This window comes from Sphaerimonospora cavernae, from assembly GCF_042435035.1.
In the GTDB taxonomy this organism is placed as follows: domain Bacteria; phylum Actinomycetota; class Actinomycetes; order Streptosporangiales; family Streptosporangiaceae; genus Sphaerimonospora; species Sphaerimonospora cavernae.
Map to the genome: position 1 here is coordinate 1 of NZ_JBHMQT010000010.1, position 54,395 is coordinate 54,395.

General features: G+C 70.6%; 55 protein-coding genes (1 of these 55 running past the window's edge). 14 read left to right on the forward strand and 41 right to left on the reverse strand.

What is annotated here, in order from left to right; genetic code table 11:
- Nucleotides 1–338: 338 nt before the first annotated feature.
- The gene (locus ACFHYQ_RS07185; protein WP_394300293.1) at nucleotides 339–695 is read left to right on the forward strand and encodes an SDR family NAD(P)-dependent oxidoreductase; all 357 of its coding nucleotides are present in this window, start codon (nucleotides 339–341) and stop codon (nucleotides 693–695) included.
- Between the two features lie 192 nt (nucleotides 696–887).
- On the opposite strand, the gene ACFHYQ_RS07190 is transcribed toward ACFHYQ_RS07185, so the two are convergent.
- From ACFHYQ_RS07190 to ACFHYQ_RS07205, 4 genes are read right to left on the reverse strand one after another with little or no spacing between them, the layout of a single operon-like run.
- Nucleotides 888–1,982, reverse strand: a complete 1,095-nt coding sequence (locus ACFHYQ_RS07190; RefSeq protein ID WP_394300294.1) for an NAD(P)H-dependent flavin oxidoreductase — start codon at nucleotides 1,980–1,982, stop codon at nucleotides 888–890.
- A complete protein-coding gene (locus ACFHYQ_RS07195) occupies nucleotides 1,979–2,779 on the reverse strand; it encodes a CoA-transferase subunit beta (RefSeq protein WP_394300295.1) in 801 nt (266 codons plus the stop codon). The genes ACFHYQ_RS07190 and ACFHYQ_RS07195 overlap by 4 nt, the downstream gene beginning before the upstream one ends.
- Nucleotides 2,776–3,648 (reverse strand): CoA transferase subunit A, encoded by an 873-nt coding sequence (locus tag ACFHYQ_RS07200; protein ID WP_394300296.1) that lies wholly within the window; start codon nucleotides 3,646–3,648, stop codon nucleotides 2,776–2,778. Before ACFHYQ_RS07200 ends, ACFHYQ_RS07195 begins: the two co-directional genes overlap by 4 nt.
- Nucleotides 3,649–3,651: 3 nt before the next feature.
- Nucleotides 3,652–4,401 (reverse strand): enoyl-CoA hydratase family protein, encoded by a 750-nt coding sequence (locus ACFHYQ_RS07205; RefSeq protein ID WP_394300297.1) that lies wholly within the window; start codon nucleotides 4,399–4,401, stop codon nucleotides 3,652–3,654.
- A gap of 79 nt (nucleotides 4,402–4,480) precedes the next feature.
- On the opposite strand from ACFHYQ_RS07205, the gene ACFHYQ_RS07210 reads away from it, so the two are divergent.
- A complete protein-coding gene (locus ACFHYQ_RS07210; protein WP_394300298.1) occupies nucleotides 4,481–5,383 on the forward strand; it encodes an SDR family oxidoreductase in 903 nt (300 codons plus the stop codon).
- A gap of 64 nt (nucleotides 5,384–5,447) precedes the next feature.
- Here ACFHYQ_RS07210 and ACFHYQ_RS07215 read toward each other — a convergent pair whose 3' ends face one another.
- Nucleotides 5,448–7,007, reverse strand: coding sequence for a FadD3 family acyl-CoA ligase (locus tag ACFHYQ_RS07215; RefSeq protein WP_394300299.1), 1,560 nt, complete (start codon nucleotides 7,005–7,007; stop codon nucleotides 5,448–5,450).
- 132 nt (nucleotides 7,008–7,139) lie between these two features.
- On the opposite strand from ACFHYQ_RS07215, the gene ACFHYQ_RS07220 reads away from it, so the two are divergent.
- Nucleotides 7,140–7,907, forward strand: coding sequence for an SDR family oxidoreductase (locus ACFHYQ_RS07220; protein WP_394300300.1), 768 nt, complete (start codon nucleotides 7,140–7,142; stop codon nucleotides 7,905–7,907).
- Here the strand turns inward: ACFHYQ_RS07220 and ACFHYQ_RS07225 are convergent.
- The 9 genes from ACFHYQ_RS07225 to ACFHYQ_RS07265 form a co-directional block, all read right to left on the reverse strand.
- A complete protein-coding gene (locus ACFHYQ_RS07225; protein WP_394300301.1) occupies nucleotides 7,886–8,683 on the reverse strand; it encodes a MaoC/PaaZ C-terminal domain-containing protein in 798 nt (265 codons plus the stop codon). The genes ACFHYQ_RS07220 and ACFHYQ_RS07225 overlap by 22 nt on opposite strands.
- Entirely contained in the window at nucleotides 8,680–9,882 is a 1,203-nt protein-coding gene (locus ACFHYQ_RS07230; protein ID WP_394300302.1) for a lipid-transfer protein, read from the reverse strand. Before ACFHYQ_RS07230 ends, ACFHYQ_RS07225 begins: the two co-directional genes overlap by 4 nt.
- Nucleotides 9,879–10,316, reverse strand: a complete 438-nt coding sequence (locus tag ACFHYQ_RS07235; protein WP_394300303.1) for a MaoC family dehydratase — start codon at nucleotides 10,314–10,316, stop codon at nucleotides 9,879–9,881. The genes ACFHYQ_RS07230 and ACFHYQ_RS07235 overlap by 4 nt, the downstream gene beginning before the upstream one ends.
- Nucleotides 10,313–11,419 carry an acyl-CoA dehydrogenase family protein gene (locus tag ACFHYQ_RS07240; RefSeq protein WP_394300304.1) on the reverse strand — a complete coding sequence of 369 codons (1,107 nt, stop codon included), beginning with the start codon at nucleotides 11,417–11,419 and terminating at the stop codon, nucleotides 10,313–10,315. The genes ACFHYQ_RS07235 and ACFHYQ_RS07240 overlap by 4 nt, the downstream gene beginning before the upstream one ends.
- Entirely contained in the window at nucleotides 11,419–12,441 is a 1,023-nt protein-coding gene (locus tag ACFHYQ_RS07245) for a bifunctional MaoC family dehydratase N-terminal/OB-fold nucleic acid binding domain-containing protein (protein WP_394300305.1), read from the reverse strand. Before ACFHYQ_RS07245 ends, ACFHYQ_RS07240 begins: the two co-directional genes overlap by 1 nt.
- A complete protein-coding gene (locus ACFHYQ_RS07250; RefSeq protein WP_394300306.1) occupies nucleotides 12,438–13,604 on the reverse strand; it encodes an acyl-CoA dehydrogenase family protein in 1,167 nt (388 codons plus the stop codon). Before ACFHYQ_RS07250 ends, ACFHYQ_RS07245 begins: the two co-directional genes overlap by 4 nt.
- A gap of 17 nt (nucleotides 13,605–13,621) precedes the next feature.
- Nucleotides 13,622–15,277, reverse strand: coding sequence for a steroid-22-oyl-CoA synthetase (casI, locus tag ACFHYQ_RS07255; RefSeq protein ID WP_394300307.1), 1,656 nt, complete (start codon nucleotides 15,275–15,277; stop codon nucleotides 13,622–13,624).
- A 2-nt stretch (nucleotides 15,278–15,279) separates the two neighbouring features.
- A complete protein-coding gene (locus tag ACFHYQ_RS07260; RefSeq protein ID WP_394300308.1) occupies nucleotides 15,280–16,503 on the reverse strand; it encodes an NADH:flavin oxidoreductase in 1,224 nt (407 codons plus the stop codon).
- A 194-nt stretch (nucleotides 16,504–16,697) separates the two neighbouring features.
- The gene (locus tag ACFHYQ_RS07265; RefSeq protein ID WP_394300309.1) at nucleotides 16,698–17,459 is read right to left on the reverse strand and encodes an SDR family NAD(P)-dependent oxidoreductase; all 762 of its coding nucleotides are present in this window, start codon (nucleotides 17,457–17,459) and stop codon (nucleotides 16,698–16,700) included.
- 222 nt (nucleotides 17,460–17,681) lie between these two features.
- Between ACFHYQ_RS07265 and ACFHYQ_RS07270 the strand changes: the two genes are divergently transcribed.
- Nucleotides 17,682–18,647 (forward strand): formylglycine-generating enzyme family protein, encoded by a 966-nt coding sequence (locus tag ACFHYQ_RS07270; RefSeq protein WP_446746292.1) that lies wholly within the window; start codon nucleotides 17,682–17,684, stop codon nucleotides 18,645–18,647.
- Between the two features lie 117 nt (nucleotides 18,648–18,764).
- Complete coding sequence (casG, locus tag ACFHYQ_RS07275; RefSeq protein WP_394300310.1) at nucleotides 18,765–20,405, forward strand: steroid-24-oyl-CoA synthetase; 1,641 nt, start codon at nucleotides 18,765–18,767, stop codon at nucleotides 20,403–20,405.
- 84 nt (nucleotides 20,406–20,489) lie between these two features.
- Here the strand turns inward: casG and ACFHYQ_RS07280 are convergent, their stop codons facing one another.
- From ACFHYQ_RS07280 to ACFHYQ_RS07300, 5 genes are read right to left on the reverse strand one after another with little or no spacing between them, the layout of a single operon-like run.
- Nucleotides 20,490–20,900, reverse strand: coding sequence for a hypothetical protein (locus ACFHYQ_RS07280; RefSeq protein ID WP_394300311.1), 411 nt, complete (start codon nucleotides 20,898–20,900; stop codon nucleotides 20,490–20,492).
- Complete coding sequence (locus ACFHYQ_RS07285; RefSeq protein ID WP_394300312.1) at nucleotides 20,897–21,307, reverse strand: AAA family ATPase; 411 nt, start codon at nucleotides 21,305–21,307, stop codon at nucleotides 20,897–20,899. Before ACFHYQ_RS07285 ends, ACFHYQ_RS07280 begins: the two co-directional genes overlap by 4 nt.
- Nucleotides 21,304–21,489, reverse strand: coding sequence for a hypothetical protein (locus ACFHYQ_RS07290; RefSeq protein ID WP_394300313.1), 186 nt, complete (start codon nucleotides 21,487–21,489; stop codon nucleotides 21,304–21,306). The genes ACFHYQ_RS07285 and ACFHYQ_RS07290 overlap by 4 nt, the downstream gene beginning before the upstream one ends.
- Nucleotides 21,486–21,923 (reverse strand): AAA family ATPase, encoded by a 438-nt coding sequence (locus tag ACFHYQ_RS07295; protein ID WP_394300314.1) that lies wholly within the window; start codon nucleotides 21,921–21,923, stop codon nucleotides 21,486–21,488. The genes ACFHYQ_RS07290 and ACFHYQ_RS07295 overlap by 4 nt, the downstream gene beginning before the upstream one ends.
- A complete protein-coding gene (locus tag ACFHYQ_RS07300; protein WP_394300315.1) occupies nucleotides 21,920–22,207 on the reverse strand; it encodes a type II toxin-antitoxin system Phd/YefM family antitoxin in 288 nt (95 codons plus the stop codon). The genes ACFHYQ_RS07295 and ACFHYQ_RS07300 overlap by 4 nt, the downstream gene beginning before the upstream one ends.
- Before the next feature lie 415 nt (nucleotides 22,208–22,622).
- On the opposite strand from ACFHYQ_RS07300, the gene ACFHYQ_RS07305 reads away from it, so the two are divergent.
- Complete coding sequence (locus ACFHYQ_RS07305; RefSeq protein WP_394300316.1) at nucleotides 22,623–23,087, forward strand: GNAT family N-acetyltransferase; 465 nt, start codon at nucleotides 22,623–22,625, stop codon at nucleotides 23,085–23,087.
- Between the two features lie 79 nt (nucleotides 23,088–23,166).
- Here the strand turns inward: ACFHYQ_RS07305 and ACFHYQ_RS07310 are convergent, their stop codons facing one another.
- The 5 genes from ACFHYQ_RS07310 to ACFHYQ_RS07330 are packed head-to-tail and all read right to left on the reverse strand — an operon-like array spanning nucleotide 23,167 to nucleotide 29,761.
- On the reverse strand, nucleotides 23,167–23,829 hold the full coding sequence (locus ACFHYQ_RS07310) for a PaaI family thioesterase (protein ID WP_394300317.1): 663 nt from the start codon (nucleotides 23,827–23,829) through the stop codon (nucleotides 23,167–23,169).
- Complete coding sequence (locus ACFHYQ_RS07315) at nucleotides 23,826–24,698, reverse strand: MaoC/PaaZ C-terminal domain-containing protein (protein WP_394300318.1); 873 nt, start codon at nucleotides 24,696–24,698, stop codon at nucleotides 23,826–23,828. The genes ACFHYQ_RS07310 and ACFHYQ_RS07315 overlap by 4 nt, the downstream gene beginning before the upstream one ends.
- A 1-nt stretch (nucleotide 24,699) precedes the next feature.
- A complete protein-coding gene (locus ACFHYQ_RS07320) occupies nucleotides 24,700–26,931 on the reverse strand; it encodes an acyl-CoA dehydrogenase family protein (protein WP_394300319.1) in 2,232 nt (743 codons plus the stop codon).
- 5 nt (nucleotides 26,932–26,936) lie between these two features.
- Nucleotides 26,937–28,097 carry a steroid 3-ketoacyl-CoA thiolase gene (locus ACFHYQ_RS07325; protein WP_394300320.1) on the reverse strand — a complete coding sequence of 387 codons (1,161 nt, stop codon included), beginning with the start codon at nucleotides 28,095–28,097 and terminating at the stop codon, nucleotides 26,937–26,939.
- Entirely contained in the window at nucleotides 28,097–29,761 is a 1,665-nt protein-coding gene (locus tag ACFHYQ_RS07330) for an acyl-CoA synthetase (protein ID WP_394300321.1), read from the reverse strand. Before ACFHYQ_RS07330 ends, ACFHYQ_RS07325 begins: the two co-directional genes overlap by 1 nt.
- Before the next feature lie 127 nt (nucleotides 29,762–29,888).
- Here ACFHYQ_RS07330 and ACFHYQ_RS07335 point away from each other — a divergent pair, with 127 nt between their 5' ends.
- Nucleotides 29,889–30,845 (forward strand): 3-oxoacyl-ACP reductase, encoded by a 957-nt coding sequence (locus ACFHYQ_RS07335; protein WP_394300322.1) that lies wholly within the window; start codon nucleotides 29,889–29,891, stop codon nucleotides 30,843–30,845.
- A gap of 60 nt (nucleotides 30,846–30,905) precedes the next feature.
- Here ACFHYQ_RS07335 and ACFHYQ_RS07340 read toward each other — a convergent pair whose 3' ends face one another.
- From ACFHYQ_RS07340 to hsaA, 4 genes are all read right to left on the reverse strand, one after another.
- On the reverse strand, nucleotides 30,906–31,682 hold the full coding sequence (locus tag ACFHYQ_RS07340) for an SDR family oxidoreductase (protein ID WP_394300323.1): 777 nt from the start codon (nucleotides 31,680–31,682) through the stop codon (nucleotides 30,906–30,908).
- Nucleotides 31,683–31,742: 60 nt separating this feature from the next.
- Nucleotides 31,743–32,426 carry a DUF305 domain-containing protein gene (locus ACFHYQ_RS07345; RefSeq protein ID WP_394300324.1) on the reverse strand — a complete coding sequence of 228 codons (684 nt, stop codon included), beginning with the start codon at nucleotides 32,424–32,426 and terminating at the stop codon, nucleotides 31,743–31,745.
- Nucleotides 32,427–32,483: 57 nt separating this feature from the next.
- Nucleotides 32,484–33,092 carry a TetR/AcrR family transcriptional regulator gene (locus ACFHYQ_RS07350; protein ID WP_394300325.1) on the reverse strand — a complete coding sequence of 203 codons (609 nt, stop codon included), beginning with the start codon at nucleotides 33,090–33,092 and terminating at the stop codon, nucleotides 32,484–32,486.
- A gap of 226 nt (nucleotides 33,093–33,318) precedes the next feature.
- Entirely contained in the window at nucleotides 33,319–34,509 is a 1,191-nt protein-coding gene (gene hsaA, locus ACFHYQ_RS07355) for a 3-hydroxy-9,10-secoandrosta-1,3,5(10)-triene-9,17-dione monooxygenase oxygenase subunit (protein ID WP_394300326.1), read from the reverse strand.
- Nucleotides 34,510–34,684: 175 nt separating this feature from the next.
- Here hsaA and ACFHYQ_RS07360 point away from each other — a divergent pair, with 175 nt between their 5' ends.
- Genes ACFHYQ_RS07360 through ACFHYQ_RS07370 form a run of 3 tightly spaced genes read left to right on the forward strand, consistent with a single transcriptional unit; the run spans nucleotide 34,685 to nucleotide 36,917 of the window.
- On the forward strand, nucleotides 34,685–35,836 hold the full coding sequence (locus ACFHYQ_RS07360) for a 3-ketosteroid-9-alpha-monooxygenase, oxygenase component (protein ID WP_394300327.1): 1,152 nt from the start codon (nucleotides 34,685–34,687) through the stop codon (nucleotides 35,834–35,836).
- Entirely contained in the window at nucleotides 35,833–36,123 is a 291-nt protein-coding gene (locus ACFHYQ_RS07365) for a ferredoxin (RefSeq protein ID WP_394300328.1), read from the forward strand. Before ACFHYQ_RS07360 ends, ACFHYQ_RS07365 begins: the two co-directional genes overlap by 4 nt.
- On the forward strand, nucleotides 36,120–36,917 hold the full coding sequence (locus tag ACFHYQ_RS07370) for an SDR family NAD(P)-dependent oxidoreductase (protein ID WP_394300329.1): 798 nt from the start codon (nucleotides 36,120–36,122) through the stop codon (nucleotides 36,915–36,917). The genes ACFHYQ_RS07365 and ACFHYQ_RS07370 overlap by 4 nt, the downstream gene beginning before the upstream one ends.
- A gap of 176 nt (nucleotides 36,918–37,093) precedes the next feature.
- On the opposite strand, the gene ACFHYQ_RS07375 is transcribed toward ACFHYQ_RS07370, so the two are convergent.
- The 5 genes from ACFHYQ_RS07375 to ACFHYQ_RS07395 all read right to left on the reverse strand — a co-directional run bounded on the left by ACFHYQ_RS07375 (nucleotide 37,094) and on the right by ACFHYQ_RS07395 (nucleotide 41,141).
- The gene (locus ACFHYQ_RS07375) at nucleotides 37,094–38,566 is read right to left on the reverse strand and encodes an FAD-dependent oxidoreductase (protein WP_394300330.1); all 1,473 of its coding nucleotides are present in this window, start codon (nucleotides 38,564–38,566) and stop codon (nucleotides 37,094–37,096) included.
- A gap of 11 nt (nucleotides 38,567–38,577) precedes the next feature.
- On the reverse strand, nucleotides 38,578–39,492 hold the full coding sequence (locus ACFHYQ_RS07380; RefSeq protein ID WP_394300331.1) for a VOC family protein: 915 nt from the start codon (nucleotides 39,490–39,492) through the stop codon (nucleotides 38,578–38,580).
- 312 nt (nucleotides 39,493–39,804) lie between these two features.
- A complete protein-coding gene (locus ACFHYQ_RS07385) occupies nucleotides 39,805–40,146 on the reverse strand; it encodes a TraR/DksA family transcriptional regulator (protein ID WP_394300332.1) in 342 nt (113 codons plus the stop codon).
- 195 nt (nucleotides 40,147–40,341) lie between these two features.
- Nucleotides 40,342–40,620, reverse strand: coding sequence for a hypothetical protein (locus ACFHYQ_RS07390; protein ID WP_394300333.1), 279 nt, complete (start codon nucleotides 40,618–40,620; stop codon nucleotides 40,342–40,344).
- Between the two features lie 149 nt (nucleotides 40,621–40,769).
- Nucleotides 40,770–41,141, reverse strand: coding sequence for a hypothetical protein (locus ACFHYQ_RS07395; protein WP_394300334.1), 372 nt, complete (start codon nucleotides 41,139–41,141; stop codon nucleotides 40,770–40,772).
- 122 nt (nucleotides 41,142–41,263) lie between these two features.
- Between ACFHYQ_RS07395 and ACFHYQ_RS07400 the strand changes: the two genes are divergently transcribed.
- Together ACFHYQ_RS07400 and secD are read left to right on the forward strand one after the other, a co-directional pair.
- Nucleotides 41,264–41,647, forward strand: a complete 384-nt coding sequence (locus ACFHYQ_RS07400) for a hypothetical protein (protein WP_394300335.1) — start codon at nucleotides 41,264–41,266, stop codon at nucleotides 41,645–41,647.
- A 36-nt stretch (nucleotides 41,648–41,683) separates the two neighbouring features.
- The gene (secD, locus tag ACFHYQ_RS07405) at nucleotides 41,684–43,930 is read left to right on the forward strand and encodes a protein translocase subunit SecD (protein ID WP_394300336.1); all 2,247 of its coding nucleotides are present in this window, start codon (nucleotides 41,684–41,686) and stop codon (nucleotides 43,928–43,930) included.
- A gap of 166 nt (nucleotides 43,931–44,096) precedes the next feature.
- Here secD and ACFHYQ_RS07410 read toward each other — a convergent pair whose 3' ends face one another.
- The 7 genes from ACFHYQ_RS07410 to ACFHYQ_RS07440 are packed head-to-tail and all read right to left on the reverse strand — an operon-like array spanning nucleotide 44,097 to nucleotide 51,628.
- Complete coding sequence (locus ACFHYQ_RS07410; RefSeq protein WP_394300337.1) at nucleotides 44,097–45,281, reverse strand: acyl-CoA dehydrogenase family protein; 1,185 nt, start codon at nucleotides 45,279–45,281, stop codon at nucleotides 44,097–44,099.
- An 8-nt stretch (nucleotides 45,282–45,289) separates the two neighbouring features.
- The gene (gene dmpG / locus ACFHYQ_RS07415; RefSeq protein WP_394300338.1) at nucleotides 45,290–46,312 is read right to left on the reverse strand and encodes a 4-hydroxy-2-oxovalerate aldolase; all 1,023 of its coding nucleotides are present in this window, start codon (nucleotides 46,310–46,312) and stop codon (nucleotides 45,290–45,292) included.
- A gap of 12 nt (nucleotides 46,313–46,324) precedes the next feature.
- Nucleotides 46,325–47,230 (reverse strand): acetaldehyde dehydrogenase (acetylating), encoded by a 906-nt coding sequence (locus ACFHYQ_RS07420; protein ID WP_275408975.1) that lies wholly within the window; start codon nucleotides 47,228–47,230, stop codon nucleotides 46,325–46,327.
- 11 nt (nucleotides 47,231–47,241) lie between these two features.
- Complete coding sequence (locus ACFHYQ_RS07425) at nucleotides 47,242–48,072, reverse strand: 2-keto-4-pentenoate hydratase (protein WP_394300339.1); 831 nt, start codon at nucleotides 48,070–48,072, stop codon at nucleotides 47,242–47,244.
- Nucleotides 48,062–49,090 carry a 2Fe-2S iron-sulfur cluster-binding protein gene (locus ACFHYQ_RS07430; protein WP_394300340.1) on the reverse strand — a complete coding sequence of 343 codons (1,029 nt, stop codon included), beginning with the start codon at nucleotides 49,088–49,090 and terminating at the stop codon, nucleotides 48,062–48,064. The genes ACFHYQ_RS07425 and ACFHYQ_RS07430 overlap by 11 nt, the downstream gene beginning before the upstream one ends.
- A 1-nt stretch (nucleotide 49,091) precedes the next feature.
- Nucleotides 49,092–50,762: an FAD-binding protein gene (locus ACFHYQ_RS07435; protein WP_394300341.1), complete on the reverse strand. Its 1,671-nt coding sequence runs from the start codon at nucleotides 50,760–50,762 to the stop codon at nucleotides 49,092–49,094.
- Nucleotides 50,759–51,628, reverse strand: a complete 870-nt coding sequence (locus ACFHYQ_RS07440; protein ID WP_394300342.1) for an alpha/beta fold hydrolase — start codon at nucleotides 51,626–51,628, stop codon at nucleotides 50,759–50,761. Before ACFHYQ_RS07440 ends, ACFHYQ_RS07435 begins: the two co-directional genes overlap by 4 nt.
- A 260-nt stretch (nucleotides 51,629–51,888) precedes the next feature.
- Here ACFHYQ_RS07440 and ACFHYQ_RS07445 point away from each other — a divergent pair, with 260 nt between their 5' ends.
- On the forward strand, nucleotides 51,889–52,482 hold the full coding sequence (locus ACFHYQ_RS07445) for a flavin reductase family protein (protein ID WP_394300343.1): 594 nt from the start codon (nucleotides 51,889–51,891) through the stop codon (nucleotides 52,480–52,482).
- Between the two features lie 125 nt (nucleotides 52,483–52,607).
- Here the strand turns inward: ACFHYQ_RS07445 and ACFHYQ_RS07450 are convergent, their stop codons facing one another.
- Nucleotides 52,608–53,510, reverse strand: a complete 903-nt coding sequence (locus tag ACFHYQ_RS07450) for an IclR family transcriptional regulator (RefSeq protein ID WP_394300344.1) — start codon at nucleotides 53,508–53,510, stop codon at nucleotides 52,608–52,610.
- A 184-nt stretch (nucleotides 53,511–53,694) separates the two neighbouring features.
- Here ACFHYQ_RS07450 and ACFHYQ_RS07455 point away from each other — a divergent pair, with 184 nt between their 5' ends.
- Nucleotides 53,695–54,395, forward strand: partial view of an LLM class F420-dependent oxidoreductase gene (locus ACFHYQ_RS07455; RefSeq protein WP_394300345.1) — the 5' portion only. It continues 181 nt past the right edge of the window; 701 of the gene's 882 nt are visible here — the first part of the coding sequence; the start codon lies at nucleotides 53,695–53,697; its stop codon lies beyond the right edge, outside the window.

The window sequence follows — 54,395 nt, forward strand, 5'->3', positions numbered from 1 at the left end:
GGATCAAGCCCCACCGTAGGGGCGAATCAAGGGAATTGATCACAACCCGATACGCGCCCTAGCCGCGACCGCCAAGGTTTGCCCGGACGGTGCGCCCGCGCGTAGCGCTGTCCAGTGGGTGCGGTCAGGGTGGTAGGTGCATCGCAAGGCGGAGGAGGAGCTCGTAGCGGAGCCTACGGCCGCGCCGCCGCCCGAGCCGGAGCCCACATGCTCGGTATCGCCCGCCGCAAGGAGATGCTGGAGGATACAACCGCCGGGCACCCGCAGATCGCCGTCCACGCCGCCGGCCTGCGCGACCCGCACACGCCCCAGCAGGTCGTCGACACCGCTACCGGCCTGTGGGGCAGAGTGGACTCGCCGGCGCCGCCCTGCCCCACCTGCGCAGCACGGCTGGCTCCATCATCAACGTGTCCAGCACCTACGGCCATCGGCCCCTGCCCGGCGGCGCCCATTACGCCGCTTCCAAAGCCGCCCTCGAACACCTGACTCGCAGCTGGGCGGCGGAACTGGCCGCCGCGGGACTGCCGGAACCCGTCATCGAACAGATCAAGCACGACGAGGCCACCCGCATCCCGCTTGGCCGCCGCGGCGAACCCGAGGAGGTGGCCGTGTGGATCCTGCACCTGGCCGATCCCGCCGCGACCTGGCTGCCCGGCCAGGTCCTCACCATCGACGGCGGCCTGGAACTCATCTAAAGCCGCGTGAGCCCAGTGCCGCGTGAGGCCGGTGTCACATGAGGCGGTGTCACATGAGGCCGGAGCCGGAGCCGTACGCGCCGACCGGACGTACGCCCGGACCGGATCCATGGGAGATCGGGAGATCATGCGGTCCCGCCGTGTCACCGGGGTAGGAAGCCCTACCAGAACGGTCAGCGGGTGCTCACATGGTTACTCCGCCAGGTGGGCGGGGAGGGCGCGCAGGATCGCGGCGGCCTGGGTGACGATGTCGTCGATCAACTCCTCGGCCAAGGGGAGATCGTCGATGAGCGCCACGACCTGGCCGGAGGACATCACGCCGAGGTCCGGGCGGCCGTCCACCATGGCCGCCTTGAGCAGCATCGGTGTGTTGCCCGCCATCAGGACCTGCGACCAGCTCAGTTCCTTGCCGTGCTTCATGGCCAGGCCATCGCGGATCACGGCCTGCCATGACATGCCGGAGATCTTCTTGAAACGGGCGGCATTGCGCACGGCCCGCACCAGTCCGGACAGCTTGCCGGCCCGCTCCAGCCCGTCCACGAGGGCCGTGCGCAGCACCCGGTGCGGCAGGCCGTCCACCTGCCGGGTGACCACGGTGTCGGACATGCCGAGATAGGCCTGCTTGACCGCGTCGGGGACGGAGCTGTCGGAGGTCAGCAGGAAGCGGGTGCCCATCGCGACGCCGGCCGCGCCGTACGCCAGGGCGGCCGCGAGGCCGCGTCCGTCGAAGAAGCCGCCCGCGGCGATCACCGGGATGTCGACGGCGTCCACGACCTGCGGCAGCAGCAGCGTGGTGGCGACCGCGCCGGTGTGGCCGCCGCCCTCGCCGCCCTGGACCAGTACGGCGTCGGCGCCCCACGCGGCGACCTTCTCCGCGTGCCGGCGGGCGCCGACGGAGGGGATCACCACGATCCCCGCGTCCTTCAGCTTGGCGATCAGCTCCTGTCGCGGGGCCAGGGCGAACGAGGCGACCTTCACCCGATTCTTGATGAGCAGGTCGACGCGCTCGCCGGCGTCGGAGGCGTCGGCCCGCAGGTTCACCCCGAAGGGCGCCTCGGTGCGCGAGCGGACCTCGGCGATGGCGGTGGCGAGCTGGTCGAGGGTCATCGTGGCCGAGGCCAGGATGCCGAGACCGCCCGCGTTCGCCACCGCCGACACCAGGCGGGGGCCCGCCACCCAGCCCATGCCGGTCTGCACGACCGGGTGGCGGACGCCGACGAGGCGGGTCAGCGGGGTGTCCAGCACCTGACCCGCCTGACCCGCCTGACGACCCACCGGGTCGGTCATGCCCGGACCTCACGATCGCGTACAGACTTCGGGTCCAGCACCTCGCGGATCAGCCGCAGCTCCTCGTCCGTCGGCTGCCGGGTCTGCGGCACCTCGCCGTCGATCACGAGCTCGAAGCCGGTGGCGGCCACGACCTGTTCGACGTCGACCCCCGGGTGCACCGACACCAGCCGCATCGACCCGTCCGGCGTGGCGAAGTCGAACACGCCGAGATCGGTCACCACGCGGCGCAGGTCGTGGAACCGGGAGGCCCCCGCGCCCAGCTCGGCCTCCAACTCGGCTGCCCGGTCGTAGCCGACACCGCTGATCATGTCCACCTTGGGAACGAAGACGCGGGTGGAGTGTTTGGGGATCCAGTAGCTGGTCGGGTTGCAGATCGTGTTGCCCGGTGCCCCGCGCACGCCCAGCAGCTGCGACTTCGGCCGCGACCACGCGCCGATCGCCGAGATGTTGGTGTTGCCGTACCGGTCGATCTGGGAGGCGCCCATCATGACGTGCCGCCGCCCGTTCTGCACCAGCCACAGGTGGTCGCGGAACGGCAGCCAGCCCTCCACGGGGCCGGCGGGGGCGCCGAGCGGCACAGCCTCGGCGGTGAGGAGCGGGCCGCCGTCGGTGGTCAGCAGTTCGGGCTCGAAGGTGAGCCGGGCCAGTCGGGCGCCCAGGACCGAGCAGGTGCCCATCGCCGCGGCCAGCATCTCGCCGTCGCCACGCCATGCCTCGGCGCAGGCGACGACGCAGATCTCCGCACGCGTCACGTCCGTCGCGCTCGTGGTGCTCTTCGCGCTCGTGGTGCTCATCGTGTGGTCTCCTCCTCGTGCCAGCGCCGTACGGCCTCCTGGTAGGCGTCCTCGTCGCCGGACAGGAACCGGTCGGTGAACGCGGCCCACGCCTGCGGGTCGGCCGCCGAGGTCGCGTAGTGCCGCTGGAACGCCTCGTCGCGGCCCCGGCCCCCGTCAGTGAAGTGGCCGGAGTCGGTGAAGTGGCCGCCGTCCGGGGTCTCGACGACGCCGGTGACGTGCATGCGGCTGATCAGCAGGGTCTGCGGCGGGCCGTCGAGCTCGCCCGGCGCCACCATGCGGTCGCAGCTCAGGTAGCAGCGGGCGGCCGCCTTGGCGAACATGTCGTCCATGTAGGGATCGGTGCCGAGATATTGGCCGTTGCCCCGCGTGTCGGCCCGGTCCATGTGCACCAGCGCCGCGTCCAGCGTCAGCGCGGGCACCGCCACCAACTCCTCCGCGTCCTCGTACGGCGAGCGGATCGTGCGCAGGTCGGCGTTGACCCGCATGACGTCGGAACCGAGCCCGGCCCGCGTCGGCAGGAACGGCAGCCGGTGCGCGGCGGCCAGCAGGCCGAACATGAACATGCCCTCGTCATATTCGGTGAACTCGATCGTCCCGTTCTGCCTGGCGGCCCGGAAATGCGGTTCCAGGGCGATCGAGTCGAGCGTCACGAACGGGGCGATCACCCGGCTGACCTTGCCCGCCGCGCACAGCAGGCCCACGTCGGCCCCGCCGTACGCCACGACGGTGAGGTCGGTCAGCGACGAGCGGCAGATCGCCCGCACCAGGGCCATCGGCTTACGCCTGGAGCCCCAGCCGCCGATGCCGATCGTCATGCCGCTTTCCAGCGACCCGACGATCTCCTCGGTGGTCATCACGACGCCCATCGGTCATGCACCCTTCCCGGAGACGAAGTCGTCGCGGTGACGGTCGCCCGCGCCCATCAGGTTGAGCTCGAAGGTGAAGCCCTGCTCGAAACGGTAGCTGCGGTTGACGTCGACCGGGTCGATGCCGTTCAGCGACTCCTTGGCCCGCCGGATCACGTACGGGTCCTTGTCTGCGATCTGCGCGGCGACTTCGAAGGCGGCCTCGCGCAGGCGTTCGCGGGGCACGACCTCCAGCACCGAGCCGTACGCGTGCAGTTCGGCCGCCGTGACGTTGCGGCAGGTGTACACCATGGCGCGCATCAGGTGCTGGGGCACCAGCCTGGCCAGGTGGGTGGCGGCGCCGAGCGCGCCACGCTTCACCTCGGGCAGTCCGAAGTAGGCGTCCTCGGAGGCCACGACGATGTCGGCGTTGCCGGCCAGCCCGATGCCGCCGCCCAGGCAGAACCCCTGCACGGCCGCGATCACCGGCACCTCGCACTCATAGACCGCCCCGAAGGCCGCATGGCACCCCCGGTTGGCACCGACCAGGGCCTCGAACCCGGTCGTGGCCTGCATCTCCTTGATGTCCACCCCGGCGTTGAAACCGCGGCCCTCGGCGCGCAGCACCACCACGCGCGTGCCCGGGTCGCGCCCGGCCTGCCGTACGGCGTCCGCCAGGTCGAACCACCCCTGCACGGTGAGCGCGTTGACCGGCGGGGCGTCCATTACGACCTCGGCGACGCCCCCGGCGTGGCTACTGGTGGTGATTCCCATGGCCTACCTTTCCACCAAACATTTGTTAGAAAGTACGCTAGCAGAGTAGACCGCTTCACCGTGAAGAGGGAGAGATGAAATGATCTGCAAGGACAGGGTGGTCATCGTCACCGGCGCCGGGCGCGGACTCGGCCGGGCGCACGCGCTGGAGTTCGCCCGGCAGGGCGCCAAGGTCGTGATCAACGACCTGGGCGTCAGCCGCAGCGGCGAGGGCGGGTCGGCCGGGCCGGCGCAGGAGGTGGTCGAGGAGATCCGCGCGCTGGGCGGGGAGGCGGTGGCCGAGACCTCCGACATCGCGACCGACGAGGGCGCGCGGCACCTGGTCGCCACGGCCGTCGAGACCTTCGGCCGGCTCGACGTCCTCGTCAACAACGCCGGGTTCCTGCGCGACCGCATGCTGGTGAACCTGTCGGAGGAGGAGTGGGACGCGGTGATGCGCGTCCACCTGAAGGGCCACTTCCTGCCGCTGAAGCACGCCGGGCTGCACTGGCGGGCCGAGTCCAAGGCGGGCCGTCCGGTGGACGCCCGGGTGATCAACACCTCCTCCGGCGCGGGCCTGCTCGGCAGCGTGGGTCAGGGCAACTACTCGGCGGCCAAGGCGGGCATCGTGGGCCTCACCCTGGTCGCTTCGGCCGAGCTCGGCCGGTACGGCGTGACCGCCAACGCCATCGCCCCGGCCGCCCGCACCCGGATGACCGAGGAGGTGTTCGCCGCGACGATGGCGGCTCCGGAGGCCGGCGCCTTCGACGCGATGGCCCCGGAGAACGTCTCGCCGCTGGTCGTCTGGCTCGGCTCGGCGGAGTCCCGGGAGGTGACCGGCCGGGTCTTCGAGGTCGAGGGCGGCAAGATCTGCGTCATGGAGGGGTTCCGCCATGGCCCGGTCGCCGACAGGGGCGCCCGCTGGGACGCCGCGGAGATCGGTCCCGAGGTCTCCAGGCTCCTGGGCCTGGCCGCCGAGCCCGAGCCCGTCTACGGCGCCTGATCACCCGAACCGCCGTTTCCGGGCATCCGGCTCGCCGGATGCCCGGAAACGGATGACCAGATGATCAGCCGGGCGCCTGCCGGCTCCCCAGGCCCGGGAGGTCGATCTTCCGGACTTTGCCGGAGGCGTTGCGCGGGAGTCCCTCGACGAACAGGACCTCCCGCGGCACCTTGAAGTTCGCGAGCCGGTCGCGGCAGTATTCGACCAGCTCCTCCGCGGTGACGCTCGCGCCGGGCCGTGCGATGACGTAGGCCCGGCCGACCTCGCCCATCCGCGCGTCGGGCACCCCGATGACCGCGGCCTCGGCCACGCCGTCGTGGGTCGCGAGCACCTGCTCGATCTCAGCCGGATACACGTTGAACCCGCCGACCACGAACATGTCCTTGGAGCGGCCGGTGATGGCGAGGTTGCCCCGCTCGTCGAGCCGCCCGCGGTCCCCGGTCACCAGCCAGCCGTCCCTGACGGTGGCCGCGGTCGCCTCCTCGTCGTCGAGGTAGCCCAGCATCACGTTGTAGCCGCGGACGAGGACCTCGCCGTCCTCCCCCGCCGGCACCGGCTCACCCTTGTCGTCGACCACCTCCACCTCCACGCCCTCGATGGCGCGGCCCGATGTGGTGGCCACGGTCACGTCGTCGTCCTCCGCCGAGCAGGCGGTGACCGTGCCGCACGACTCGGTCAGCCCGTACGCGGTGACGACCTCGGGGAACAGTTCCGCCCGCATCCGCTGGACCAGCGCCACGGGCACCACGGAGGCCCCGGTCACCGCGAGGCGCAGCGAGGACAGGTCGAACTCCGGGCGCCGCGGCGCGTCGAGCATGGAGATGTAGATGGTCGGCGCTCCGGGCAGCACGGTGACCTTCTCGGCCTCGACCAGCCGCATCGTCTCCTCCGGGTCGAACACGGACTGGAGCACCATCGTGGCGGCCTGGAGCAGGCAGGCGAACACCCCCGCCTTGTAGCCGAAGGAGTGGAAGAGCGGGTTGACGATGAGGTAGCGGTCGCCCGGGCGCACCCGGGTGCGCTCGCACCACCCCCGGTAGGTCCGGACGTTCTGCCGGTGGCTGCACATGACGCCCTTGGACCTTCCGGTGGTGCCGGAGGTGAACAGGATGTCGGCCACGTCGTCGGGGCGCACCGCGGCGGCGCGGGCGGCGGCCTGCTCATCGGTCACCCCGGCGCCGGCGGCGAGGAAGTCCGCCCAGCTCCGCGCACCCTGCCGCGCGGGTTCGTCATAGGTCACCACGATGTCCGGCCGGGGTTCGCCGAGCATGGCCAGGTAGTCGTTGCCGAGGAAGCCGTCCTCCACGAACAGGGCACGTGCGCCGCTCCTGTCGAGCAGCCAGCGCGCCTCGTCGCCCTTGTACCTGGTGTTGATCGGCACCACGACGGCCCCGGCGCACAGTGCGCCCAGCGCGGTCACGATCCACCGCGCGCTGTTGGGCGCCCAGATGGCGACGCGCTCCCCCGGCTCGACCCCGAGCGCGATGAACGCCTTCGCCGCCTCGCCGGCCTGGGCTCCCAACTCCGCGTACGTCAGCCGGACCCGGCCGTCCACCACGGCCTCGGCGTCCGGGTAGTCGCGCACGGCGCGTTCCAGGACAGCGGGAATCGTCAGTGCGTCCATCTGCTGGTGAACCTCCTTCATGTCAAAGACCACCCTTCAGTTTGACGGTGTCCGTACCGGTTGATGCGGGTTCATCCCGCTGTGCGGTACCGCTGCCCCGATCTCGCGACGCCCGGCCCTACGCTCGCGGGCATGAACGTGACAGTGGATTTCGGGGGCCGGGCCGTGTTGGTCACCGGCGGGACCAAGGGCATCGGATTCGTGATCGCGGAGACATTCCTGACCGCGGGCGCCGACGTGGTGGTATGCGGGCGTAACGAGCCCGAGACGCTGCCCGCCGCCGGCGGCAGGACAGCCCGGTTCATCGCGTCCGACATCCGGGACGCCACCGCCGCGGCGGCGCTGGTGGAGCAGACCACCGACCACCTGGGCCGGCTCGACGTGCTGGTGAACAACGCCGGCGGCTCCCCCGACGCGGACGCGGCGACGGTCTCGCCGCGCTTCTTCGAGAAGATCGTCGGCCTGAACCTGCTCGCGCCGTTCTACGTGGCGCAGCCGGCCAACAAGGTGATGCAGACCCAGGAGAGCGGCGGCTCGATCATCAACATCGGCAGCGTCTCGGGCGTCGACCCTCAGCCGCGCACCGCGGCCTACTCCGCGGCCAAGGCCGGCCTGCTGATGCTCACCAAGGCTCTGGCGCTGGAGTGGTCGCCGAAGGTGCGGGTCAACCACATCACCACCGGCCTCATCTACACCGAGGCCGCCGCCGGCGTCTACGGCGAGCACGGTGAGGCCGCCCTCGCCGAGGTGATCCCGATGGGGAGGATGGCGGTGCCCGCCGACGTGGCGAACACCTGCCTGTTCCTCGCCAGCGACCTCGCCTCCTACGTGACCGGCGCGGACGTCCCGGTGCACGGCGGAGGCGAGGTCCCGGCGCGCTACGTGGTGACCCGGAAGTGAGCCCGGCCGCCTGACAGCACGGTCGTGCCGTCCACGGCGGCGTCGAACAGGACGGCCTCCCCGCTCTCCCAGCACCGCACGTCAAGCCGGTCGCCGGGGAAGACCGGGGAGGCGAACCTTCCCTCGAGCTCGGCCAGGTCGACGGGGTGCGCCCCGGCGGCCTCGGCCAGCGGCAGCGTCACCGCGGCCACCGTGCACAGGCCGTGCAGGAACGGCCGGGGCATCCCGGCCGCCTTCGCCGCCTCCGGGTCGATGTGCATGTGGTGCCGGTCGCCGAGCAACCGGTACAGCGCGGCCTGGTTGGGCGAGGTGGCGACGCCCAGCTCGCGGGTGGGCGCGGTCTCGGGGGGTCGGGGGGCCGAGGGGCCGCGGTCGCCGCCGAAACCGCCGCACCCGGGCGCGAACAGCGACCAGGTGGCCACGAAGTAGTCGCTGACCACCTCGACCTCGAAGATCGCCGCGCTGCCCTTGTCCCACACCTGCGTGACCCGTGCCGCCATCGTCAGCTCGCCGGCCGGCGGCAGCGGCTTCAGCGAGCGCAGCCGCTGCGAGCCGTGCACCGCGGTCCTGATGTCGAACGCGCCCAGCGGGCCCAGCATGTCCGGGGCCCACTGCGCCTGTGTCAGCGCGAACGTGGGCAGCACCCGCAGCCGCTCCTCGAACACCAGGTCCAGGTCGGTGGCCGCGGCCCCCACGGCGAGCGCGTAAAGGATCACGTCGCGCTCGTCGTAGGAGACCGTACGCTCGCCGAGATGGCGGCCGATCCACTCGTTCACATGTCCCTCCCCAGCAGCAGACCGCTCGTGGGCACCCCCGTGCCCGCGGTCACGATCACGTTGTTCACGCCCCTGCCGTCCGGCCCGGCCGGCTGGTTCACCGAGGCGCCCCGGACGAGCCGTACGGCCTCGGCGATGCCGTTCATCCCGTGCAGATAGGCCTCGCCGAGCTGGCCGCCGTGGGTGTTGAGCGGCAGCCGCCCGCCGATCTCGAGGTTTCCGTCGGCGATGAAGTCCCTGGCCTCCCCGACGCCGCAGAAACCGAGCTCTTCGAGCTGCGGGAGCACCAGCGGGGTGAAGTGGTCGTAGAGGATCGCCGCGTCGACGTCGCCGGGGCGAAGGCCGCTCTGCGTGTACAACTGCCGCCCGACCAGCCCCATCTCCGGGATGCCGGTGATGACGGGTCGGTAGTAGCTGGTCATCATGTGCTGGTCGTCGCCCGTGCCCTGGGCGGCCCCGAGGATGACGGCGGGCGGGTGCGGCAGGTCGCGGGCCCGCTCGGCCGAGACGACGACCAGCGCCTGGCCGCCGTCGGTCTCCTGGCAGCAGTCCAGCAGGTGCAGCGGCTCGGCGATCCAGCGGGAGGCCTGGTGGTCCTCCAGCGTGATCGGCCGCTGGTAGAACCAGGCCGCCGGGTTGTTCGCGGCGTGCCTGCGGTCCACCACGGCGACCCGGCCGAAGTCCTCGCTGGTCGCGCCGTACTCATGCATGTAACGGCGGGCGAACATGGCCACCCACTGCGCCGGGGTGGACAGCCCGAACGGGTTGAGCCACGCGTAGGCGGCGCTGTCTGCTCCCGTCTCCAGCGGCCGGCCCGCCTGGCCGAGGCCGTACCGCACACCAGACCGCTCGTTGAACGCCCGGTAGCAGACGACCACCTCGGCCGCGCCGGTGGCCACGGCCATCGCCGCCTGCTGGATCGTGCCGCAGGCCGCGCCGCCGCCGTGCGGGATGCGGGAGAAGAAGGTCAGCTCGCCCATGCCGGTGTTGCGGGCGACATGGATCTCGGCGTTGGTGTCGGCGGTGAACGTCACCATGCCGTCGACGTCGGACGGCTCGAGCCCGGCGTCGGCGATGGCGGCGAGCACCGCCTCGCAGGCGAGGTGGAGCTCGCTGCGCCCGGAGTCCTTGGAGAACTCGGTGGCGCCGATGCCGGCGATGGCGGCGGCGCCGGAAAGCGGATTTCCGCGGCTGCTCATGTCGCGTCCTTCGAGGGAAGCCGCACCACGGCGGTGCCGGTCACGTGGGCGCCGAGGCCGTTCATACCGCGTACGGCGATCTCGACCCGGTTGTCCTCGTCGTGCTTGGCCGTCACGGTGCCGGTCAGCACCATCGTGTCGCCGGGGTGGTTCGGCACCCCGAGCCTGATCTTGATGGCCTTGACGACGGCGGCGGGGCCCGCCCACTCGGTGACGTACCGGTCGACCAGGCCGTTGGTGGTCAGGATGTTCATGAAGATGTCCCTTGAACCCCGCTCGACGGCGAGGCCGGGGTCGTGGTGAACGTCCTGGTAGTCGCGGCTGGCGATCGCGGTCGCGACGATCAACGTCCTGGTCAGCGGGATCGGCAACTCGGGGAGCGCGTCCCCCACCGCCACCTCGTCGTAGGCGCGGGTGTCGTGGGTCCGGGTCATGAGGACACCCTCGAGAGCACGGCGCCCAGGCGGGCCAGGTCCGCGCTCGGGCCGCCCAGGGTGCCCGCGATCTGCTTGCCCCACAGGAAGTAGCGGTGCACGGGGTAGTCGACGTCGACGCCGATGCCGCCGTGCACGTGCTGGACGCGGTGGACGACGTTCAGCCCGCCCTCGCCGGCCCACCACTTGGCGACCAGCACCGCCGAGACCTCGGACGCCGCGGCGTCCTCCAGCGAGGTGACCGCCTGCCACAGGCACACCCGCATGGCCTCGATGTCGATGTAGCAGTCGGCGAGCTGGTGCTGCACCGCCTGGAATGTGGCCAGCGGGCGGCCGAACTGCCTGCGCTCGCTGAGGTAGGTCGCGGCCAGCCGCAACGCGCCCTCGGCCACGCCGAGCTGTACGGCGGCCAGCGCGACTCCGGCCCGCTGGATGGTCCAGTCCAGCACGCCCGAACCGGGGGTGCCGACGGCCTGGGCCGCCGTGCCGTCGAGGGTGAGGTGGCCGGCCAGGTCGTGGGTGGTGGTCTCCACCCGCTCCCAGGTGACGCCGTCGGTTTCACGCTCGATGAGGAACAGGCCGGGGCCCGTCTCCGCGGTCGCGGACACCAGCACGTGACCGGCCGCGAACGGGGAGGGCACGACGGCCTTGACACCGGTCAGCCGCCAGCCGTCGCCGTCCGGCCGTGCCGTACAACGCGGCTCGGCCGGGTCGTGCGGGCCGAACTCCTCAAGGGCCAAGGTGACCCGCGCCGTGCCCTCCGCGATGCCGGGAAGGATCGCCGCGCGCTGCTCGGGAGTGCCGTACTCGGCGATGGCGAGGGCGGCGACGGCGCCCGGCCACAGCGGGACCGGGGCGACCGTACGGCCCTGCTCGGTCAGCAGCACGCACAGTGCGGCCAGGCCGAGCCCGGCGCCGCCGGCCTTCTCCGGCATGGCGATGCCGAGCAGGCCTGCCTTGGCCAGCTCGGCCCACAGGTCCTCGTCGACCCGCTCGGCGGCGCCCTCCACGGCGCGGACACGCTCGGTGGTGGCGCGGTCCGTGAAGATCTTCCGCGCCAGCTCGCGTACCGCATCGAGCTCTTCGTCCAGGGTGAAGTCCATCAGTTGCCCCCCTCCCGTGGGCGGAACACCGGAAGTGACAGGTCGGGATCGGCGTCCAGCCAGTCGAGGACGACGGGCATGCCGATCTCGACCTCCTCGGGGGTGACGCCGACCAGGTTGGCGATCAGCCGGGTGCCCTCGGCGAGCTCCACGACCGCGACGATCAGCGGATACTCGAACGCGGGATGCCTGGGGTGGTGGTTGACCACGAAGCTGTAGACGTGCCCCTGGCCGGCCGCCTCGACGGTGTCCCAGTCGAACGAACCGCAGTGGGCACAGCAGGGGCCGGGCGGGTGGCGCAGGACCTGACACGACGTGCAACGCTGGATGACCAGCCGGTGCTCGCGCGCGGCCGCGAACCAGAACTCGTTGTCCCGGTTGATCGCCGGCCGGGGCCGCGGCGCCTTCGGCTCGGGCTCCGGAGCCGCTTCAGGTGTGGGCTCGCTCTTCGGCTTGGGCCGGAAGCGCAGCGTGCGCCAGCGCTGGACGGCCACGACCTCGCCGCCGGCGTCGGTGTAGGTCCGCACGGTGGTCACGAACCGTCCCACGCCCAGCGCGGTGGTCTTCTCCGGCGAGATCGACTCGACGACCTCGCGCGCGCTGACGTGGTCCCCGACCACGAGCTCACGGTGGAACTCGAACTCGGAGTCGGTCGCCACCACCGAGGTGTAGCCGCCCTCGTCGAGCAGGGCGATCAGCTCGGCCATGCCAGGGCCGCCACCCGGGTTGGCAGGAGCAGGGCCCGCGGCGGTCGCGGCGTATCCCCGCATGGTCCACGCCTGGACCATCGAGGCGGGCGCGACGATCCCGTCCCGGCCGGTGGCTCTGGCGGCCTCCGCGTCCAGGTAGATCGGGTTCTGGTCGCCCATCGCCTCGACCCAGTGCCGGATCATCGGGACGTTGACCGGGTCCTGGCCCGGCTTCGGCGGGACGGCCTCGACCCCCACGAAGACCGCCAGCCGCTCCTCGTAGTCCCCGCTGTAGTCCCCGCTGTGGTTCGAACTGGAGTTCGGGCCGCTCATGCGCCGCGCCCCATCCGGGGCAGGCCGAGGCCCTGGGTGGCGACCATGTCCCGGAGGATCTCGTTCACTCCGCCGCCGAAGGTGTTCACGATGCCCTGCCGCGACAGCTGCTCGATCTGCCCGGCCAGTACGGCACCGGGCGACTCGGGGCGGATCCGGCCGGCCGCGCCGAGGATCCCGGTCAGCGTGCGCTGCACGTCGATGTGGGTCTCGGTGCCGTACGCCTTGGCCGCGCCCGCGTCCGCGCCGGTCAGCTCGTCCCGGGCGACCGCGCTGGTCATCTTCCAGTTCAGCAGCCGCATCGCCTCCAGCTTGGCGTACGTGCGGGCGAAGTCCCGCTGGACCCACGGCAGCTCGATCGCGCCGTTGTCCTTCGCCCACTCCAGGACCCGCTCCCACAGCTGGATCATGCGGCCGCCCAGTGCGGCCAGGCCGATGCGCTCGTGGTTGAGCTGGTGGGTGATCAGCCGCCAGCCGCCGTCGATCTCGCCGACGACCTCGGTGGCGGGCACCCGTACCCCGCTGTAGTAGGTCGCGGTCACGACCATGCCGCCCACCGTCTGGATCGGGCTCCAGGAGAACCTGGGGTCGTCGGTCGGGACGATCAGGATGGTGATGCCCTTGTGCTTGGGGGCGTCGGGGTCGGTACGGCAGGCCAGCCAGACGTAGTCGGCGGTGTTGGCGCCGCTGGTGAAGATCTTGCTGCCGTCGACGACGAACTCGTCGCCGTCCCGCACCGCGCGGGTCGTCAGCGAGGCCAGGTCGGTGCCGGCGTCGGGCTCGGTGTAGCCGATCGCGAAGACGATGTCCCCCGACAGGATGCCGGGCAGATAGCGCCTCTTCTGCTCCTCCGAACCATGCGCCATCAGCGTCGGGCCGACCGTGTTGACGGTGACGAACGGGAACGGCAGCCCCGCCCGCTGGACCTCGTCGAAGAACACGTACTGCTCCTCGATCGACCGGCCCTGCCCTCCGTACTCCGTCGGCCATCCGACTCCGAGCCAGCCGTCGGCGCCGAGGCGCCTGACGACCTCGCGGAAGCGGTCGCCGCCCACGCCTTCCTCGCCCACGCGCCGCCGCTCGTCCTCCGGCAGCAGGCTCGCGAAGTATTCACGCAGCCGCGCGCGTAGCTCTCGTTGCGCTGCGGTCTCCCGCAGATCCATGTTGCCCCCTCTTCTGCCTACGGCAGGAAGCGCGCGCGCCCGTTCGCGAGGAACTCCTCACGCAGCGCGGCCTTGTCGTCTTCGGTCATCAGGGTGTACGTCGGCTCGCCGCGCCCGGCCCAGCGGTAGACCGCGTCCGTCGTCCGCCAGCCCTCGTGCTGCATCTCCTTCTTACGCAGCTTGTTGGAGCCGGTGGTGGGCAGCGCGTGGGACACCCGGACGAACCGGGGCGCGCCCTTGGTGCCGAGGTCCGCCTGGCCGGCCAGGAAGGCGGGCAGGCCGAGCTCCTCGAACGTCGTGCCGTGCGGGATCTCGATCGCGGCCATCACCAGGTCGCCGGAGCGGGGATCGGGCACCGCGAAGACGCCCGCCGCCATGATCGACGGGTGCCGGCGCAGCACGCGCTCAGTCAGCAGCGCCGAGATGTTCTCGCTGTCGACCCTGATCCAGTCGCCCGATCGCCCGGCGAAGTAGAGGTATCCCGCCTCGTCGATGTAGCCGAGGTCGCCGGTCCAGTACCAGCCGTGGCGGACCCGCTCGGCGTTGGCCGCTTCGTTCTTGTAGTAGCCCTCGAACTTCGCCGCGCCGTCGACGTCGACGATCTCACCGATGGCCTCCTCGGCGTTGGCGACCCGGCCGTGCCCGTCGAGCACCGCACGAGGGCGGACCTCCCTGGTCTCCGGGTCGACCACCCGTACGCCCGGGTGTGCGGGCCTGCCCAGCGCGGTCGCGGGCCCCTCCGGGGCCAGCCGGATCATGCCGGCGCCCTCGCTGGAGCCGTAGGCCTCGATGAGCCGGCAGCCGAAGCGGCGCAGGAACCCGGCCTGGTCCTCGGGCGAGGCCTCGGTGCCGAAGGCGTGGGTGAGCGTGTTGTCAGCGTCGTCGGGCTTCTCGGGCGTGGCCAGGACGTACGCGATCGCCTTGCCGACATAGCTGAAGAACGTCACGCCGTAGAAGCGGACGTCGGGCAGGAAGCCGGAGGCGGAGAACTTGGGGGTGAGGGTGACGGTCGCGCCGGCGGTCAGCGCCGGCGTCCACAGGGCCATCAGCGCGTTGCCGTGGAAGAGCGGCATGCAGCAGTAGGTGACGTCGTGCCGCCGGATGTCGTACTTCGCGCAGTTGGCGTAGCCCAGCCCGGTCAGCCTGCCCTGGGAGCAGATGGCCGCCTTCGAGGCCCCGGTGGTGCCCGAGGTGAACAGCAGCAGCATCCGCGTCTTCGGCGTGATGCCGGCGTCCCGGTAGGGCTCGCAGGCGTGCGCGGCGACCCGCCCGGCGTAGTCGTCCGCGTCGACCAGCAGGAACCGGTCGCGGGGCACGCCGATGTCGAGGCCGTCGAGCAGCTTCAGGCCGGCCTCGTCGGTGATGACGAGCTGCGGGTCGGTGTGCCGGACCTCCTGCTCCAGGTAGGAGCCGCGCCGGGTGGAGTTGATGCCGACGATCGTGGCGCCGGCCAGGGCGGCCGCGCCGAGCCAGAAGATGTACTCCGGCACGTTGTCGAGCAGGACCCCGATGTGGAACGGCCGGTCCGTCCGCAACTCGCGGGCGAGTGCCGCGCGGGCCGCGCTCTCCCGCACCACCTCGTCCCAGGTCCAGGTGCGCTCGCGGGTCCGCAGCCCGGGGTGGTCGTCGCCGACCCGGTCGAGCAGCAGGTCGGCGATCGTCTCTCGTCGCACTTCTACGCCTGCCTCCTCGTCAGCGGGCCGGTCAGAGGGCCGGTCAGCACGCAGTGGGTGCCGCCGTAGATCGCGGTCATGCACTTGTTGCAGTGGATGCACAGGGAGCGGACGCTCGCGTCGTCCCTTATCCGGTTGATCAGGTCAGGTTCACGCAGCAGCGCCCGGGCCATCGCGACGAACTGGAAGCCCTCGCGCATCGCCTGGTCCATGACCTGCTTGCTGGTGATCCCGCCGAGCAGGATGAGCGGCATCTTGACCGCGGCGCGGATCTGCCGCGCGTCGTCGAGCAGGTAGGCGTCCTTGTAGGGGTAGGCGCGCAGGAAGTGCCTGCCGACCAGCTTGACGCCGAGCTTCACCGGCTGGGGCATGACCGCGGCGAACTCCCGCAGCGGCGCGTCGCCCTTGAACAGGTACATCGGGTTGAGCAGCGAACTGCCCGCGGTGAGCTCCAGAGCGTCGAGCGAACCGTCCTGCTCCAGCCACTGGGCGACCTTGATCGCCTCGTCGAGCCAGAAGCCGCCGGGCACCCCGTCGTCCATGTTGAGCTTGGCGGTGATCGCGATGCGGTCGCCGACGGCGTCCCGTACGGCTCGGGCGATGTCCCTGGACAGCCGGGCACGGTTCTCCAGGCTTCCGCCGTACTCGTCTTTCCGGTGGTTGACCTTCGGGCTCAGGAACGAGCTGGCGAGGTAGTTGTGGCCGAGGTGGATCTCGACGGCGTCGAATCCGGCCTCGACGGCCATCGTGGCGGCGTCGGCGTGGGCGCGGACGATCCGGTCGAGGTCGGCCGGGGTCGCCGCCTTTGTGAAGCTCGTGGTGGTCGCGTGGAAGTGCCGGCTGGGACCGAGCGCGGGGAGCTTGTTGGACTTGGGGTTGGCGACCGGGCCGGCGTGGCCGATCTGCGCGGCGACCGCCGCGCCTTCGGCGTGCACCGCCTCGGTCAGCTTGCGCAGGCCGGGCAGCGCCTCGGGCAGCCACTGGATCTGGCGCCGGTCCGTCCGCCCCTCGGGAGCCACGGCGCAGTAGGCCACCGTGGTCATCCCGACTCCGCCGGCCGCGTGCCGGACGTGGAAGTCGATCAGCTCGTCGGTGACCAGACTTTTACGGCTCAGCCCTTCGTATGTGGCCGCCTTGATCACGCGGTTGCGCAGCGTGACCGGGCCGAGCTTCGCCGGGGCCAGCACGTCCGGGACGGCCGGGTCCCGGGGCGGTGTCTGAGACAAGGGGGTCCTCCGTCGGGTGGAATGGCAGCGTCGACGTTAGTCAGCGGCCGGTTTCGGATCCGGGCCGATCCCGCTGACCGGAACGTTCCGGCCAGGCCCCAGTCCCGGCGCGATTCGGGCCCGACGGCGACTCGTGGTAGCGGATGACCATACGCTGCTTGGGGTGAGCGCCCTGCTGGGAGGTACGGCACGGCTCAGCCGAAGAAGGCCTGTCCGCCGTCGAGAGGCACGGTCGCGCCGGTGAGATAACGCAGGTCGGGGCCGACGAGCGCGACCACGGCCCGGCCGATGTCCTGTTCGCAGTCGCCGATGTAGCCCAGCGGGATCGTCCTGCGGAACTCCGCGGCCTCGGCGGGAGCGGCCTGCGCCCAGCGCTCCAGCGCCGGCGAGAGCGCGTGCGGAGCGATGGAGTTTGCCCGGATGCCGTCCGGTCCCCACTCGGCGGCGGCCGTCCGGGTCAGCGACCGCAGGGCCTGCTTGGCCGCCGCGTAGGCGCCGTAGGTGGTGGGATCCCACCGGACCATCGCCGAGGTCACGAGGTTGACGATGCTGCCGCCGCCGCGCTGCTTCATGTGCGGGTGACAGGCCTTCATGAACGCGAACGCGGCGAACGGGCCGGTGCGGAAGCCCTTCTGGAAGGCGTCGTCGCTCAGCGACAGCAGCGGGCCCTGCGAACCGGAGTAGGCGTTGTTGACGAGGATGTCGACTCCGCCCAGCCGTCCGGCCACCTCGTCCACGATCGAGGGAATCGCCGCCGTGTCGCTCACCTCGCACAGGAACGGCTCGGCCCGCCCCCCGCGCTCACCGATCAGCGCGCAGGTCGCCTCCAGCTTCGCCATCGTGCGGCCGAGCACCGCGACAGACGCGCCTTCGGCCGCGAGGGCGAGCGCGATGCCCTGGCCCACTCCCTGACCAGCACCCGTGATAATTGCGACTTTTCCGTCCAGACTTCCCATAAGTCGTCCATTCCGCCGAGGAACCGCCGAGTCTTGGAACCGCAATAGTGATGTGGCCCGGCACACCCGGAGGGCCGTGTCTCGCTCACCGGGAACAGGCTTTCCGGCTGCGTGACAGCATCGTGGATCGGTCCCGGTCACCGGGAGACGCGACCATCCGACGGGCCGGTGTGAGGTTGGGTGGGAAGAACGCCGGATCGGCCGTACACGAGAAGGACCCGCATGACCAGCTGCTGCTCTCCCGGTAGAGGGCCGGCGGACCACAGTGCCACGCCCACACCGCCCTCGCCGCCCACACCCGTCCGCCGGAGTGACCCCGCCGACAATCCCGTCAAGGGCATGGCGGGCATCCCCGGCGGGACCTTCCTGATGGGCGGCGAGGACCCGGACGGCTGGGCGGCGGACGGCGAGGGACCGATCCGCGAGGTGACGCTGAGCCCGTTCTTCATCGACCCCGTGTGCGTGACCAACGCGAAGTTCGCCACCTTCGTCAAGGCCACCGGCTACGTTACGGACGCCGAGCGGTTCGGCTGGTCGTTCGTCTTCCACCACGTCGCCGACCGCCGCCACGTCATCGACGGCCACGTGCCCGGCGCGCCCTGGTGGCTGGCGGTCGCCGGCGCCACCTGGCGCTCCCCCGAGGGGCCCGAATCCGGCATCACGTCGCGGCAGAACCATCCCGTCGTCCACGTCTCCTGGAACGACGCCACCGCGTACGCCGCCTGGGCGGGAAAGCGCCTGCCCACCGAGGCCGAGTGGGAGATGGCCGCCCGCGGCGGGCTCGTCCGGGCCCGTTATCCCTGGGGCGATGAGCCGACCCCGCGCGGGCGGCACCGGTGCAACATCTGGCAGGGCCGGTTTCCGCAGGTGAACACCGCGGAGGACGGTTACGCGGGCACCGCGCCGGTCAAGTCCTTCGCGCCCAACGGCTACGGCCTGTACAACACCTCGGGCAACGTGTGGGAGTGGTGTGCGGACCGGTGGAGCACCGACTGGCACGCGGCCGAGTCCCCGCGGACCAGGATCGATCCGCAGGGCCCCCCGGCGGGTGACGGCCGTGTGCTGCGCGGCGGCTCATACCTGTGCCACGACTCCTACTGCAACCGTTACCGGGTCGCCGCGCGTACGGGCAACACCCCTGATTCGTCCAGCGGCCACACCGGCTTCCGCTGCGCTGCCTCGCGGTGAGCTCGGATCGTACGCCCGACCCTGAAGATCACGTGTCCCGGTGACCGGGAGCCGCGGCATCCCGCATCCGGCGGTTGCCCACAATTCCGGCTACCGGGATGAAGGGAACCGATAGGCATGTCGACAGATCCGAAGATCGCGATGGCGGCGATCATGGGCCGTCTCACCGGCCCCGGCGGCGCATTCGAACTGGCCGAGGAGGACGTCCTCGGCGCGCGGATGACCGTGTTCAAGAACCGCCGGCGCAATCTCGGCGAGGTGCTGGCCGACTCGGTCCGGTACGGCGACCGTGACTACATCGTGACCGCGACCGAGCGGCTGAGCTTCGCCGAGCACGCCCGCCAGGTCGCCTCGCTGGCCAAGGCGCTGCGCGAGGAGTACGGCGTGCGCCCCGGCGACCGGATCGCGATCAACGCGGCCAACCATCCCGGCTGGATCGTCTCGTTCTGGGCGGCCATCGCCGCCGGCGCGATCCCGGTCGGCTACAACGCCTGGTGGACGGCCCGGGAGCTCGAGTACGCCCTGGGCCACACCGAGCCGAAGCTGCTCGTGGCCGACGCCAAGCGGGCCGCGCTCGCCTCCGGCGTGACGGTGCTGACGGTCGAGGAGGACGTGCCGCGGCTGGCCCGCCTGCACCCCGAAGCGCCGCTGGCCCCGCACGCCGCGGCCGAGGACGACCCGGCGGTCATCCTCTACACGAGCGGCACCTCCGGCCGGCCGAAGGGCGCGGTGCACTCCCACCGCAACCTCACCTCGGTCATCGAATACCACCGCATGAACGACGCCGTGGCCCTCGCGTTCGGCGACCCCACCGACCCGGCGGACCGGCGCTATCTGCTGGCGCTGCCGCTGTTCCACATCGCGAGCCTGCACAACCTCGCCGTGCCGCGCCTGGCGACCGGCAGCGCGATCCTCATGCACCAGGGCGCCTTCGACGTGGACAAGGTACTACGGCTGATCGAGAAGGAGCGGGTCACCAACTGGGGCGCGGTGCCCACGATGGCGCACCGGCTGATCGAGCACGGCGACCTGTCGACGTACGACATGTCCTCGCTGACCGCGTTCTCCCTGGCGTCGGCGCCGTCGTCGCCGGCGTTCAAGGAGAAGCTGCGCAAGGCCTTCCCCCCGGCGAAGGACGCCCTGGTCGACAGCTACGGCCTGACCGAGACCTGCACCGCCGTGACAGTGGCGACCCCCGCCGACCTGGCCGAGTCGCCGGGGACGCTGGGCCATCCCCTCGCGACCGTGCGGCTGGAGATCCGCGACCCCGAGGGCAACGCGCTGCCCGAGGGCGAGGAGGGCGAGGTCTGCGTGCGGAGCCCGTACAACATGCTCGGCTACTGGCGCGATCCCGAGGCCACCGCGCGGGCGATCGACGCCGACCGGTGGCTGCACACCGGCGACATCGGCGTGGTCGAGCGGGGCCGGGTGCGCCTCACCACCCGCCGGTCCGACCTGATCCTGCGCGGCGGCGAGAACGTCTACCCCGCGGAGATCGAGAACGCCCTCGCCGAGCACCCGGGCGTCCGCGAATGCGCGGTCATCGGCACGCCCCACCCCGACCTCGGCCAGGAGGTCACCGCCGTGGTCGTCATCGACGCCGGGCAGCCGGTCGGCGAGGACGAACTGCGCGCCTTCATCGCCGAGCGGCTCGCCTACTTCAAGGTCCCGTCGCGGTGGCGGATCACCGGCGAGCCCCTCCCCCGCAACGCCACCGGCAAGGTGATCCGCCGCGAAATCGAGAAGTCCGTCCAGTGACCAGGCGCTCGGTATGCTGCCCGGGTGAGCAGCGAACGGCACCTGGCCGACTGGCTGAAGACGAGGAGCCCCGAGCGGCACGGATCACGGGTGCGCACCCACGCCTTCCACCATGGCGGGGTCCGGTAAGGAAACCGACCACGTTTCGCTCGGCGGCGTTCCGCGGCCGCCCAGGCCCCGCTGCCGCAGCCCCTCGTGTACCTGGTCAAGGACGCCGGGCGAACCCATGGCCGGATGCGCGTCGTCCGCTCCGAGGGTTTCCCGCTCGCCGGCGGAGCTGATCAGCACGGTGGGTGGTTTGCCGCTCAACGCGGCGGTCACGGCGGTTTCGACACCAAGGGCCTTGATCAACGAATCGCGGGGAACCCGGTAAGGCCGAGGGACGTCGGCGTAGGCACCGAGAACAAGGTACGGGATCAGCCGCCGCAGGAGAGCTGGGATGGCCGCTACCTCCCCATGCCCTTCGACGATCGTCATGATGGTGGGCGGCGTCACGGCCTCTCTCCGGTGTGGGCGGATGGTGTCATGAGTCCGCTGCGGTGAAGCTCCGCGATGGTCATGACCTTGTCGGCCACGAGCGAACGAACTGACGCGTTCACTGGGCCCACCCTGCTGACGCCGTCAGAGTTGGCCGCCACGAGAAGGTGCGACAGATCCGCGCTCTCGTTGTCAAGCAGGTCCGAGCTCTGGCTGGTGACGATCACCTGGGTTCGGTGCGAGGCGGCGATGAACGTCCCGTAGAGGCCGCCCAGCGTAGACGGATAGAGCGCTTTCTCCGGCTCCTCGACGGCGACCAGCGGGATCTCTCCGGAGAGCGCTCTGGGTTGGAGAAGCGCGGCGAGGACACCCGCCGCCCGCAAGGTCCCCTCGGACAGGGATTCACGTTCGAAGACCGTGATCACGGGGTCGAGGAATCGTTCTCCGGCAGTGATGAAGCGCCCTTGAACGGTGGAGTAGCGCCCGGCTCGACGCCGGCCACCCCGCCAAGCCGCGTCAGCAGGAGTCGATCGGCGGGCAATCCGACGTTGTGCAGAGCCTTGATGCGGCCGCTGTAGACATGGGTGCCATCCGCCGACGTCGTCACCGAGAACGACTCCGCTTCCCCACCTTCAAGAGCAATTCCTCACGGCCGACGACGATGTCGCCGTTCCTCCCCGGACGAGCGTCGATTTCCAGGAGATACGTCGCGGCCGACGGCTGCGATCGGGATCCCTTGGCGGACACCGCCAACGTGAGCTCGACCATGAAGGATGTCCCGACGGCGTCGCCATCCGCCCTCGGTGTACGGCGGAGCAGTGCCGGAAGTCCCCCTCGCCGTGATATCGCCTGTGACGGGGATTCGGCCAGCGAGTCGACGACGAATCGAATCGCGTCCAGAAAGTTGGACTTGCCGGCCGCGTTCGGCCCCACGATCACAGTGAGCGGGCCAAGAATGACATCGCACTCAGCGATGGACCGGAAATCTCGTACGCGGACCCGGGAGATAAACGGTGCCACGTACTCAGGCTTATCGCTCATGACACATCAATGGCCTTCTCGTCCATACCCGCCTCGGCATCGGGCTCGACGAGCCGGGCACGCTCACGCGATCGTCGGATGTCCAACTCATTCAAGTCAGGACCGGAACATAGGAACTCCTTGAAATCGAGGTGTCCCGGCTTCAGACGGCGATACTCCGCGATGTCGACCACCACGGCGACCTCCCGGTCGCGCTGGGTGATGATCTGCGGTCCCTCAGCGCGAGCACGTTCCAGCAACGCACTGAAGCGTCGCTCGGCCTGCTGCACCGACCATACGGACACGCTCGCCTCCTACTCTGTCCAAGGTGGCGCCGGGCATCTGTTTTCAGACGCCACGAACCCCCTCTTGACAGATCGTATTCCGGTTCGTACCGGCCTCGCAGACAGTCCCCGCCTCAAGGCTCCGCGGGCGCGAGCGACATCTCGGGGCGACACTCCTGCCATCGGGATCTTCCCGGCACCCAGCCTGATATGATGCTCACCAGGTTCTGAGCCTTCTCGGTGCGGATGCACTCCGCCGGGGAGGCTTTTTTCGTGCCTGGATTCGATCAGGTCCGAGGATCGTGGGCAAACCCCAGAAGGCTTCCCTCCGGATCGGTGACCGGGACCACGCGGCGTCGAAATTCCGCACCTTACAGCAAAGGAGATTCACGTGTCAGACGTGGGTGTATGCCTCGCGAAACCTACCGATCGCCCGGTGATCGAGTGTCTTTGGCTGATGTTCCGTCACGACATGTCGGAGTTCCACGGCGTCCTGCCCAACTCGGACGGAACGTTCCGGAGAGATCGGCTTCACCTGGCATTCGGTGACGCCGACTGGGCACCGTACCTGTTGACCAGCGGTGAGCGTCCCGTCGGCTTCGCTTTCGTCCGCGGCCTGGCCGGGACGACCCGCGTGCTCAACAGTTTCTTCGTGGTGCGCGGGGCTCGGAGAAGGGGCACCGGGCTGCGTGCCGTCCGGGAGGTTCTCGCCCGGCATCCGGGGCCGTGGGAGGTCGCATTCCAGGACCGCAACGTGACCGCGGTGCGTTTCTGGCGCCGTGTCGCCGCCGAGGTCGCCGGTGACGATTGGACCGAGGAACGCCGAGCCGTACCAGGCCATCCGGAGCTGCCGCCTGATAGCTGGATCTCGTTCGACAGTCCTGCGAGGACATGGCACTGATCATGACCTCGGCCTGAGGACCGCCGAGGCCAGGGGGCCCGGGGGCCGGGTCCCCTGGCTGTGAGCCCCTGGCTGTGAGTCAGCGCGGGCGGGGGAGGTCTTTGACGATGAACAGGCCGTCGGCGCTCACGCAGAGCTTCCCGCCGGCCGTGATCGACCCGACGGTGTTGATCTTCCGGCCGTCGACCGAGACCTGGCGCCCGGTCACGGTCAGCGGCTCGAACAGCGGGGTGGGCCGGTGGTAGCGCAGCGTCAGCGTGCCCGTCACGCCGGATGTGCCCGCCCAGTGGTTGGCCACGCCGAGCGTGTGGTCGAGCAGCAGTGCCGAGACGCCGCCGTGCACGAACCCGGGCGGCCCCTGGTACGGCAGGCCGAGGACGACGACGCCCCCGATGGAGCCGTCCTCCTCGCCGTGCAACTGGAGCGGCGGCGCGATGGCGTTCTCCGGCCCGGTCACCGGGTCGTGGCGGGTGACGCCCTCGCCGCGCCACATGTCCACCAACCGCTCCTCGACGGCGGGGGCGTGTTCGTCGAGGTGGTCGGCGATCGCGTTGAGCTGGTCCGCGATCTTCTCCATCTCGGCGGCGGATCCGTCGCCGGCGTGCAGCAGCGAGGCGACCACCCGACGGGCCGCGGCGACCGCCGCGTCCACGCCCTTGTTCCTCGGCGTGGCCGTCAGCTCCGCCCCCCGCTCGGTTCCCTCGGCCGGGACGTCGGACCCGCTACCGGCAGATCCCGTCATGTCGAAACCTCCGCGGTCGCGTGCGTGAGCACCGGAGCGTCGTCACGCTCCGGGCAGGTGGACTGGAACGCCAGGCCACCGTCCTCCCGCCACGCCCTCGTCCGGATGGTCTCACCGGGGAACAGCGGCCCCGCGAAGCGTACCGACAGCCCCCGCAGCCGGGTCACGTCGCCCCCGAGAACGCCGTCCACGACGGCTTTGGCGACGATGCCGTACGACGCCAGGCCGTGCAGGATCGGCCGGTCGAAACCGGCCGCCCCGGCGAACTCGGGGTCGGCGTGCAGCGGGTTGAGGTCGCCGTTGAGCCGGTACAGCAACGCCTGCCCGGGGACGGTCGGCGATTCGAGCGTGAAGTCGGGCTCACGATCGGGGGCCGCCCACCGGTCCTCCGGACCCGGCTCGCCGCCGAAGCCGCCCTCGCCCCGGGCCCAGATCCGCATGTTCGTGGTCCACAGGAGGCCGCCCTCGCCGTCCGTGGCGGACTGCTCCAGCACGATCATCGCGGCCTTGCCCTTGTCCCAGACGTGGGCGACCCGCGACGCGACCGTGGCGGCGCCCGAGGCGGGCAGCGGCCGGTGCACGGTCAGCCCCTGCCCCGCGTGCAGGATCCTGCGCAGGTCGATGTCGACGCCGGGCATGTTCATCACGGTGGGCGGCCGGTCACCGGAGGAGATGCCCTGCCCGGCGACCATGGCGAAGGTGGGCAGCACGCGCAGGCCGCGCTCGTAGGTGTAGCCGAGCTCGGGATCGGTGGCCGCGTCGGCCCCGGCGCCCAGGCTCAGGTGGTAGAGCAGCACGTCCCGGCTGGTCCAGGCGATCTCGCGGGTCGCCGGCGGCGCGCCGAGCGCCCTGTCGAGGTCGATCGGCATGTCAGCCCGCCTTTCCGCCGGTCGGCTCGGGGTCGCGGGGCAGGCCGAGCAGACGCTCCCCGATGATGTTGAGCTGCACGTCGGTGGTGCCGCCGGCGATCGACATGCACCGCGAGTTGAGGAACATCCAGGTGGCGTCCCGGCGGTGCTCGCCGCGGTCATCACGACCGCCGTGGCCGCCGGTCAGCGCCTCGGGGCCGATCCAGTCCATCGCGGTCTCCCAGATCTCCTGGAGGTGCTCGACGCCGATCAGCTTGGCCACGCTGGACTCGGCCCCGGGCTGCTGCCCGGTCAGCGACCGCAGCGTGGTCCGCAGCCCGAACAGTCCACCGGACTGGGCGTCGCACAGGATCGCCCCAAGGCGCGTCAGCCGCTCGTCGTCCATCGTCTGCGGCGCGGCGGCCGCGATGTCGAGCAGCGCCTCGCCGCCGCTGCCGAGGGAGGAGTCGTGTGACAGCGAGACCCGCTCGTTGGCCAGGGTGGTGCGGGCGAGCTTCCAGCCGTCGCCCGGCCCGGCGACGAGCATCTCGTCGGGGATGAACACCTCGTCGAGGAACACCTCGTTGAACAGCGCCTCACCGGTCAGCTCGCGCAGCGGCCGGATGTCGATGCCGGGGCTGGTCATGTCGAGCAGGAAGTACGACAGGCCCTTGTGCTTGGCCGCCTCGGGATCGGTGCGGGCCAGCAGGATGCCCCAGTGCGCCTCTCGGGCCATGGAGGTCCAGACCTTCTGGCCGGTGACCTTCCAGCCGCCGTCGACCTTCTCCGCCCGGGTGCTCAGCCCGGCCAGGTCGGAGCCGGCGCCCGGCTCGCTGAACAGCTGGCACCAGATGATGTCGCCGCGCAGCGACGGCGGCAGGAACCGTTGCCGCTGCTCGGCGCTGCCGTGCGCGATCAGGGTGGGCACCACCCAGTTGCCGATCACCATGTCGACGGCGCGCAGCCCGGCCGCGCGCATCTCCTCGGCGATCACCAGCTGGGTGACGGCGTCGGCTCCCTTGCCCCACGGCGCGGGCAGGTGCGGAGCGGTGTAGCCGTGCTCGGCCAGGTAGGTGAGCCGGTCCCCGCCCTCGAGGTCGCTCGCGGGGCTCAGCTCGGCGCGGATCTCCGCCCGGATCCGCTCGGACTCGGCCGGCAGCTCGACGCCGAGCTCGCGGCGCACACCGCCCAGCGTGAGGCGGGCGACCCGTCGCCGCCACCAGGAGGTGGAGCCGAGCAGGATGCGCAGGGTCTGCGCACGTCGCAGGTAGTGGCCCGCGTCATGCTCCCAGGTGAAGCCGATGCCGCCGAGCGTCTGGATGCAGTCCTTTGCCGTGGTGAACGCCGCTTCGACGCTGGTCGCCCCGGCGACGGCCGCCGCCAGCGAGGCCTCGCCGCGATCACCTCCGGCCGCCCGCGCGGCGTCCCAGGCGCATACCCGAGCCTGCTCGGCCCGGGTCAGCATGCGGGCGCAGCGGTGCTTGACTCCCTGGAACCGGCCGATCGGGCGGCCGAACTGGTGGCGCACCTTCGCGTACTCCGCGGCGGTGGCCGTGGCCCAGTCGGCCAGGCCCGAGGCCTCGGCGGCGAACAGCACGGCGGCCAGGTCGAGCACGTCGTCGGCGCCCAGACCGGTCAGCACCTCGGCCGCGGCGCCGTCGGCGCGCACCCGTGACAGCCGCCGGGTCAGGTCATGGCTGGGCAGGTCCTCGATCTCCACGGCGGCGCGCGGCAGCACCACCCACGCCGTGCCGGTCCCGTCGGCCGCCGGCAGCACGAACAGGTCGGCGACGAGACCGCCCAAGACCGGGCCGGACACACCGGAGACGGTCGCCTGCCCGTCGGCGCCGCGGGTGAGCACGAGCTCGGCGGAAGCCGTACCGCCACCGGGCGGGAGCCCGACCGCGCCGATCCTCGTCCCGGCCGCCAGCCCGGCCAGGTGCACCCGGTACCCGGCGCGGTGCAGTACGGCACTGGCGAGCACGGTGGGCAGGAACGGCCCCGGGACGAGCGAGCGGCCCAGCTCCTCGACCACGACGGCGAGTTCGAGTAGGCCGTAGCCAGCGCCGCCGTCCTCCTCGGGAAGGTGCAGGCCGAGCAGGCCCTGGTCGGCGAGGAGCGGCCAGAACTCCGGCAACTCCTCGCGCTCGGCCTCGACGGCCTTGCGCACCACGTCCTGCGTCACATGCCGGGCGGCGAAGGCCCGCACGGCGTCGCGCAGGTCGCGATGCTCGTCGGTCAGTCCGATCGTCATGTGGGTCAGATCCGTTCGATGATGGTGGCCGTGGCGTGGGCGCCGCCGGCGCACATGGTGATCAGGGCGGTCGACTTGCCGGCCCGCTCGAGCTCGTGCAGCGCCTGGGTGATCAGCCGGGTGCCGGTCGAGCCGACGGCGTGGCCGAGGGCGATCGCGCCGCCGTTCACGTTGACCTTGTCCATGTCGGCGTCGTGCGCCCGAGCCCAGGACAGCACGACCGAGGCGAACGCCTCGTTGATCTCGACCAGATCGATGTCGGACAGCTTCATCCCGGCGGCGCGCAGCACGTGACCGGTGGCCGCGATGGGGCCGTCGAGGTGGTAGTACGGGTCGGAGCCGACCATGCCCGAGGCCACGATGCGCGCCCGCGGGCGCAGCCCGAGCCGGTGCGCCCGCTCGGCGCTCATCAGCAGCACTGCCGCGGCGCCATCGCTGATCTGCGAGGAGTTGCCCGCGGTGTGGATCCCGTCGGGGATCACCGGCTTCAGCTTCGCCAGGCCCTCGGCGCTGGTCTCGCGCAGCCCCTGGTCGCGGCCGACCACGGCCTTCTCGCCGGTCGGCCCTTCGGGGCCCATCACCGGCGCCTCGACCTCGACGATCTGGCCGTCGAACCTGCCCTCGGCCCACGCCTGCGCGGCGCGCTGCTGCGAGCGCAGGCCGAACGCGTCGGCGTCGGCACGGCCGATGCCGAACTTGCCCGCGATCCGCTCGGCGGCGGTGAACTGGTCGGGCATGTCCAGCGTCCACCCGGGGGGCCGGGGGCTGCCGGTCTCCGGGGTGGACGCGGCGCCGAGGAAGACCCGGCTCATCGACTCGATGCCGCAGCCGATGCCTGCGTCGATCGCGCCGGAGGCGATCAGCCCGGCGATCAGGTGCACCGCCTGCTGCGACGAGCCGCACGCGCAGTCGATCGTCGTGCAGGCCGTGGTGTACGGCAGGCCGGCGTTCAGCCACGCCTGGCGGGTGACGTTGTTGGACTGCTCACCGGCCTGGGTGACGCAGCCGCCGATCACCTGGCCGACCGACGCCGGGTCGACGCCGGTCCGCTCGAGCAGGCCCCGCTGGGCGAAGCCGAGCAGCTCGGCCGGGTGCAGCCCGGACAGGACTCCGTAACGCTTGCCGACGGGCGTGCGCGCCGCGTCGACGATGACGGCCTCAGCCATCATTCCTCCCCCATATTTGTTGAAAGCGCAGTCGTTGAAAGCGCAGTCGTTGGAATCGTGGATGTTGAAAGCACGGTCTTGGCCCACCGGTAGTCCGCCTTGCCGCTGGGCGAGCGCACGACGGCGTCGACGAAGACGATCGAGGTGGGCACCTTGTATCCGGCGATGTGCGCGCGGCAGTGCGCACGCAGATCCTCGGCCCCGGGTGCCAGAACACCGGAGCGGATCTCGACCACGGCGGCGACCCGCTCGCCGAACCGCTCGTCGGGCACGCCGGCCACCAGCACGTCCATCACGGCGGGGTGGGCCTTCAGCGCCTGCTCGACCTCTTCGGGGAACACCTTCTCGCCGCCGGTGTTGATGCAGCCCGAGCCGCGGCCCAGCACCACGATCGTGCCGTCGTCCTCGACCCGGGCCATGTCGCCGAGCACCGACCAGCGGACGCCGTCGACCACCGGGAACGTCCTGGCGGTCTTCTCCGCGTCGCCGTAATAGCCCAGCGGGACGTGGCCGGTCCTGGCGATGAACCCCATCTCACCGGAGCCGGGCTCGACCGGCCGGAACGTCTCGTCGATGACGGCGATCTGCGGGCCGGCCGACAGCCGCATGAGCCCGTCCTCGCCGATCGCGAGCCTGCCGTCGATTCCGGACTCCGACGCGCCGAACCCGTCGCTGATGAACAGGTCCGGGATCAGCGCCACCGCCTCCTCCCGCACGCTGCGGGACAGGATCGCGCCGCCGGAGCCGAGCACCTTCCACGAGCTCAGGTCGTGCTCGGCGCCGTGCGCCTTCACCGCGTCCAGGAGCGGGCGGGCGATCGCGTCGCCGACGACGGTGACGATGAGGGCGTGTTCCCGCTCGATGAGGCGCAGCGTCTCGATCGGGTCGAACCGGCGCATCAGGATCATCGGCGAACCGCCGAGCAGTCCGCTGAGTACGGTGTAGACGGCCGCGCCGTGCATGAGCGGAGCGGTGATCAGGTAGATGATCGGGGTTCCGCCCGCCGCGGCGGCGGCCAGTTCCTTCGCGGTGCGGTACGGCGGGCCGTAGTGGTTGCCGCCGGCCAGCGCGGCGAAGAAGAAGTCCTCGTGCCGCCACACCACGCCCTTGGGCAGGCCGGTCGTGCCGCCGGTGTAGAGGACGTAGTGGTCGTCGGCGGTGCGCTCCCCCGCCATAGAAGGGGCCGTCGGGGCGGTGGAAGGTCGGGCGGAGATCGCCTTCTCGTAGTCCGTGACGCTGAGTCGGTCCGGCCAGGTCAGATCCGGCGTGTCACCCACCACGACGACGTGCCGCAGCTTCGGGCACCGGTCGGCCAGGGCGGCGACGGCGGGTGTGAACTCCGCGCCGGCGACCAGGCCGACGAGGTCGGCGTCGTTGTAGAGGTGGTGCAGTTCGTGATCGGTGTAGCGGTAGTTGATGTTGATCGGCACGGCCCGGATCTTCAGGCAGGCCAGCAGCGTCTCGACGAACTCGACGCCGTTGAGCATGTGGACGCCCACATGCTGGTGCGGTTCGACACCCGACTCCTTGAGGTGGTTCGCCAGGGCGTTCGCACGCCGGTCGAGCTCGGCGAAGGTCACTCGGCGGTCGCCGCAGACCACGGCCAGGCGGTCGGGCACGGCGGCGGCCACGGTCTCGTACAGAGTGGCCAGGTTCAGCGTCATGGCGAGAGACTAGAATCAATTCTCGTTTCACACAACGGTCAGGTCTCGCTGAGCGGTGTCAGGGTTGGTCATGACTAGAATTCGTACTAGTTTGTGGCTCCTCAGGATACGTAGTACGGGAGCGGATATGAGCTCGAACATCAGCCTTGAGGGCAAGGCCGCCATCGTGACGGGGGCCGGGGCCGGCCTGGGCCGCAGTGAGGCGCTGGCGCTGGCCGAGCGCGGCGCGAACGTCGTCGTCAACGACATGGGCCCGGCCGCCGAGGAGGTCGCGGCCGAGATCAGGTCGCTCGGCCGGCAGGCCGTCGCGGTGACCGGCGACGTGGGCGACTGGTCCATCGGCGACCGCCTCGTAGGCGCCGCGGTGGACGCCTTCGGGCGCCTGGACATCCTGGTGAACAACGCGGGTGTGCTGCGCGACAAGATGCTGTTCAACCTGACCGAGTCCGACTGGGACGACGTGATCCGCGTCCATCTCAAGGGACACGCCGCGGTCTCCCGGGCGGCGGCGGTCCACTGGCGTGCGGCGAGCAAGGCGGCCGGCGGCCCGGTCTACGGCCGTGTCGTCAACACCTCCTCCGAGGCGTTCCTGTTCGGCTCGGCCGGCCAGCCGAACTACTCGGCCGCCAAGGCCGGCATCGTGGCGCTGACCCTCGCCACGGCCCAGGGTCTGGCCAAGTACGGCGTGCGGGCCAACGCGATCTGCCCCCGGGCCCGCACCGGCATGACCGCCCACGTGTTCGCCGGCGGCGACACGAACGGCGACACGAACGGCGATGCAGCCGACGGCCTGGACATCCTCGCCCCCGAACGGGTGGGGACGTTCGTGAGCTACCTGGCCTCTCCCGCCGCCGAGGAGATCAGCGGCCAGGTGTTCGTGGTGTACGGCGACATGGTGGCGCTCATGGCCGCCCCGACCGTTGAGCGGAAGTTCACCGCCGCCGACGGCGTCTTCTCGGCCGAGGACTTCGACCAGGTGCTCACGCCGTACTTCAACGGGCGCGGCCCGTACCAGACCTACGCGGCCTACAGCGTCGCCCAGCTCGACACCACGGGCGTCCAGAACGCCGCCAAGCAGAAGTGACATCCGGGGTCCGCCTCCCGGCGAGGCGGACCCTGTGTCAATCAGCGGCTCTTGGGCCGATCAAAAGACGTCCGGGCCGCGGAGGGTGGCCTCGGCGCCGCCGTCGACGTAGACGACCTGCCCGGTCATGTGGGAGTTGGCCGGGCTGACCAGCCAGCGCAGCGCCTCGGCGACCACCTCGGGCTCGGCGTACCCGTTCAGCGGCATCGGCACCGCGGCGTCCATGGCCTTGCGCATCTCCTCGTCCGCGAAGAGGGGATCACTCATCGGGGTGAGCACGACCCCGGGGGCCACCGCGTTGAGCGGGATGCCGCACCCGGCCCACTCGGGCGTGACGCAGACGCGGCGCAGCCACTGCGCGAGGGCCGACTTCGACGACGGGTACAGCTTCCTCCCGTCTCCGCGCTCGACGGCCCGCTCACCCGACTCGACCGCCTCCTCCTCCAGGCCGTCGAGGCAGGCCCGTACCACCTCCGGGACCGCCGGCTTGGTGCCGGAGATGGAGCCGATCACGGCGGCACGCGGCGCCGGGGCGGCGGCGAGCGCCGGGCGCAGCCCCTCCAGCAGCGCGGTCACGCCGAAGTAGTTCACCCGCACGGTCAACGTGGTGAACGTGGAGACGCCGGCACAGGCGACGACGCCGTCGAGCACGCCACCGCACATCCCCAGCACGGACTCCACGGCCAGTGCGCGACCCTCCGGCGTGGACAGGTCGGCGCACACGTCGGCGTCCTTGAGGTCGATGCCGATCACCTCGTCGCCCTGCGCGCGCAGCAGGCCGGCGAGCGCCTTTCCGATTCCCGATGCCGTCCCGCTCACGGCGATCTTTCGTGTCATTCTCCGCACGCTAGCCGTACGGAAACCACCGGAACGGCGGCATCCCGGTCATCGAGAGCGTCATCGGGAGGCCGGCTCGGCAAGGATCTTCCCCATGCGGTCGATCTCGATGCGCTGGTCGGAGTCGATGTGCGAGGCGAGCTGGTAGACCTCCGGCTCCACGCCCCCCTTGTCGGCGAACAGCCGCTCCACCATCCGCAGCGCCCCGGTGTGGTGCTGGATCATGTAGGTACAGAAGAGCCGGTCGAACTCCGCGCCTGTGGCCCTCTCCAGCTCGGCGAACTGCTCCTCGGTCAGCATCCCCGGCATGAGCCCGCCGCCGTGGTGGCCGTGGCCGGCGCTGTCCACGCTCGGCACCTCCTTGAGACGCGCCCGCAGCCAGCGCTGCATCAGCCCGATCTCGTCCTTCTGGGAGATCTCGATCCGCCTGGCGAGGAGCGGGAGATCCCCGTTCGTGCCGCGGCCGGGCACCAGGGCCGTCATCCGCAGCGCCTGGGCGTGATGCTCGATCATTCCCTGCATGAAGCGCACGTCGGCCTCGGTGTAGTCCCCGCCGTCGGCCTCCGGCACCTGGTCGGCCGGCAGCACCCTGCTCGTCTGTCCGGGCGCGCCGGGCTGGACGACCGCCGGCTTCTTCGCGCCATCGGCGGGGTCCGCCGAGGAGGCCGTACAGGCGGCCAGGACCGCGCATGCGGACAAGGCGGTGCACGCGGCGAGCGCGACCGCGATCGAGCGTAAGTGCATCCTGTCAGGGTCGCACCGAAGCGGGGAGATCTCCAGATGCTGCCGCGGCCCCTGCTCTCAGGCGTTCGAGCGCGGGGCCAGCAGGAGCCGGGAGGCGAGCCTGACGTCGCTCTCCATGTCGGAGATGGCCATCCGCCCGTTGAGGCTCATCTGCAGCACGCCGTACCAGCACTGCATGAGCAGCCGGACCAGGGTGACGTCCATCGCGGTCGGGGTCTCGATCCCGAGGGTGCGCAGGACGACGTCGCGGAAGGTGTTGTCGATCCGGCCGGCATCGGCGACGGCCGCGGCGTTGGCCGCGTTCGCCGACTGGAGCATCGCGGTCGCCAGCGCGGGCCGGCGCAGCAACTGCCTGCTGGCGTTCACCAGCAGCTCCCCGACCGCGTCCTCCGGGCTCGTGCCGGGCCTCGGGCGCGGCGCGCTCTCGCTGAACCGGTCGACCTGCTCGGCCAGGACCGCGGTGAACAGATGCGTCTTCGACGGGAAGTACCGATACAGCGTGCCGATCGCGACACCGGCGGCCTTGGCCACCTCGTGCATCTGGACGCGTTCGAGACCCCGCTCCGCCGCCATGTGCGAGGCGGCCCGAAGAATGCGCACGTGCCGGGCACGCTGCTCCGGCGAACTGGGTTCGGCCGGCGGCCTGGCCTCTGCGATCCTCGGCACGGCGTCCCCCTGGTCTGCTGTTCGATCAGCCCGATTTCGTGATGACAATACACATCACATTGACATGATCAGCCGCGTCGATGATACCGATGAATGGGACAGATGAGCCGTGCGATGTGGCATGTGGCGAAACCTGTCAGTCATGACATTCCCCGATAAGTTCCTACGTACCGCCCTCGCGCCGACCGTGTCCGCCACAGTCACCACCCGCTGATCACCGTGATCGTCAGACCAGGTTGTCCTCGACCTTGAGACCGAACGCGCCCTTGCCGTACATGGCCAGGGCCCGTTCGACGTCGTTGGCTACGTGGACGCTGCCGGCGTGGGCGTCGCGCCAGGCCCGCTCGATCGGGTTGCCGCGCCCGAGCGAGTTGCCGCCGGCCGTCTTGAACAGGATGTCGATCGCCTCCAGCGCCCGCTCGGTGCCGCGGACCTGGTCCCTGCGGGCACGCAGCCGCAGTTCCATCGGGATCTGCTCGCCTCTGACCGCGCATTCGTAGATCTCGCGCACGTTGCGGTCCATCTGCAGCATCGCCGCGTCGATCTCCGAGGCGGCCCGCGCCACCGCCACCTGGGCGAACTGGTCCTCGGCGAACCGGCCGCCGCCGAGGCTGAGCCGGACCCTGTCGCGCATCGCGCTGATATAGGACCGGTAGCACCCGGCCACCGCGCCGATCACGGGCGCGGTGATCGCACTCGTGAACACCGTACCGAACGGCATGCGGTAGAGGGGTCCGGTGTTCACCTTCTGGCCGGGTCCGCGCAACTGCGCCTGCTCGTAGTTGCGCATCGTGCGGTGCTGGGGGACGAACGCCCGGTCGACGATGATGTCGTTGCTGGCCGTGCCGCGCAGCCCGATGACGTCCCAGACGTCCTCGATCCGGTAGTCACTGCGGGGGACCAGCACGGTGATGAAGTCCACCGGCTTGCCCTGCGCGCCGACGATCAGGGCGCCCAGCAGTGCCCACGACGCGTGCTCGCAGCCGGAGGAGAACCTCCACCGGCCCGACAGCTCGAATCCGCCCTCCACCGGGGTCAGCCGTCCGACCGGAGAGTACGACGAGGAGATGAGCGCGTCGGGGTTCTCCCGCCAGACCTCGTCCTGCGCCGCCTCGGCGAACAGGCCGACGTGCCAGGGGTGCACGCCGAGCACGGAGGCCACCCAGCCGGTGGAGCCGCACGCGCCCGAGATGTCGCGGACCGCCGCGAAGAACGCCACCGGCTCGTTCTCGGCTCCGCCGTACCTCTTGGGCTGCAGCATCCGGAAGAACCCCGCCGCGATGAGCTCCTGGATCGTCTCCGCCGGAACCCGCCGGTTCTCGTCGGTCGACCCGGCCCGCTCGGCGATCTTCGGCAGCAGCGCACGGACCGAATCCAGGACCTCGTTGCTCGCCTCGTTGCTCGCCTCGTTGCTCATGGTGGGGTTTCTCCGTGTCGCGCTCGTCCGGACAGATGACGTCCATGATGGTGCGTCGCACCGGTATACGCATGTCCGGACCATCCCGCCCAATGGGATTACCTTCGCGGGGGGTGAGCGCACGGACCTACTTTTGCACGTTGAGAGAACCGACCTCCTGAAGGGATGGGTCAACGTGACTGTCGAGGTGGACAACGACGAGGTCCGTACAATCGAAGCGGAAGCGGTCCCGACGCGATTCGCCCGCGGGTGGCACTGCCTCGGCCTGTCCGAGAAGTTCAAGGACGGCAAGCCGCACACCGTCCGCGCCTTCGGCCAGAAGCTCGTCGTCTTCCAGAGCGGCGACGGCAAGCTGAACGTGCTCGACGCCTACTGCAGGCACATGGGCGGGGACCTTTCCCAGGGCACGATCAAGGGCAACGAGATCGCCTGCCCGTTCCACGACTGGCGCTGGGGCGGCGACGGCCGCTGCACGGAGATCCCCTACTCCCGGCGGGTCCCGCGGCGTGCCCGCACCGCCGCCTGGCCGACGCTGGATCAGGACGGCATGCTGTTCCTCTGGAACGACCCCGAGGGCAACCCGCCGCCGCCCGAGGTGACGATCCCCCGCATCGAGGGCGCGACGAGCGACGGCTGGACCGACTGGGTCTGGAACGAGACCGTCGTCCACACCAACTGTCGCGAGGTCATCGACAACGTCGTCGACATGGCGCACTTCTTCTACGTCCACAACTCGTTCCCGACGTTCTTCAAGAACGTCTTCGAGGGGCACGTGGCCACGCAGTACATGAACGGCACCGCCCGCGCGGACATGACGCAGCATGCCAAGGACGGCGCGCTGAAGATGCTGGGCAACACCTCGGTAGCGTCGTACTACGGCCCGTCCTTCATGATCGACGACCTGACCTACCACTACGAGGGCATGGACGTCCAGGCGGTCCTGCTCAACTGCCACTACCCGATCGACGCGAACTCGTTCGTGCTGCACTCCGGCATCATCGTGGAGCGGAGCGAGCAGTTCCCGGGCGAGGCGGCCGATGAGATGGCCCGGACGATGAGCAAGTACATCCTCAGCGGCTTCAACCAGGACGTCGAGATCTGGAGGAACAAGACCCGGATCGACAACCCCCTGCTGTGCGAGGAGGACGGGCCGGTCTACCAGCTCCGCCGCTGGTACGAGCAGTTCTACGTCGACGTCGCCGACGTCAAGCCGGAGATGGTGGAGCGCTTCGAGTTCGAGCTCGACACCTCCCGGCCGATCGAGGCGTGGAAGAAGGAGGTCGAGCAGAACCTCGCCCGCCGGGCCGCGGAAGGCCAGCCCGCATGACGATCCGTACGGACAACCGCCTGCTGGACGGCGCGCCGATGCAATCGTTGGCGTGCCGCCAGTGCGGCGCCGCCGTGCAGGTGCGCAAGGCGAGCTGGCAGCAGACCAGCATCCAGTGGGACGAGGATGCGACGAATGCCTGCCTGGAGCGGCGCGCCACCGGCAACGGCACCTGCGGCGACGTCTTCCTGGGCTGCACGGCACTGAGCGAGACGATCGCGCAGGCGGCCCTGGACGGCGCCGTCACCGTGCCGGATGATCTATACGAACACGAAGAGAGCCAATGATCGACAGGGATGTGTACGGCCCCTGGGCCGTGATCGCCGGCGGTTCCGAGGGCGTGGGCGCGTCGTTCGCCGAACAGCTCGCCGACGCCGGGATCAACCTCGTGCTCATCGCCCGCAAACCCGGCCCGCTGGCGGAGACCGCCGAGCGGGTCCGGGCGAAGGGCGTCGAGGTGCGCACCTTGGAGCTGGATCTGATCGACCCGGGTGCGCTGAAGGCCGTCCGGTCGGCGACCGACGATCTCGAAGTCGGCCTGATGATCTTCAATGCGGGGGCGAACACCTACGGCCACGAGTTCGTCACCGGCGACCTGGACCGGGTGCAGGGCGTGATCGACCTCAACATCACGGCCCAGCTCGCCCTGACCCACCACTTCGGCGCGCTGATGAAGGAGCGCCGGCGTGGCGGGATCATGCTGGTCGGCTCACTGTCCGGTTACCTGGGCCAGCCGCAGATCACCGTCTATTCGGCGGCCAAGGCGTTCATCCGCGTCTTCACGGAGGGCCTGTGGCTGGAGCTCGGCGAGCACGGTGTGCACGTGCTGGAGCTGGTCCTGGGGGTCACCCGCACTCCGGCGATGGAGCGGGCCGGGCTGCGGATGGACCTCCCGGGCCTCAACGTCGCCGAGCCGGACGACGTCGCCCGCGAGGGCCTGGCGCATCTGGCCGACGGACCGGTCTGGATCGCCGGCGGCAACCAGAGAACCGCCGAGAAGCGCAGCGGCTTCCCCCGCGCCGAGTTGGTCCGCGGCTCCCACGAAGCCATGAAGCGCATGCTTCCGCCGGCCGCGAAATAGATCCTCAGGTCCGCGAGTGGCGGCCGACCGCGGCGACCAGTTCCCGCACCCCCGCCACTCGCGGGTTCCCCCACCCCGTCAACCGCATGCCTGGACCGATCGGGCCTGTGACCGGCGGTCCCCCATCATGGTGATGGGAGACGGCCGGATCGTGGAGCAGGGCAGCACGACGAACGTCACGCGTCGGCGGCCGCGGCCCGGCCGGCCCGGCGGCCGAAGAACGTGCCGTCGCCGAGCGAGGTCCCGCTGATGTAGCCCTCGCCGTGGATGCCGGAGGCGGCCCGGCCCGCGGCGTACAGACCCGGGATCGGCTGCCCCGAGTTGTTCAGCACGACCCCGTCGACGGTGGTGTGCAGACCACCGAGGGTGAATCCGGAGGCGCCGCTTCCGGCACCGGCGCTCTCCCGGTCGCCGGGGTTGAACCCCAGGCGCGGGTCGACCGCCGCGAACGGCGCCCTGAGCGGCCTGAGCCACTTCGCGGCCTTGTGGAAATAGGGGTCCTCGCCCCGCTCCGCGTGACGGTTGTAGGTGACGACCGCCGACTCGAGGGCGCCGGCCGGCATGCCGAGCTCCTGCTCAAGCTCCGCGAGCGTCTCGGCGACGAACGTGGGACGCACCCCCCACAGGTCCCGCTCGGGGATGTCCTCGTAGCCCTCCTCGTCGACGATCGCCCAGTACGGCCCCGGCTGGTGCTGCAGCGCGGCTACGCTGAACAGGCCGGGATAGACGTCCTCGTTGATGAACCGCTGCCCGAGGGCGTTGACGAGCATGCCGCGCACCAGCATCGCGGGCAGGGCCGACATCGCGATCTGCACGGCCGCCATCCGCCGGGTCGCGGCCCCGATCGCGGCCGCCATCTGGATGCCGTCGCCGTCGTCGAGCCCGTCGCTGACCTTGCCGTGGCCCAGCAGCACCGGAGCGTGCTGCTCGAGCATCTCCTCGTTGTCCACGAACCCGCCGGTGGTGAGGATCACCCCGCGGTGCGCCCGGTAGGTCACCGTCTCGCCGTACTGCCGCGCCACGACGCCGACCACCCGGCCGGCGTTGTCGACCACCAGATTGGCGGCGCGGGTGTCGGTGTGGCAGGCCGCGCCGGCGGCCTTGGCGGCCGCGACCAGCTTCTCCATGATCAGCCAGCCGCCGAAGCTTTCGGTGGCGGGCCGGTGACCGCGCGGGGCCGGCCGGGCGACCGTGTCGTACGGCCAGGCGTTCTCACCCAGCCACATCAGGCCGTCCTGCGTGGGCGGCATCCAGCTCGGCGCGTCGTACATGCTCTCGTTGAACGTGAGACCGCGGTCGCGGAACCACTCGAAATGCTCGACGCTGCCGTCGCAGTAGAGGCGCAGTTTCTCCTCGTCCGCGTGCGGGCCCAGTGCCGCCTTCAGATAGGTGAACATGTCGTCGGGCGTGTCGTCGAAGCCGCAGGCCTTCTGCACCGCGGTGCCGCCGCCGAGGTAGAGCTCGCCGCCCGACATGGCCGACGAGCCGCCCGGCCCGCCCGCGCGCTCCAGCACCAGCACCCGTGCGCCCGCGGACGCCGCCTCGAAGGCCGCCGCCGCCCCGGCGCAGCCGAACCCGACGACCAGGACATCGCATTCGTGATCGAAAGCGGCGACCGTGCTCGCCGCCACCGGTTCCACCGACCGCATGGCCCCTCCCCTCATGCCTTCGGAACGAACGTGGCCAGCGGCTCGGACCCGGACCAGTCGTGGCCCCAGTAGCTGTCCGCGGTGATCTCCTCGGCCGTGTAGTGCGTCTCGTCGACGAGCATGCCCTCGGTGCCGTACTCGATGTCCCAGCCACCGGGGGCGCGGACGTAGAAGGAGACCATCTTGTCGTTGGTGTGCCGGCCCAGGGTCGAGGAGATGGAGAAGCCGAGCTCCCGCACCCGGTCGAGCGCCATGCCGACCGCGTCGAGGGTGTCGACCTCGACCATCAGGTGCACCAGGCCCGGGTCCCCGGCGAACCCGGCCGGGCAGATGGCGAGGCTGTGGTGGCGCTGGTTGACTCCCAAGAAGCGCACCCGCCGGTACGGCGGCCTGCCGCCGCCCATCTTGATGGCGCCGCGCGGCAGGAAACCGAGCACCTCGGTGTAGAAGGAGACGGTCTCCTCCATCGCGGTGGTGGGGACCACGACGTGGCCCATCCCCTGCGCACCGGTCACGAACCGCTGGCCCCTCCCGGTGATGACCGGGCTGTGGTCGAGCACGGGACCGAAGTAGACCTCCACGGGGATGCCCGCCGGATCGGTGAACGTGATCACCTGCTCGGCGTCCCGCTCGGCGGCCTCCTCATCGGAGAGCACTTTCACCGGCGTGCCGGACGCCTCCACGGCGCGGCCGACCGCGGCCAGCGCGAACTGGTCGCGAACCTCCCAGCCGACGGCGAGCACCCGATCGCAGTCCCCGGGCAGCAATGCCAGCCGCGCGCGGCGCTCGTCCATGCGCAGGTACAGGCCTGCCGGGTCTGGCCCGGACCCCTCGGCGAAGCCGAGTCCGTCGATCACGAGATCACGCCATCGTCCGATGTCACGCGTCTGGACCTTGAGATATCCAAGTCCCCGGATCTGCGTCACTTGTCCACCAATCTGCCCGTTGAGGTCGCGGTTTTGCTTCAAAAGTGGCAGACAGGCGAGAGGGTCGTACCGCGCTTCCCGCTCAGTGAGAATTCGCGCTTTTCCCTTCACGGGAGCCCTGGACGATGGGCCCGCGAAAGAGGCCATAAAACGGGATAAACCACGCGCAATGGCGACCGGGGCGAGCCAGGGCATCGGGCGTGCGACCGTGTTTGCGCTCCGCCCTGGCGGGGCGGCGAGGTCGCGGTTGCGGGTGAGCGGTTGAGAACGGCGGCCCCGGTGGACGGCGGGACCGCCGTTTCTCGCGGGTCCTCAGCGAGTCTCGTGACGCCGCTGGCAGTTGATGCAGTAACGGGTGAGCGGCCGGATCTTCAGCCGGTTGAACGGGATCTCCTTGGCGCAGTCTGCGCACGTGCCGTACGAACCGTCGTCCATCCGCGCGAGGCTCTTGCTGACCTCCGCGATCGCCCGCTCGGTGGACGCGATGTCGGCGAGCGCGTCCAGGCGCGCCACGGCCTCGCCCCCACCGCCGTCCACTACTGACCTGAGGTCGCGCAACTGGGTGTTGCGCCGGGAGAGCTGCTCTTCCAGCTCCTCGCGGATGAGCCGAATCTGCACGTCGCTGATCCCGGTGAACTCGTCACTTGTGGTCATGATCGAAATCCTTTCGGTGGGGAGGCACGGGAAGGTCCCGATGCGTGGTCGTCGAGTCAGGTGATGGCCCGCATGGGCAGGCCTGATCGCACCGGCGGGCATGCGAGCCGGGCCGGAGCGGGATATCAGTGGTCAGTTGATCCGCGGCCTGCGGTTGTCGTCAGATCGCCCGGCCGGCGGGCCGGGCGACGGCTGTCATGCGCTCATCCGCATGCGCTCCCGGCAGGCCGCGCACTCCTGCTTGTGCGGGGCGAGCCGGAGCTGGACTACCGGGATGAACGCCTCGCACCGTCGGCAGGTGCCGTACAACCCGCGGTCCATCCTCTCGATGGCCGCCTCTATCTCGGCGATGTCGTCGAGTCCGGCGTCGGCCGCGCCGAGCCGCTCCTCCAGCAGCACGCGGAGCTCCGCGAGCTGTACGATGTGCCGCTGATAATCCTCCATCAGGCGGCGAGCCGATCCGATCTCTGCCATGATGGCATCACTCCAAATCAACGAACGCGGCGCGCGCTGCTCCGGCCGGCTCCCCGGGGGAACTGGTCGGGCGCGCGCGGAAATCCGGTCGGTACGCGTAAACGCCCGACCGGCGCGATGCGCCACGTGTCGGGTGTGAGAACGAGTGATCAGATGGCTGGAGGACTTCGCGAACCCGCGGTGCGATGTGCCGTCTGCTGTGGGCTGCCTATCGCGCCCGGATCGGGCCAGGCGGGCATGCGGAATGACGGCTGGTTCGCCGCCCCGGAGGTCGCCGGGTGACGGAGCCGCCAGAAGGCCGGTGGTTGCTCGGAGGCGACCGCGGTGGCCGGCGCCGTCGACGACGGGGCCATCCACGCCCCGGGCGTCCAGACCCCGGCGGCCGCTCCCATCGTGCGCTGGGCAGGGTCGCTGCCGTACCAGGCCGGCGACGATGCGATGAGCATCAGGGCGAGCACGAGCAGGCCCACCGCCACCGAAAAGGCGGTGAACCCGGGTCTGCTCCGCCGCGAGGTCGCCATGATGCCGACCATAACCCAGCCTGCGAAAAAGAGCACCATCGTTATCCCATTCCCGATCCTGGTGGCGTTCACCCAACAGGGTTAGCGGATACGGTGACGTGTTAAACGGGAGAGGAGGGACGATGCGGAGCAGACTGACCACCGCGTTGCTCCTTCTGCTGCCCGCGTTCTTCCTGGCGGCAGGTGCTTCCCCGGCGGACGCACAGTCGGCGGCCCACCGGGCCGGCACCGCCTATACCGCGTTGCAATGGGTCGACGACCACGCCACTGCCGAGCAGTGGCGCCTGCCCCGGCCCGGGGTGGCTCAGCAGCAGCACCGGGTGCCCCGGCTCCATTTGCGCTCCGGCGCGCACGCCACGCCGGGTGGGCTGGCCGTGCTTCCGGTGGCCATGCCGCACCGCTCTCTCCTCATCGCGGGCGAGAACCCCTCGGCGGGCCGCGACGTGCCCGTGCCCGCGAACACGTCGACCGTCCCGGCCAGAGCGCCGCCCTCCACAGAGCAGTGACACGTTTCCCATAACGACAAGCCTGTGGAGGCTCGAATGTCACGTGCGCCCTTGTGGCGCGCGCTGGCGGCGCTCGCCGTCATCGCGTCCTCGCTGCTGCTGGCCCTGACCATGGCCCCGCGCCTCGGTCTGGACCTGCGCGGCGGCACCCAACTCGTCTTCGAGACGAAAGACACACCCACGGTCAAGGCGGACTCGGAGTCCACCGACCGTGCTCTCGACGTACTCCGGCGCCGCGCGGACGCCCTCGGAGTCGTCGATCCCACCCTGGTCCGCTCCGGCGAGAAGCGGATCATCGTCGAGCTGCCCGGCGTGCTCGACCCGCGCGAGGCCGCCAACGTCATCGGCAAGACCGCGCAGCTCAACTTCCACTCCGTGCTCGGCGTCGCCGAGGCCGACGACAAAGACGCCGTCGCGGACGAGAGCGGCCAGAAGCTGAAGCTCGGCCCGGTGGCGATCAGCGGCGCCGGCGTCACGGACGCCGCCGCGCGCAGCGACCCCCAGATGGGTCCCGGCTGGTTCGTCACCATCGACTTCAAGGAGGCGGGCCCCTGGCGGGAGCTGACCGGCAACGCGGCCTGCGAGCCGGTCGGCGATCCCAAGCGCCGGGTCGCCATCGTGCTCGACAACGAGGTCATCTCCTCACCGCAGGTGGACGAGTCGATCGGCTGCAAGGCCGGCATCTCCGGCGGCACCACGCAGATCACCGGGTCGTTCACCGCCGAGGAGGCGCAGAACCTGGCGGTGCTGATCAAGGGCGGTTCGCTGCCGGTGCCGCTGGAGCTGGTCGAGCAGCGCACGGTCGGCCCGACCCTCGGCGCCGACGCCATCGAGGCCAGCGCCAAGGCGGGCCTCCTGGGCGTGCTCCTCACCGCGATCTTCATCGGTGTCATCTACCGTCTGGTGGGCGTGCTGGCCGCGCTCGCCCTCGGCTGCTACGCCCTGATCGCCTACGCGGGACTGGTGGCCATGGGTGCCACGCTCACGCTGCCCGGCCTGGCCGGTTTCGTTCTCGCGATCGGCATGGCGGTCGACGCCAACGTGCTGGTCTTCGAACGGGCCAGGGAGGAGTACAGCGAATCGCGTCAGCGCGGTCTGAAGGCGTCGCTGGACCGTGGATTCAAGCACGCCTGGAGCGCGATCGCCGACTCCAACGTCACCACCCTGCTCGCCGCCGGCCTGCTGTTCTGGCTGGCGTCGGGGCCGGTCAAGGGCTTCGGCGTGACGCTGGGCATCGGTGTGATCGCCTCGATGTTCTCGGCGATGGTGATCACCCGGGTGTTCACCCACTTCCTGATCGGCAGGATCAACCCGAAGGTGTCCGGCCTCGGTTCGATCGGCCGGGTCAGGTCCTGGATGAACCGGCGGAAACTGGACCTCATGTCGCGTGGGCGGCTCTGGCTCGCCGTCTCCGGGGCGCTGATCGTGGTGATGTTCGTGGGACTGTTCGCCCGTGGGCTGAACTTCGGTGTGGAGTTCACCGGCGGCCGGATCATGGAGTTCGCCACCAGCAAGACCGTCGATGCCGGCGTGGCCAGGCAGGCCGTGTCGGACGCCGGGTTCCCCTCGGCCGTCGTGCAGATGACCGACAACGCGGTCTCCGTGCGGACCGGGCAGATCAGCGCCGACGAGGTGGCCGCCATCGAGGAGGCGCTCGGCAAGAAGGTCGGTGACGTCACCAAGCAGCGCGACGAACTGATCGGGCCCAGCCTGGGTGAGGAACTGCGCAGGAACGCGCTCATCGCGCTCGGCCTCGCGCTGGCGGCGCAGCTCGTCTACCTGGCGATCCGATTCAGGTGGACGTTCGGCGCGGCCGCCGTGCTCGCGCTGTTCGTGGACACCGCCGCCGTCGTCGGCACGTTCGCCTGGCTGGGCAAACCCATCGACGGGGTCTTCCTGGCCGCGCTGCTCACCATCGTCGGCTACTCGGTGAACGACAAGGTCATCGTCTTCGACCGGGTCCGTGAGCTGTGGCCGGCGAACCGCAAGGCGCCGTTCGCCCAGGTCGTGAACTCCGCGGTGCTGCAGACCGTGCCGCGCACGGTGAACACCGGCGGCAGCACGATGATCGTCGTGGGGGCGCTGGCGCTGTTCGGCGGGTCCTCCCTGCAGGACTTCGCGATCGCCCTGCTCATCGGCATCCTCGTGGGCACGCTGTCGTCGGCGTTCTTCGCCGGGCCGGCGGCCATCGAGCTGGAGAGGTTCAGCAAGCAGCCGCCGCCGTCGCCGAGCACCAAGCGGCGCGCGCCCCGTGTCCGCGAGGGATCGGGCGCGGTGCTCTGAGCCGACCTCGAACAGCCCGGGCCTGAAAAACCCGGGCAGGAAAGGCCGGGCAATCAAAAGGCCCCGCCGGCGCGCTGGAGGGAGAGACGCGCGCCGGCGGGGCCTTTTCCGTTGTGGTCGCGGTTGTGGTTCTCAGATCGTCCGGGTCCTCAGATCGTCCGGGTTCTCAGATCATCGAACGCATCGGGCCCTGGGGCGGCTCGATGCCGAGCTGGGTCAGCGCCGAGACATGGAAGACCGCGCCCGGCACGTGGATGGCGTGGGTCAGGCCCACGTGGGCGTCCCGCCAGAAGCGCTGGATGGGGTTGTCCACGCGCATGGCGTTGCCACCCGACCTCGCCACGATCTCGTCGACCGCGCGCACCGCCCGCCAGGCCGCCTGGACCTGGGTGCGCCGGCCCACCGCGCGGTCGTCGAAGGTGATCTCACGGCCCGCGACGACGGCGTCGTACATGCGCGAGACGTTGTCGAGCAGCGCCGCGCGCGCCGCCGCGATCTCCGCCGCCGCCTCGCTGATCGCGTAGAGCACGTACGGATCGTCCTTGATCTTGGTGCCGGTGATCTGAACGCGGCCCTTCTGGTAGGCCATGTGGTGAGCGAGCGCGCCCTCGGCGATGCCGATCACCGACGCGGTGATGCCGAGCGGGAAGGCGACGGAGAACGGCAGGAGGTAGGTCGGGTTGGTCAGCCCCGCCTCCCTGACGGCACTGCCGTCGAACACCTTCGCGACCGGGATGACCCGGTAGTCGGGGACGAACGCGTCCTTGACGATGATGTCCTTGCTGCCGGTCCCGCGCAGTCCGACAACGTTCCAGGAGTCCTTGACGATCTCGTAGTCGGAGCGCGGCAGGATCAGGTGCAGCTGCTGCGGCGGCTGGGTCCGATTGCCTTCGGCGTCGCCGAGGATGCCGCCGAGGAAGATCCAGTCGCAGTGGTCGGTCCCGGAGGAGAACTGCCAGCGGCCGTTGAAGATGTAGCCGCCCTCGACCGGCCGGGCGATGCCCATCGGCGCGTACGGCGAGGCCATCCAGGTGTCCTGGTTCTCCCCCCAGACCTCCTGCTGCACCTTGGGGTCGGCGAACGCCATCTCCCACGGGTGCACGCCGACGACACCGGCCACCCAGCCGGTCGAACCGTCCAGGCTGGCGATCTTCATCACGGTCTCGGCGAACTCTCGGGGGTGCACCTCGAGGCCGCCGTGGGTCTTCGGCTGCAGCATCCGGATGACGCCCGTCTCGCGCAGCACCTTGGCCGCCTGGTCGTCCAGCCGGCCCAGCGCCTCATTGGAGGGGCCGAGGGCGGCGATCTCCTCGGCCCGCTGGGTGACCGCTTCCAGAACCGGATTTGTCATAGTTTGTCTCACTTCTTCGCCGCGAGGGCGACCGCGATCTCGATGAGCTGGTCTTCCTGTCCGCCGATCAGCTTGCGGCGCCCGGCCTCGATGAGGATCTCGGCGCCGGACACGCCGTACTTCTTGGCCTGACGATCGGCGTGCTTGAGGAAGCTGGAGTAGACGCCCGCGTAGCCCATGGTCAGCGTCATCCGGTCGAGCAGGCACTCGCCGTCCATGATCGGGCGCACCACGTCCTCGGCGGCGTCAATGATCTTGAGGGTGTCGATGCCGGTGCGGATGCCGAGCTTCTCGGTGACGGCGGCGAACGCCTCCAGCGGCGTGTTACCCGCGCCCGCGCCGAACCTCCGCACCGAACCGTCGATCTGCTGGGCACCGGCCCGCACGGCGAGGATCGAGTTGGCGACCCCGAGCCCGACGTTCTCGTGGCCGTGGAAGCCGACCTGGGCGTCGGAGCCGAGCTCCGCCACGAGGGCGGCGATCCGGTCGCTGGTCTGCTCCATGATCAACGCGCCCGCCGAGTCGACGACGTACACGCACTGGCACCCGGCGTCCGCCATGATCCGCGCCTGCTCGGCCAGCACCTCCGGCGGCTGGCTGTGCGACATCATCAGGAACCCGACGGTCTCCAGGCCGAGCTCCCGGGCCAGGCCGAAGTGCTGGATGGAGACGTCGGCCTCGGTGCAGTGCGTGGCGATCCGGCAGATGCTCGCACCGTTGTCGGCGGCCTCGCGGATGTCGTCCTTGACACCGACACCGGGCAGCATCAAGAAGGCGATCTTGGCGCGCTTGGCCGTGGCCACCGCGGCCTTGATCAGCTCCTGCTCCGGAGTGTGGCTGAAGCCGTAGTTGAACGACGAACCGCCGAGGCCGTCGCCGTGCGTCACCTCGATGACCGGCACGCCCGCGTCATCGAGCGCGGCGACGATGGACCTGACGTGCTCGACGGTGAACTGGTGCTGCTTGGCGTGCGAGCCGTCCCGCAGGCACGAGTCCGTGATGCGGATGTCGAGGTCGGCGCTGTAGGGCATGGGTCGATCTCCTTACGAGTGGATGCGCTGCGCGAAGCCCTCGCCGACCTTGGTGGCGGCGGCCGTCATGATGTCGAGGTTGCCCGAGTAGGGCGGCAGGAAGTCGCCGGCGCCCTCGACCTCGACGAACACCGCGACGCGGGCGAGCCCGCCGCTGACCGCCGTCGGGTCGTCGAACTGCGGCTCGGTGCGCAGCCGGTAGCCGGGCACGTAGGAGGCGACCTCGGCGGCGACCTCCTTGATCGAGGTCGCGATGGCCTCCCGGTCGGCGTCGACGGGGATCGAACAGAAGATCGTGTCCTGCATGAGCATCGGCGGCTCGGCCGGGTTGAGGATGATGATGGCCTTGCCCCGCCGGGCGCCGCCGATCGTCTCGATGCCACGGGCTGTCGTCTTGGTGAACTCGTCGATGTTGGCGCGGGTGCCGGGACCGGCCGACGGGGACGCGACGCTGGCGACGATCTCCGCGTACGCCACCTCGGTCACCCGGGAGACCGCGTACACCATCGGGATCGTGGCCTGGCCGCCGCAGGTGATCAGGCTGACGTTGGGCGCGTCCAGGTGCGCGCCGAGGTTCACCGCCGGCACCACAGCCGGGCCGATCGCGGCCGGGGTCAGGTCCACGGCCTGGATGCCGAGCTCCTTGTACCTGGGCGCGTTCTCCCGGTGGACGTACGCCGAGGTCGCCTCGAAGACGATGTCGGGACGCTCGTCCTGGGCGAGTAGCCAGTCCACGCCGTCGGCCGAGGCGATCAGGCCGTTGTCCCTGGCCCGCTTCAGGCCCGGGCTTTCGGGATCCACGCCGATCATCCAGCGCGGCTCGATCACCTCCGACCGCAGCAGCTTGTACATCAGGTCGGTCCCGATGTTCCCCGAGCCGACGATCGCGGCACTCGCCCTGGTCCGTCCAGATGTCACTGATCTCACCCTCATTCGAATCGAGCGGTCACGGAGCCGAGCCCGGCGAACTCGGCGCGGAAGGTGTCGCCGGGGCGCACGTCGACGGCTCGGGTGCAGGACCCGGGGAGGATGACGTGGCCCGCCTCGAGCTTGACCCCGAAGGAGGCGACCTTCCTGGCCAGCCAGGCGACGGCGGTGGTCGGATCGCCCAGGACCGCACTGGTGTTGCCCCGCGTCACCTCGGCATCGCCGTTGTAGAGCACGGCCTCGATGTCGGCGATGTCCACGCCGGCGGCCCGCAGCTCGGCCGGGGTGCGCCGGGCTGCGCCCAGCAGCACGCCGGCCGAGGACGCGTTGTCGGCGATCGTGTCGGCCAGGCCGATCTTCCAGTCCCTGATGCGGCTGTCGATGAGCTCCAGGCTCGCCACGATGTACTCCGTGGCGGCCAGCACGTCCTCCTCGGTGCACCCCTCGCCGGGCAGGCTCGACCCGAGCACGTAGCCGATCTCGACCTCGATGCGGGGGTAGCAGTACCGGCCGGTCTGGACGGGCTCGTCCTCCGACAGCACCATCGTGTCGAGCAGGTGGCCGTAGTCGGGCTCGTCGACGCCCATCATCTTCTGCATCACCGGTGAGGACAGCCCCACCTTGTGCCCGTACACCCCGGCCCCCTCGGCCAGGCGGCGGCGGATGTTGATGAGCTGGATCTCGTAGGCGTCGACGACGTCGATGCCGGGGAAGGACTCGGTCAGCGGCTCGATCGGCGCCCGGTCGCGCTCGGCCGCCCACAGCCGCTCCGCCGCTTCCGCGCGCAGCGCCTCCTCAAGCATCCCGTCCTCCTGTGTGGTCTCAGTCGTCATAGCTGATCTTGATTTGGTCGGTGACCGGGATGGCCTGGCAGCCGAGGATGAGGCCCTCGGCGAGGTCCTGCGCGTCGAGGATCGTGTTGCGCTCCAGCGTGACCTCGCCGTCGAGCAGGACGCAGGCGCAGGCGCTGCACGACCCCTCACGGCAGGAGTACGGAGCGTCCATCCCGGCGGCCAGCATCACGTCGAGCAGCGTGTTGCCCTTGGGCCAGTCCAGGGTGCGGGTCTCGCCGTCGAGCGTGACCTCGACCGTGGCCGTGGGCCCGGCGGAGTCGATGACCACGTCGGAGTCGGCGAACGGGTCGCCGGTCAGCGACTCGAACCGCTCGACCCTGATCCGCCGGTCGGGAACCCCCAGGCCGCTCAGCGCCTCGGAGACCAGGTCCATGAACGGCCCGGGACCGCAGACGAACGCCTCACGTGCCGCGTACGGCCTGGCCAGGGCGGCCAGCGCGGCCGCGGTGGGCAGGCCCTGCACCGACTCCAGCCAGTGGACGACGGTCAGCCGCTCACCGTGCTCGCCGGCCAGCGCGATCAGCTCATCGCGGAAGATGACCGAGTTCTCGTCCCGGTTGGCGTAGACGAGGGTGACGCTCCCCTTCCCGGCGCGCAGGCAGGACTTGAGGATCGACATGACCGGCGTGACGCCGCTGCCCGCCGCGAACAGCAGCAGGTCCTCGTCGAGCGAGGCGGGGGTGAACGTCCCGGAGGGACGCAGCACCTCCAGCACGTCGCCCTCGGTGACGTTGTCGCAGATCCAGTTCGAGCCGTAGCCGTCCCTGGTCCGCTTGACCGTCACCTTGAGCTTCTCACCGCAGACGGGTGAACTGCTGAGCGAGTAGCAGCGGGCCGCGCCCTCGGGGCGGGTGGTCGGCACCCGGATGGTCAGGAACTGTCCGGGCTTGTAGCCGAACCTGGCGTGGTCCCCGTCGGCGGGTTCGAGCACGAGGGAGTGGGCGTCCGGGGTCTCCTTGACGACCTCGACGACCCGGACCTTCAAGTGCGGCGACATCTCAGGCCACACCCGCGCCCGATCGCACCGCCGCCGCGTGCCGGGCGGCGATGTACCCGAAGACGATCGAGGGACCGATCGTGGCGCCCGCCCCGGCGTACTCGTTGCCCATCACCGAGGCCGAGACGTTGCCCGTGGCGTACAGGCCCTCGATCACCGAGCCGTCGGCGCGCAGCACCCGGCTGTGCTCGTCGCAGACCAGCCCGCCCTTGGTGCCGAGGTCGCCGGCTTCGATCCGGAAGGCGTAGAACGGCGCCTTGTCGATCAGGTCCATGGTCGGGTTCTTCAGCGTGGGGTCGCCGTAGTAGCGGTCGTAGGCGCTGTCGCCGCGGCCGAAGTCGCTGTCCTCGCCGGTCCGGGCGAACCCGTTGAAGCGCTCGATGGTCTCGGTCAGCGCGCCGGCGGGCACACCGATCTTGGCGGCCAGTTCGGCGATCGTGTCGGCCCGGAAGGCCAGGCCCTTGTCGTAGAACGCCTTCGGGATCGGCGCCCCGGGCAGGATCTGGGCGAACGGGTAGCGGGAGCGGGCCTTGGCGTCCATCACGAACCACGCGGGCACGTGCCCGCCCTCGAGCTGGTCGTGGACGAAGTTCACGTACGGCGCCGACTCGTTGGTGAACCTCCTGCCCTCGGCCGAGACGATGACCGACGGCGGGATGGAGCGCTCCGACACCAGCGGGATCGTCGCCCCCGCCGGGTGCTGCACGGCCGGCATCCACCAGGCGTCGTCCATCAGGTCCAGTGCCGCGCCGACCCGCTCGCCGGCCAGGATGCCGTCGCCGGTGTTCTCCCTGGCGCCCATGCCGAAGTCGGCCCGGCCGCTCTCCGGCAGGTACTTCTCACGCATCTGCTGGTTGTGGTCGAATCCGCCGGTGGCCAGCAGCACGCCGTACCTGCCGCGGATGCGGACGGGCGTGCCGTCGCGCTCGGCGGTGATGCCGGCGACGGCGCCGCTCTCGCCGGTGACCAGGCCGGTCATCGGCGTCTTCAGCCACAGCGGGATCCCGGCGTCCTTCATCGCCATCCGCAGCCGGGCGACCAGCGCCCGCCCGCCGGTGGCCATGTGCCGCCGGCGGATCACGTTGGACGACACCCGCCAGGCCGCGACGACCGAGGCCCAGCGGCCGCGCCAGGTGCGCTTCACCATGGCCAGGTCGTGGTAGTCCTTGGCGGTGATCCACAGGCCGAGGGGGCCTTTCATGCTGTTGGGACGCTGGAACCGCTCGTCCTCCCGCAGGTTGCGGGTGTCGAACGGCAGCGCCTCGATGGTCCGGCCGAGCGGACGGCCGCCCTCCAGTTCGGGGTGGTAGTCGGCGTAGCCCTTCACCCAGAAGAAGCGCATCCACTTGCTCTTGCCGAGCAGTTCCATCGCCGCCGGGCCGTTGTCGACGTACGCCTCCAGCCGGGCCGGCGGGACCCGCCCCTCGGTGATCAGTTCGAGGTAGCGGCGGACGGACTCGCGGCTGTCGTCGTGCCCCTTGGCCCGCAGGGTCGGGTTGTTGGGGATCCAGATCCCCCCGCCGGAGATCCCGGTGCTGCCGCCGTACATCGAGCCCTTCTCGACGACGATGACCGACAGCCCGCTGTCGTACGCGGCCAGCGCGGCCGTCATGCCGCCGCCGCCGCTGCCGACCACGACGAGGTCGAACTCCTCGTCCCAGTGCGCGCTCACTCGCCGTCCTTCCTGGTGAGGAAGGCCAACACGGCGCTCTCCCAGGCCGCCTTCTGCTCGATCATCACCCAGTGCCCGCAGTTGGGGAAGATGTGCACCTCGACGTCGGGGATCATGCGCATGGGCAGCAGCGCCATGTCGACGGGGCTGACCCGGTCGTCGCGGCCCCACGTGAGCAGCGTCCTGGCCTTCAGCTTGTGCAGCATCGCCCATGACGGCGGGGTGGCGGAGGCCGCCTGGGCGGCCATGTTGGCGGCGAACGCGGCCGAGCCGTACATGCGCTTGGCCGCGGCCAGCGTCTCGGGCTCGGTCGCCAGGGCCCAGCGCTCCTCGATCAGTTCCTCGGTCACCATCGCCGGGTTGTAAACCATGGAGTGGAGCCACCGGACGAGCCGCTCTCGGGTGGGGTCGTCGGTGAACTCCGTCAGCAGCTTGACGCCCTCACCTGGGGCGGGGCTGAAGATGTTCCTGCCCATGCCGCCGATCGTGACCAGCCGGCGCACCCGGTCGGGATGGGCGATCGCCACGTCGGTGCCCACGAACCCGCCCATGGAGTTGCCGATCACGTCGACCTGCCGCAGGCCGAGGCCGTCGAGGAAGCGGATCACCGCCGATCTCGCGGCGACCATCGGGTGCTCGGGGGTCGGGTCGCTGACCCCGAACCCGGGGAACTCCAGGACGAGACAGCGGAAGTGCTCGGCGAACGTGGCGAGGTTGCCGCGGAAGTTGCGCCAGCCGGTGACGCCGGGCCCAGAGCCGTGCAGGAGCAGCAGCGGCGGGCCTTCCCCGGCCTCGTGGTAGCGCAGCACGCCCTGATCCGTCGCGAGTTCACGCGACGTCGACTCGTAGGTCAACTCGGTGGTCATCTTCCGTCCCAGTCAGAGAAATGTCAGCTTCGGGGAACGTAACCAACGGTGGCGTGCCGCCATAGCGAGGATCCCGATGAGCGGGATGTCGCCGCCCTCCCCCGTCTGGGCGGCCTGTGGTGGTGCGACGGGAATGCCCGGCTCCCGGAAAGCCTTCCACTCAACGGGATCCGCCCTCCGGCACGTCGCGGGGCGCTTTGTAGGTTCGAGACAGGAGATCCGCCACGGCGGCGGGTGCGATGGCAACGCGAGGTGAACGCATGGCAGTCGAGTCCACCGAGTCCGCGCTGACGGCAGGCCCTATCGATGTGGCGGTCGATGAGTCCGCGGAGGTGGCTCCGCCCACGCCACTGGAGTTCCGGCGGGCGATGGGGATGTTCGCCAGCGGGGTGACCGTGGTGACCGGCACCGACGACGGCGAGCCCGTGGGTTTCGCCTGCCAGTCGTTCGCCTCGGTCTCCCTGGAGCCGCCACTGGTGCTGTTCTGCGCCGACCGCGGCGGCCGCACCTGGCCGCGGATCAGGAAGTCGGGCCTCTTCTGCGTGAACGTGCTGGCCGAGCACCAGGTCGACGTCTGCAACCGGTTCGGTTCCAGCAAGGGCAAGAAGTTCGACGGGCTCGAGTGGGACGTGTCCCGCTGGGGGATCCCCGCGCTGCGGGGCGTGCTCGTACGGATCCACGCCGAGGTGTACGACGTGCACGTGGCCGGAGACCACGACGTGGTCTTCGGCCACGTCCTGGAGTTGGAGACGACCGGTGAGGGACGCCCGCTGGTCTTCTACCGCGGCCGCTTCGGGCTCGACGAGCCGCAGCTGGGGCCGAACCTGTGGGGCTGGGGCGACCGCTGGGGATGAGCCCCGGGGAAGGGGTCCCGGGGGGAGGAGGGGCAGGCCGCCTCCCCCCGCCGGGACCTCGTCGGCGGCCGGGCGGGCCGGGCTGAACGGCGGGCAGGGGACGGCGGGCAGGGGACGGCGGCCTACTACCTCCAGTCACCGTTCTGGCCGGCCTCGAGAATCCGGTTCATGGCCTCGGGCGACCACGTCTGCTCCGGTGCCCGGTGCGGCACCCGGCTCCCCGGACGGCTCCGCCGCTGGGTGGCCAGATCGGGGAAGAGGGCCAGTGACGCCTGCCGTGCCGCGTCGACCACGAGCGGTGCGACCTTCTCCAGCGGGGTGCGCGCCTCGCCGACCAGGGAGATGCTCGCCACCGGCCCCTCGGGGCCGCGGATGGCGGCCGCCACGCAGGAGATGCTGGGGAAGCACTCCCCCCGTTCGAAGGCCAGGCCCCGGCGCCGCCGGATCCGGTTCAGCTCCTGGTGCAGCGTGGCGATGTCGCCGATCGTCCGGTTGGTCAGCCGGCTGATGCGCCCGCCGATCGCGCTGTCGACCTGCTCGGGCTCCAGCCAGGCGAGGATCGCCTTGCCCAGCGCGGTCGAATGGGCCGGCGCCCGGCCACCGACGCGGGAGGGCACCGACAGGGCGAACCGCCCGCCGACCTTGTCGAGGTAGAAGACTTCGGCGTCGTCGAGGACCGCCAGGTGGACGACCATCCCCGTCCTGATCTGCAGGCTGTGCAGCAGCGGAGCCGCCGCCTCCCTGATCTCGCCGTGGCCGCCGTCCCGGCCGCCGAGCCCGAGCGCGCGTGAACCCAGGCTGTAGCCGTACGAACTGTGCTCGAGCCAGTTCAACCGCACCAGCTGGTCCAGGATCCGGTGAGCGGTGGAGCGCGGCAGGCGGGTGACTCCCGCCACGTCCTCCAGGGTGAGACGGGTGGAGCGGCCTGGGAACGCGTCCAGGATCAGGGTCATCCGCTCGACCATCGACGGCGGCAGCTCCCGCTGTGCGGGCGCCGGCGACTCGGACATGACGCTGGCAGCGGTCATCGCACCCCCAAAACTGAAACGAATTCTTGTATTGGAATGTAGCAACGAGACCCGATGGAGGGAAGCCCCATCGAAACACCCGAAATGTTACTAGATGTCCGATTCCAGTCAGCGGGACCCCCGGTATGAACTCTCCGGTCGCAACTAGAAAGATTTCTGGTGACGTCGGCAGAGGGGGACGGGCATGAGGATCGGGATCACCACCCCGGTGGTGGTGCGGCACCCGGGCGCGAGCGCGGAGTGGGAGCGAACGGCGGGGATCGAGGAGATCGGACAGGTCGCCGAGGCGGCCGACCGGCTGGGCTATCACCACATCACCTGCAGCGAGCACGTCGCCGTCCCGGTCGAGGCGGCCGAGCAGCGCGGCGGCGCCTACTGGGACCCGCTGGCCACGCTCGGCTACCTCGCCGCGCGCACCACGCGCATCCGGCTGGCCACCAAGGTGCTCGTTCTCGGCTACCATCACCCCCTCGCGATCGCCAAGCGGTACGGCACGCTCGACCGCGTCAGCGGCGGCCGGCTCGTCCTGGGTCTGGGCGTGGGAAGCCTCAAGGAGGAGTTCGAGCTGCTCGGCGCCCCGTTCGAGGGTCGCGGCGCGCGTGCCGACGAGGCCATCGCCGCCCTACGTGCGGCCCTGGGCCGGCGCGTCCCGGAGTTCCACGGCGAGTTCTACGACTTCGCCGGCTTCGTGGTGGAACCGTACGCGGTGCAGGAACGCGTCCCGCTGTGGATCGGCGGCCGCACCGCGCGCTCGCTGCGGCGGGCGGTGACCCACGGCGACGGCTGGGTCCCGTTCGGCCTCCCCCTGGACACGCTGTCGGCGATGGTCCGCCGGGCGGACCCGCCCGGCGGCTTCGACATCGTGCTCGGCCCCGGGCGCCCACT

Coding starts and splice junctions, on each gene's coding strand:
- casG (WP_394300310.1), top strand. CDS start 18,765: ATGTCGACAGATCCGAAGATCGCGATGGCGGCGATCATGGGCCGTCTC.
- ACFHYQ_RS07240 (WP_394300304.1), bottom strand. CDS start 11,419: ATGGACTTCACCCTGGACGAAGAGCTCGATGCGGTACGCGAGCTGGCG.
- ACFHYQ_RS07340 (WP_394300323.1), bottom strand. CDS start 31,682: ATGACACGAAAGATCGCCGTGAGCGGGACGGCATCGGGAATCGGAAAG.
- ACFHYQ_RS07410 (WP_394300337.1), bottom strand. CDS start 45,281: ATGACAAATCCGGTTCTGGAAGCGGTCACCCAGCGGGCCGAGGAGATC.
- ACFHYQ_RS07430 (WP_394300340.1), bottom strand. CDS start 49,090: ATGTCGCCGCACTTGAAGGTCCGGGTCGTCGAGGTCGTCAAGGAGACC.
- ACFHYQ_RS07345 (WP_394300324.1), bottom strand. CDS start 32,426: ATGCACTTACGCTCGATCGCGGTCGCGCTCGCCGCGTGCACCGCCTTG.
- ACFHYQ_RS07250 (WP_394300306.1), bottom strand. CDS start 13,604: ATGGATCTGCGGGAGACCGCAGCGCAACGAGAGCTACGCGCGCGGCTG.
- ACFHYQ_RS07265 (WP_394300309.1), bottom strand. CDS start 17,459: ATGGGAAGTCTGGACGGAAAAGTCGCAATTATCACGGGTGCTGGTCAG.
- dmpG (WP_394300338.1), bottom strand. CDS start 46,312: ATGCCCTACAGCGCCGACCTCGACATCCGCATCACGGACTCGTGCCTG.
- secD (WP_394300336.1), top strand. CDS start 41,684: ATGTCACGTGCGCCCTTGTGGCGCGCGCTGGCGGCGCTCGCCGTCATC.
- ACFHYQ_RS07385 (WP_394300332.1), bottom strand. CDS start 40,146: ATGACCACAAGTGACGAGTTCACCGGGATCAGCGACGTGCAGATTCGG.
- ACFHYQ_RS07220 (WP_394300300.1), top strand. CDS start 7,140: ATGAACGTGACAGTGGATTTCGGGGGCCGGGCCGTGTTGGTCACCGGC.
- ACFHYQ_RS07230 (WP_394300302.1), bottom strand. CDS start 9,882: ATGAGCAGCCGCGGAAATCCGCTTTCCGGCGCCGCCGCCATCGCCGGC.
- ACFHYQ_RS07440 (WP_394300342.1), bottom strand. CDS start 51,628: ATGACCACCGAGTTGACCTACGAGTCGACGTCGCGTGAACTCGCGACG.
- ACFHYQ_RS07200 (WP_394300296.1), bottom strand. CDS start 3,648: ATGGGCGTCGTGATGACCACCGAGGAGATCGTCGGGTCGCTGGAAAGC.
- ACFHYQ_RS07325 (WP_394300320.1), bottom strand. CDS start 28,097: ATGGCTGAGGCCGTCATCGTCGACGCGGCGCGCACGCCCGTCGGCAAG.
- ACFHYQ_RS07400 (WP_394300335.1), top strand. CDS start 41,264: ATGCGGAGCAGACTGACCACCGCGTTGCTCCTTCTGCTGCCCGCGTTC.
- ACFHYQ_RS07395 (WP_394300334.1), bottom strand. CDS start 41,141: ATGGCGACCTCGCGGCGGAGCAGACCCGGGTTCACCGCCTTTTCGGTG.
- ACFHYQ_RS07195 (WP_394300295.1), bottom strand. CDS start 2,779: ATGAGCACCACGAGCGCGAAGAGCACCACGAGCGCGACGGACGTGACG.
- ACFHYQ_RS07235 (WP_394300303.1), bottom strand. CDS start 10,316: ATGACCCGGACCCACGACACCCGCGCCTACGACGAGGTGGCGGTGGGG.
- hsaA (WP_394300326.1), bottom strand. CDS start 34,509: ATGAGCAACGAGGCGAGCAACGAGGCGAGCAACGAGGTCCTGGATTCG.
- ACFHYQ_RS07335 (WP_394300322.1), top strand. CDS start 29,889: ATGAGCTCGAACATCAGCCTTGAGGGCAAGGCCGCCATCGTGACGGGG.
- ACFHYQ_RS07445 (WP_394300343.1), top strand. CDS start 51,889: ATGGCAGTCGAGTCCACCGAGTCCGCGCTGACGGCAGGCCCTATCGAT.
- ACFHYQ_RS07295 (WP_394300314.1), bottom strand. CDS start 21,923: ATGAGCGATAAGCCTGAGTACGTGGCACCGTTTATCTCCCGGGTCCGC.
- ACFHYQ_RS07215 (WP_394300299.1), bottom strand. CDS start 7,007: ATGGACGCACTGACGATTCCCGCTGTCCTGGAACGCGCCGTGCGCGAC.
- ACFHYQ_RS07375 (WP_394300330.1), bottom strand. CDS start 38,566: ATGCGGTCGGTGGAACCGGTGGCGGCGAGCACGGTCGCCGCTTTCGAT.
- ACFHYQ_RS07245 (WP_394300305.1), bottom strand. CDS start 12,441: ATGAGCGGCCCGAACTCCAGTTCGAACCACAGCGGGGACTACAGCGGG.
- ACFHYQ_RS07450 (WP_394300344.1), bottom strand. CDS start 53,510: ATGACCGCTGCCAGCGTCATGTCCGAGTCGCCGGCGCCCGCACAGCGG.
- ACFHYQ_RS07310 (WP_394300317.1), bottom strand. CDS start 23,829: ATGACGGGATCTGCCGGTAGCGGGTCCGACGTCCCGGCCGAGGGAACC.
- ACFHYQ_RS07205 (WP_394300297.1), bottom strand. CDS start 4,401: ATGGGAATCACCACCAGTAGCCACGCCGGGGGCGTCGCCGAGGTCGTA.
- ACFHYQ_RS07390 (WP_394300333.1), bottom strand. CDS start 40,620: ATGGCAGAGATCGGATCGGCTCGCCGCCTGATGGAGGATTATCAGCGG.
- ACFHYQ_RS07370 (WP_394300329.1), top strand. CDS start 36,120: ATGATCGACAGGGATGTGTACGGCCCCTGGGCCGTGATCGCCGGCGGT.
- ACFHYQ_RS07320 (WP_394300319.1), bottom strand. CDS start 26,931: ATGACGATCGGACTGACCGACGAGCATCGCGACCTGCGCGACGCCGTG.
- ACFHYQ_RS07330 (WP_394300321.1), bottom strand. CDS start 29,761: ATGACGCTGAACCTGGCCACTCTGTACGAGACCGTGGCCGCCGCCGTG.
- ACFHYQ_RS07190 (WP_394300294.1), bottom strand. CDS start 1,982: ATGACCGACCCGGTGGGTCGTCAGGCGGGTCAGGCGGGTCAGGTGCTG.
- ACFHYQ_RS07425 (WP_394300339.1), bottom strand. CDS start 48,072: ATGACGACTGAGACCACACAGGAGGACGGGATGCTTGAGGAGGCGCTG.
- ACFHYQ_RS07210 (WP_394300298.1), top strand. CDS start 4,481: ATGATCTGCAAGGACAGGGTGGTCATCGTCACCGGCGCCGGGCGCGGA.
- ACFHYQ_RS07270 (WP_446746292.1), top strand. CDS start 17,682: ATGACCAGCTGCTGCTCTCCCGGTAGAGGGCCGGCGGACCACAGTGCC.
- ACFHYQ_RS07315 (WP_394300318.1), bottom strand. CDS start 24,698: ATGCCGATCGACCTCGACAGGGCGCTCGGCGCGCCGCCGGCGACCCGC.
- ACFHYQ_RS07365 (WP_394300328.1), top strand. CDS start 35,833: ATGACGATCCGTACGGACAACCGCCTGCTGGACGGCGCGCCGATGCAA.